The sequence below is a fragment of the Streptomyces sp. bgisy027 genome (assembly GCF_057710365.1).
In genome coordinates, this window is sequence record NZ_JBYIVZ010000022.1 from 57,422 (window position 1) to 114,218 (window position 56,797).

Genomic DNA, 56,797 nt, shown 5'->3' on the forward strand with positions numbered 1-56,797 from the left:
GATGCGTTCTCGGCGGCCAGGAGTTCGTTCAGCACCTGGAGGGCGCCGCTGATGCGGAGCAGGGTCTGCTGGAGGTCTGCCTGCTTGGCCTCCAGGTCGGCGAGCATCCGCTGCCCTTCGCGGTACTCGGACTCCAGTTCGGAGACGCGCTTTTCTATTTCGGCTCTCATATCGGTCGTCCTTCACAGGGGTACGCGGTCATGCCGAAGCCAGGGGCTTGAGGACCCAGCGGCGGTACGTGCCGGCGGGATTGGGACGTGAGAGAACGTGGTGTGTATCGGTGCCCGCCTTCAGATCGGAGGCATAGGCGTACTGCTGAAGGCGGGTGCTGAAGACCTCGACGTTCAACTCCCCCGCGGCGAGCCTCTTCAGCACGTCCAGCTCGGCCTGGCCGACGGTGACCGATCCGATGGTCAGTGACTCGGCATGGACTCCCCCGGCCCAGAGGTCGTGGTGGGCGTCGGCGCTCATGTTCCCGGTCTTGATGTGCAGCCCGTCCGGCTGCCCTTCGATCCGGTGCCAGTATCTGCTGCTGTGGTGGAACCGGATGCTGGGGTGGACGTCTGCCTGAAGGGGATTCCCGTGGCCCTGGAAGAGTTCCAGGAACAATCGCTTTCCGCCGGAGGCCGTGTCGTCCCGATGCAACCTCAGGTGAGGCTCCGCGGGGTCGTCGGTGTCGACGTGCTTCGTGGTCCATCGGGCGGTGAACGGGCCGCTGCCGAGGGAGATGTCACCGTCGGTGCCAATCGTGAGCCGGTGCGCCTGGTTGGTGACGAAGGTCAGCGGGCTGTTGGTCCCGGTGCCCACGATCATCCCGGCCGCCGCGCCGAACATGCCCGTGTCGTGCGCCATCACCCGCGCGTCCACCTTCGCGGTCCGCACCGACAGCTTGGTGAGGCCCGTGCCCACGACGTCGACGACCCGACCCCACCCCTCCGTGCCCACCAGGGTGGTCGCGCCTATGCCCACGTGTCCGTCGGCGGTGACACTGAGCCGGGCCGCCCCCGCGGTGACCAGAGTCAGCGGACTGGCGGACGCGGTGCCCACGGCCATGCCCGGCGCCGCGCCGAACGCGCCCCCCTCGTGCGCCGACACGTGCCCCTCGATGTTCGCGGTCCGCACCGACAGCCTGGTTCTCCCGGTACCCACCACATCGACGACCCGGTCCCATCCGCCGCTGTTGTCCGGTGCGGTGGTGCCGATGCCGACATCGCCGCCGGGGGCGACGAAGAGCCTCGTGGTGCCGCCGTCGGGATCGCCTGAACCATGGGTCCTGACGTGCAGCCCCTGTCCCCTGCTCGGCCGCCGGTCGTACTCCAGGGAGTAGCCCTCGTGCTCGCTCTGCGAACCAGCCCACAGCCGGAGGCCACTGCGGTGGCCGTCGCCGCCCGCCACCTTGAACGTCAGGTGCCGGTCCTTGGGGCCGTAGTCACCGATCTCCAGGTCGCTGACCGGAGCGTCGGTGCCGACCCCGAGCGCGCCCGCGACCGAGAGGGTGAGGTGCTGTGCCGCGGTGAGGTCCACCGTGACCTCGTCCCCGCTCTCGGCGACGGCGACCCTGGCGAGCAGCACCGTGGGAACGTCGTCCAGGTCGGGCGAGGCGTCGTCGGGAGCGACCGCGGTGGTGCCGTCCGGGGCGAGCACCACGATCCGGGGGCTCTCGTCCCAGCGGCGCTCGCTCGCCACACCGTCCGTCTGTGCCACGTCCGTCGCGGCTTCCCGGTAGGCCAGGTGCACCTCGATGTCCTGCCGGCCGTCGAAGTCCTGGAGCGACACGGTCGTGTCCGAGGCCAGGACGAGGTGCCGGCCCAGCGAGTCCACCGCCATACCCGCGGTCACCTTGAGCAGGGACTCGCCGTCCGAGGTCTCCGGGGCCACTGTCAGGCCCGCGCTGATGCCGGTGAGCCGCAGCAGCCGGCTCTGCCTGCGCTCGCGGTCGAGGTGGAACCTCTGCTCGTCGATGAAGTCCTGGTCCACCAGGTACTGCCCGTCGAAGAAGCGGACGCGCTTCGGTACGACGTCGGGTTGGGTGTAGTCCGCCATCGGGCTCCTCCGGATTTCAGGTCAGGTCGCGCGTGCCGAGCACGGTGTTCTCGCCGAGTTTGAGCATGTCGCCGCCCCCGTTGTCGTGCAGTTCCTCGGAGACCAGCCGCATCGTGGGCACCACGATCTTGAGCGCGTAGAAGGTGTGGGCCGGCTTCTCCCGGTCGATGATCGCCCGGGCGATCTCCTGGACGCGGCGCAGATGCCCGGCATCGGCGTTGCCCAGCCTCAACCGGACCTGGAAGTAGTGGGCGGGCGACTCGAAGCCGTCGAAGACGACCACGTCGTCGCGGGTCACCTCGTCGTCCAGCGACCGCAGGTAGATCTCCAGCATCCGGCGCAGTCCGGCCAGGGTCCCCCGCTCCCGGTACAGGGGCACGATCTCGCGGATGAACCCGCGCTTGGTTTCCGTGTCCCAGTCCGCGCGCAGGCTCAGGCCGACCCACCCGGCCAGCCAGGGCAGGAATTCCTCGCCAGTGGCCATCGGGTCGATGTGGTCGGCGGAGCTCGCGATGAGCTGTTCGAGGCCCGTGACACCCCCGGCGTCGTCGCGGCCGGTCAGCACGGCCTCGAACGCGAGCAGGAACCGGCCGGTGAACGGGTCCTGGCGGAACGGCGCCGGGAGGTGGTCGAGATAGCTGCTCATCACGGGAGCTCCCAGGTCGACGCGTACGTTCGGCCGTAGCGGCCGTAGCCCACCAGGTCCACCCGGGTCAGCCGCACCAACTGGTGGGCGTCCAGCGCGATGCCCTCCGCACCGGCGTCGCCGTCCGCACCGGCACGGGTGAGGCGGACGTTCTCGATGTAGTCGACCGACGGCGACTGTTCGAGCACGGCGTACGCCTCCGACGGGTGCACGCTCCGCCCGAAGGGCCAGCCGTCGCGGGTGTCACCGCCGGTGAACGGGTCGTAGAACTCCCGGAGCCGGTTCCGCGCGTCGACGAGGGTGTCCTCCGGCACGGCGTCCTCACGGAGCGCGACGTCGGCGGCGACCTCGATGTCGACGTACTCCGGGAGGACCACATGGTGGCGGACGGTCAGGATCCGGCGCGGGTCCAGGAACTCGTGCAGGGCGGCGGTCAGCGCCTCGGCGGCGGTCTCGCCGGGTTCGGGGAGGACGACGACGCTGATGTGCGCCGGGGCGGGCGCGGCCGGGGCGGCCCCGGCCAGGTTCCGGCCGGGCACGCACCGCACCCGCCGTACCCGGGGGAGTCCGACCGCCTTCGGCTGCTCGGGCCAGGTCGTGCGGACCAGGTACTCGTAGTCGTCCGCGGTCACGGCCCGGTGGCGCTCGTGCAGCGCGGCCATGCTCTGGCGTACGGCCGCGTCGAGATCGCCGTCGTCCGGCGGCGACCAGTCGGAGTCGTTGAGCAGCTGCAGGAACTTCAGGGTGTGGGTGTCCGGCAGCTGGTCGACCTGGTAGAGCTGCATCTCGGTCAGCCAGGCCAGCAGTTCGACGAGGACGATGCCGGGGTCGCCCGGGTTGTGGTCGGTCCACTCCGGCAGGAGGACGGGGATGAGGGCCCGCGCCTCGCCGACCAGGTCGTCGAAGTCGCGGTCGTCGAGGTTCGGCAGCGGAATGGACACGGAACTCCTCACGCTCCCAGGGTCACGGTGATCTGGTGCCGGCCGGAGTAGACCAGCGCCCGCTCCAGCCATCGGGTCAGCTCCGCGGCCGGAGGCTCGTCCGCGAGCTGGGCCAGCGAGCGGCCGAGCAACGCCTCCAGCCGGTCGCCGAGTTCGTCGGAGTGGGCTGCCGGCGTCACCGTGAGCGCGGGGACGTGGTCGACGCCGTCCACGGCCTCGACCGCCGCGTACAGGTCCGAGCGGTGCGGTTTGCGGCCGAAGGCCCAGCCGGTGCCTTCCGGCCCTCCGGTCAGCGGGTGCAGGAAGCGCTCCAGGGTCTGCTCGACCCGTCCGCCGACCAGCCCGGCGACATCCGGGGAGGCTGCCACCACCGTCGCGGCGACGGTCACCTCGATCCACTCCGGGCCGGCCACCCGGAGCGCGGTGGTCGGGCCGCACCGGGCCCGCAGGTACTCCTCCACCCGGCGCAGCAGCCCCAGGCCGGGTACCGGCCGGGCGGCACCGGAGTGCGGGACCACGACGATCCCGATCCCGCCGGCGTCCGCCTCCGCGTGCGCGTCCTTGGGTTCCCCGGTCGCCGGGTCGAACCACAGGCCGAACGGGTCGAACCGGCTCGGCAGCACCGCCCGTACCCGCGCCAGCTCCGCCGAGGACTCGAAGGCGAGGTCCTCGAAGTCCTGGGCCGTGACGGCACGGTCGCGGTGACGCAGCGACCTCGGCCCCCGGACGCGCACCCGCTCCAGCGGCTCCCACGCGCTGCCGCCGGAGGCCGGTTCGTGATGGGTGACCGAGTCGACGGACGGGATGGCCGACTTCAGCTTCACGACGGTCCCCGCGGCACGGTTGCCCTCCGCGCCGCCGCCCGTGCGGTAGGTGACGCGGATGTTGTTCTGCCCGCGCGGCGGCATCCGCCCGGCCCGGCCGTCACCGAAGGTGATCTCTCCGGTCCGGGGGTCGATGATGTAGTGGCGGTCGTTCGGGCCGGAGCGGTGGAAGTCGGTCACCGCGTGCCACCGCACCCAGACCTCCGCTGTGTTCTCGGTGTCTTCGGTGACCCTCACCGCGTCGGAGCCTTCGACCGCGGTCAGTTCGGCCTCTTCCGCCGCCGACGGGCGTTCCGGCTCCCGTACCACCAGCCGCTGGCCGGCCAGGACCGGGCTCTGCGAGGTGGTGAGCCGCTGACCTGCCTCGTCGGTGCCCGCTCCGAGGATCTCGTCGGTGACGGTGACGGCCTGCGTCGCCCAGGCCGTGTTCGGCAGGATCCGGCGCAGCCGCGGCGGGAGAGGGAAGGTCCCGTGCCGCAGGCGGAGCCGCAGCCAGCACAGGCTCCGTCCGAAGTGCTCCCGGGCCGTCAGGTCCGCCGGTCCGACGAACCGCACCATGCCCCGCTCGGCCAGGGTCGCGGTCTCGTCGGCCGCGGCCAGTGTCCGCCAGCCGTCGGGGCCGCTGTACTCCCACACCAGGTCGGCGCGGTCGGTCAGGTCGGTCCCGGCCAGCCGGTCGGCCGTCACCTCGTCCGGCTTCGGTGGTTCGACCTGGAGGTAGAGCGTGACCGGCCGGTTGTCGAACGGCTGGTCGAAGCCGAGGTAGAGGGCGGGGTCCTGCTCAGGGTGCGGGGTGAAGGGGGTTATGGACCACGGTGTTCCGGGGTCCCGGTGGTGGGTGACGAGGCGGAAGTCGTTGTGGGTGACGCAGACCGGTGCAGGGACGGGCACTGTCAGTCCGTGCCGGGAGCTCCACGACAGGGTTCTGATCACCGGCGGTGCGAAGGTGGCGTCGACGAGTTCGTAGGTGCCGTCCTCGTTCCGGGTGTAGTGGGCCGCACTCCCGTAGTCGCCGCCGATCAGCCGGATGCGCAGCCAGTACTCCTCGACACCGTTCACCTCGGTGCGCGCGAAGCCCTCGGGCGGAGTGAGCCGCAGGGTCGCGTCGGCGGTGAAGGCGTAATCCGGGGTGTCGGCATCCGGATCTGCGGTGTCCTGGGGGTCGGTGTCCTGGGGGTCCGAGCCGTCGGCGGTCACGGTCACGGTGCGCCAGCCGGTGCCGTCCCATGCCTCCCAGACGATCCGCGGGTCGCCGTCGGTGCGCACGGATGGGACCGGGCTGTCCGGGATGTCCGGGGGGTTGGTCAGGGTGACGTCGAGGATGAGGTCCGCGCCCGGCCGGACCAGGCTCGCGGGGCAGGCCAGGTAGCAGGTGTCGTTGAAGCGCGGCTGCTCGCCGAAGGGGTGGAAGTCCCGGGTCACGTCCAGCGGGGTGCCGCCCGCGAAGGCGCCGGGCGGTGCCACCGGCTCCGGCTCCGTCCCGGTCCGCACCTCGATGCCGGTGACGATGGGCAGATCCCAGTCGTGGCCCACGCTCAGCGACGTGAGGTGCGGAAGGGTGGCGTACGCCCCGCCGTCCTGGACGACCTGCACCCGGAGCCAGTGCCCGGACCGGGCCCGGAACAGTTCGGCGGGCCAGTGGGCGGGGACCCGGAAGCTGATCTCGCCGTCACGGGTCATCGCCAGCGTGCCGTCGGTCAGGCCGGTGTCGCTGTCGTCGCTCGTCTCCGCCGCCGTGCTGGACTCCCCCAGCCGCCGCCAGGTGTCGCCGTCCTTGTACGACCACTCCAGGCGCACCGGGTCGGCCGGGTCGCCGGCCGCTCCGGGGCGTGCCAGGGTGACGGCGAGCCGGACCGTGGCGCCGCGGAGCGCCACCGACGCGTCGACGCTCAGATAGAAGAACTGGCTCTGCTCGGTCTCCCCGAACGGGAAGACTCCGCCGGCGCCGTCCTGAGGCGGCCGGTTGCCGGTAGCGACGGCGTCGGGCGCCGACCCCGAGGTGCCGTGCGGCAGCGGCATGTCGAGCCGGGCGCGCAGCCAGCCGGCCGTGGTGCCGTCGACGTCGTACGGGGGCAGTTGCGGCAGTCCGGTGAGGGTCACCGTCCATGCGCCGTCCTCCGCGGCGCTGTCGGCGTCCGCCGGCTGCCACCGGGTGCCGTCCCAGTACGCCCAGGAGACCGGCCACCCGGCGAGCAGTGCGCCGTCCTCGGTGGCCAGGGTCAGCGTGACGTCCTTGGTGCCCTCGGCGGCCAGCACCGGGTCGCAGGCGACGAAGAACTGGTGCGGCACGGCCTGGTCGCCGGTGAACGCGGCGAACGGTTCGTCGCGTCCGCCACTGGCCTCGGCGCCGCGGTCGGCGTAGCTGTCGTGCGGGGCGTCGTCCACGAGGACGGACCGCAGCCGGGCCCGGGTCACGACCAGGTCGGCCCCGGTCTCGAAGACGGCCTCGTCGTCCTCGCCGTCCAGCGGTTCGGCGGCGACCCGGGTGCCGGCCGGGACCAGCGCGTCGGTCCGGCTGCGCTCGGCCAGTCGGAAGGTGAGCGGCACGCGCGCGGGCACCGGCGGTGTGGGCTGGGTCCCGATCAGGTTGAGGAACGCGAGGTAGTCGCGTTCCGGCACCTGGTTGAGACGCTGCACGACCAGTTCGGCGAAGCGGGCGAAGACGCCGATCAATGCCTGGCCGGCGTCGGGCCGCCCGTCGGCGGGCGGTTGCCAGCCGCTGTAACGGGTTGCCAGGTCGGTGGTCTGCGCGACCAGGGCGGCGCGGTCGCGGGGGTCGATGGGGGGCGGTTGTCCGGTCATGCGGCGTAGAAGGGGTAGACGAGGTTGAAGCGGCTGTTGTTCGCCCGCACCCGGTAGTTGATCTCGATGAGCAGCCGGTGCCGGTCCTCGGGGTCGGGTGCCGCGTAGACGTCCAGTACGTCGATCCGCGGTTCCCAGCGGGCCAGTGCCTCCCGCACCGACCGGCTGACCCGGCCGGCGGTGCTCGCGTCGTTGGTGTCGAAGACGGCGTCGTGGATGCCGCAGCCGAAGTCCGGCCGCATCACGCGTTCACCGGGCGCGGTGCCGAGGATCAGCCAGATCGACTGGCGGATCGCCTCCGCACCGCCGGCGAGCCGTATGCCCTGCTCGGGGTGGTCGGGATCGGGGCCGACCGGGAACGCCCAGCCGGTGCCGAGGAAGCCACTGTCCGTCACGCCGGTCATCCGATCGTCACCGTGCCCGTCGCCTCGACCGTCCCGATCGCGAGGTCCTTCGGATCGTTGCAGGTCGTGGCGGAGTCACCGTTCCTGATGGCGGGTTTGCCGTTGATCCTCACGGTGGTACTGCCGCCTTCGAGGACGGCCGTGTTCGACGGCGGCTTCTGGAACGAGGTGCCCGGCGACATGGGTGTGTGCGGCTTGTCGTTCTCGGCGGTGGAGCCGGCCACCGCCGCCGGCTTGCCCATGATGGTGACGTCGGCGCTCAGTCCGTCCTTGATGGTCCCGGCGAACTCGTGCTTCAGCTGCGTCGGCACCGGAGACGGTCCTCCGGGCACCATGACGACATGGATGTCGGTGGCCGTGACCTTGTCACCCTTTTTCGCTGCGGCCTGTCCCATGGAATCTTCCACCCCCCATTAGTTGATGTTGACCTGGCTGCCCTTGATGTCCAGCCGTCCGCTGGACTTGGCCGCGAGCGAGGACTTGGCCTGTATGTTCACGTCGGCCTCGGAGACGATCTCGACCCCGTTGCCGCTGAGCCGCAGCTTCCCGCCGGCGGAGATGACCACGTCCGCCGCCGCGGTGATCGTGATCCGGTTGTCCTTCGTGCTGATCACGATGCTGTTCCCGGCGTTCTTGTCGACGATCTCGATGGCCTCTTCGCCGTCGGTGTCGGTCAGCCGGATCACGTGCCCGCTGCGGGATCTGATCACCCGTATGTCGCTTATGCCTTTCCTGCCGTCGTTGTCGGTGGCCGGCGACTCGGTGACCGCCGGCTCGGTGACCGGCGACTCGGTGACCGGCGACTCGGCGGCCGGCGGCTCGGCGGCCGGCGGCTCGGCGGCCGGCGGCTCGGTGACCGGCGGCTCGGTGACCGGCGGCCTGTCCTTGCCGTTCCACAGCGCGCCGACGACGTAGGGGACCTCCGGGTTGCCGTGCTCGAAGGCGACCAGGACCTCGTCGTCAGGTTCGGGCAGGAAGAAGAATCCGGTGCCTGGACCGGCCATCGGCACCGCCACCCGCGCCCAGTCGGTCAAGGTGCCGTCCGCCAGCCAGGGCAGCTCCACCTTGACCCGGCCCAGACCTTTCGGGTCCCGGTTGTTCCTGACGATGCCGATCACCACACCCAGGAACCCTCCGCCCGCCGGTGCGGTCTCCTGGCCTGTCGGATAGTCGAAGATCTCCGTCATGTGGCGTTCCTCCGCACGTGAAGGGAGGTCGAGTAGCGGTTCCCCACGGTCATCGAGTGGCTGACGGAGACGACGTAGTAGGTGCCGCTGAAGCGGGTGCCCGCGCCCTCGATCTCAACCACCTCACCGGCGCGTATTCCAGGCCGCCCCGAGCACTCGACGGTGCCGGTGATGTAGGTCAGCGCCATGTCGTCGAACTGGCCACGGGCCATCTGGTCGGCCCGCTCCTGGTTCGGCACCGACAGGCCCGTACTGACCGAACCCGCCCTGCCGAAGGTCCGGCCCACCTGGCGGGGACCGGAGGCGGCGCCCATGGTGGTGGACTCCCGGCCCGCGGTCACGGTGGAAACGACCGGCTCCTTGAGTGTGACGTCCCAGCCCCGCACGGAGTGCTCAGCGACCTGGGGCAGCGCCCGCAACACCGGCGTGAAACCGGAGACGCCCTTGCCGATGTGCAGTGTCACCTTCGCCGGACGGCCGTGCTGCGGTGGCCCGAAGTGCAGCACCTTGTCCCGTACGTGGACCTCGTACCCGATCAGGCGCGCCCGTCTCTGGAGGAACTCCAGGTCGGTCTGGTTGTTCTGCACCACGTAGGCGAGGCCGGCCTCGGTTTTGGTCGTGGCCTCGGTCGTGGTCGGGGCCTCGGTTTTGGTCGTGGCCTCGGTCGTGGTCGGGGCCTCGGGCCCGGCAAAGCCCAGCCCTGCTTTCGAGGCCAGTTCTTCGGCGATGGCGCTGTCCGTGGTGTCGCTGAAGGTCCGGGTTCGCTGGGCTCGGGTCAGCCGATGCCGGTAGTCGTACCCGCGGACAGTCAGCATCGGCAGCCCGTCCGTGGTGAAGGCGGGCTCCAGACCGGTGACCTCACCGGTCATCACCCGGCGCAGGTCGCCCCCGTACCCGAGCGAGATCTCCACGTCGGTGCCGACCTCGAACAGCTCGGAGTCCGCCCAGCGCAATGTCTTGTGCGGGGAATCCCAGTTGTCGTACAGCGTCACGGTGAACATGCTCAGCGCGTGGAGATCCTCCTGGACGGTCACCGACTCGACGTCGGAGCGGGCTTCCCGGGGCAGGGGGCGGCCGTTGCAGAGGATCTTCAGGGCCGGTGCGGCCTCGTCGGCGTTCATCACACGGTCCTCCGCTCAGCTCACCCGGGGAATGGCCAGCACCATGCCCGGTCGCAGGTCACGTGGGTTGACGATGCCGTTGGCGGAGGCGATGTGCCGCCAATGGCGCGGATTCCCGTACTCGGCGGAGGCGATGCTGTGCAGGGTGTCGCCGCGCCGGACCGTCCACGTCTTGTCCACGTCGGAGGAGTGCAGTTCCCGTTCCTTCAGCTGTGCGTCGGTGAGGGACTCCACGAAAGAGCAGGAGACGGTGGCCCGCACCGGGGTGCCGTCGTCCAGGAACATCGTGAACCGCTCGTCGAGCCGGGTGAGGACACCGGTGAAGATCTCGGAGAACGCCCCCCAGGAGAGCGTGCACAGCGGCGGCCGGTGCAGCTCGGTGTCGACCTCGGCGAGCTTGGCCACCCGGCTGGTCAACGCGGTGACGTCGCTCGCGTTCCCCGTCTGGAACGGGTTGGGCGGTGTCAGGAACGAGATGGCCTGTGCCCGGGCCGACGGGGTGGCCCGGGGCGGGACCGGCACGCCCGGCCGCCACTCGTAGGTGTCGAAGAACAGCTCGACGGAGAGCGTCGCGGGTTCCATGGACGAGAACTCCTGTTGCAGGCCCGTCCAGCTCCACTCGCTGCCGTTGCCCGCCGTCCCGGGCGCTTCCCAGGAGACCGACCGCGACCGGCTGATCTCATGCGGGTTGAACAGCGCCTTGATCGGGCCGTTTTCCTTGAAGTCCGTTCCGTCGTGGGAGATGGTCAGCTTCTTCAGACCGCCACCGCCCGGGCCGACACCGAGCAGGGTGCTCGCCAGGGCCGCCTTGTTGCGGTTCATCGTCGTACTCCTCGGCGCTCGGCCTCGACGGCCAGCCTGCGCACGATGCGCTGGTGCACCTGGTCCGTGATGTGTGCGACGTCCACCTGGGGGGCCTCCGGACGGGGTGTCTGCGGCGTGCCGCGGTCGGCGCGAGGTGCGGGGTTCCCGGAGTCCTCGGGGCCCCCGGGGACGTTGTGGCCGGGCGGCGCGGTGCGTGCCGCCCCCGGGACGACGGGCTGCGGCGGCGCGCCGGTCGTCTGCCGCCCCGCCGCGACGCCGGGGGACGACCGGTCGTGCGAGGCGGTACCGGCTGTGGCCAAGGGCAGGGCCCGCACCGGTTGTACCTGTGGCCGTCGCCCGGCGACCGCCTCGGCCGGCCCGGAGTACGACATGGGCCCGGAGTACGACGCCGGTGCCGGGTGGGCGAGGACGGTGGGAACGGCAGCGAGGGTGGGCGAGGCAGGGTGCGGGTCGCCGACGGGGCCGGGCCGGGCGACCTGAGCCGTGGCCCCGAAGTCCGCCCCGGCAAGAGCCGACGGCGCCGCCGCGGGGAACGCCACCGGCGCGCCGGAGCGGCGCCCGGGGAACGACGGAAGATACGCCATCACCGGGCCGTTCCCCTGAGCGAGCGGCTTCGACGGCGCAGAGGGGCCCGCGCGGTCGGCCGCCGGGGCGGGTGGCACAGGGCCGCCCCGCATCGCCCGCCGGCCGCGCGACGCCTGCGGCGCGGCCACCTTGCGCTGGATCATCGGCGTCCCCGTCACAGAGGGGGACACCGTGGCGCGCGCGGACGAGCCGCCGGTGCCCGGACCGGCCGAAGCGCGTGCGGAACCCGCCGTGTCCGCATCCGTCCCCGGCCGCGCTGCCGGGTGAGCCGGCAGCGCCGGCCCGTCCGCAGGCGCCGTTACCGGGCGCGCCGAGGCGACCGGCATGGACCCGGTCGACGCCGACGAGCCGGGGACGGCCGCGGCTGCTCCCGTGGCGGGGGGCCGGGACGGCCCCGCGTGCCCCGCATGTGCGGGCCGCGCGTACACGATGGGCACCGTCGCACCGTCGTGCGGCAGCGGGTCGACGTACCGTGCGGCCAGTTCGGCCAGCGGGAGCCCGGCCGTCATGTCACCGTGCCGGGTCAGGGCGGCCCTCGCCTGGCCGGGGTCGGTCACCCCGGGGCGCAGTGCCCGCCGCGACAGCCGGTTGACCAGCGTCGAGTCGAAGGTCGTGTCGTCGTGCATCTCGGACTTCCTGTCAGCGGTACCCGGTCAGCGGGCCATGTCGGCGACGCCGTGCCCCAGTGCGAGGGCCTGGCCCAGCAGCGGCTTGGTCAGCCCCTCGTGCACCAGCTCCAGGGATTCGAAGCCGACCTGGTCGGCTGAGGCGTTGAAGGTCGGACCGGTCCAGCGCACGGGCAGAGCGTTGCGGAAGTTCCACCACATCACCGGGATCTGGTGCCGGTCGAGCAGGGCGATCGTGCCGCTCTTGCGCTGGATGACACCGCGGGCGGTGTTGTCGTACCAGTTCCAGAGCGTGCTGATGGCGCTCAGTCCGTGCCGCAGCACCAGATTCGACGGACTGGCCCCGCCGGGCAGCTGGTGGGCGAAGCCGTTGAGCCCGCCCTCCCGGTAGGACTCCATCTCGATCCGGCTCTCCAGGCCGCTGACCTCGGTGAAGCCGCCGACCAGCAGGCCCTCGATCTCCACCGCGAAGTTGAAGGTCGGGAAGGGGTCCGGCAGGCGCAGGCCGGTCCAGTTGCCCACGGCGGCGGTCGCCCAGCTCAGTCCGAGCGGAATGCCGGTCGACGTCATCGCCGTGCTCCTCCCTGTTCGTTGAGACGTTCGTTGATGCGGGCGATCTCGGCGACCCAGCGCTGCCGTTCCCGGTGGTCGAGCTGCATGATGTCGTGATAAGGCCAGTGGAAGTGAAAGGCCACGTACGCTACTTCCTCGTGCAGCCGGTCAAGGGAGTAGCGCGTCATCCCCCCAGGCCGGGGGGCTCCACTTCGAACGATCCGTCGCAGTGCGGGCAGTCCACCTGGAGCCGGGCATGCCCGCTCACGTTGATGCGCTGGTAGAAGTCCTGGAGATAGGCGAGGTCGCCCGAGTACAGGTTCTCCACGGTGTGGGTGTTGATGAACTCCAGATCGCCCAGCTTGGTGATCACCCGGGTCAGCAGGATGATCACCAGATAGCCCGGGTTCGACCGCACCCGCGGATCCTTGATCGGCTCGATCTCGTCCAGCGCGGTGGCCATCCGCATGGAGCCCTCGCGGTGCACCGTGCCGTCCGGCGCGACAAGGCCGTGCGGCAGGGTGAACGGGAACTCGGCCGGGCGGGCCCGGGGGGCCTCGGTGACGCCGCCGCCCGCTAGCTCCACTGGTCGACCTCGATCCGTTCGCAGGCGAGCGTGAGCTGCTCGACCGCGATCTCGTCACTGGTGGCGTTCAGGCTGGGGCCGGACCACGACTTCGGCCAGCACTCGAACAGGTTCCAGGTCACCTTGGGGTTGCCCTGCTGGTCGAGCAGCGTGACCGACACGTTGTGCCGCTCGACGTTGCCCTTCATCACCCTCTGCCGCCACTCCCACAGCTTGCTGTCGTTCGTCACACCGCGGCTGAGCGTGATGTCGCTGTAGCTGTTCAGTCCGGGGATCTTCCGCGGGGCCAGGTTGGCGTCCGTGCCCTCACGGTATTCGGCCGGGTTCTGGCTGCTGTCCAGCCCGGAGCACTCCCGGAAACCGGCCCGGGTCATGCCGTCGAGCTCCACCGAGAAGTTGTAACCGAAATAGGGATCGACCCTGTCCACAACCGCACCTCCTTGCCTGTCTGACTTCTGTCTGACTTCTGTCAGATTTCCGTCGAACCTCTGTCAAAGTCGTCGAAACCGCTTACCCCGCGTCGACCGTCACACCGCTCGCGCCGTGGATGACGCGAACGGAGATGAACTCGGCGGGCGCGGTCGGGGCCACACCGATCCAGGTCACCACCACCCCGGCCTCGACGGCCTCCGGGGGATTGGTCTCGTGGTCGCACTTGACGAAGAACGCCTCGGCCGGTGTCCGGCCCTTCAACGCGCCGCGCTGGAACAGATCGTCGAGATACGCGGTGAGTTCCCGCATGATCCGCACCCACAGCCGTATGTCGTTGGGCTCGTGGACCAGACCCGCCATGAACCGCTCGACCCACCGGCCGATGGCGCCGACCAGCCGCCGGGCGCTCACATCCCGCCAGGCCGGGTCCTGGGCGAGGGTCCGCGCGCCCCACACCCGCACACCGCGGCCGGGCAGCGCCCGCAGACAGTTCACCCCCTGCCCGTACAGCGTCCCCACGTCGGCCGCGGCAAGGCGCACCTGCAGATCGACGACGCCCTCGACCTCCGTGTTGGCCGGCGCCCTCTGCACACCGAAACGCTGGTCGCCGGCCGAGTACATGCCCGCCACATGCCCGGACGGCGGCAGGGGGCGCAACCGCCCGTCCCCGCCGGGCGCCCGCAGCCATGGGTAGTACAGCGCCCCGAAGGCACCGTCGGCCCCGGTCAGCTTCCCGCTCTGCTCCATGACTTTCGCCGTGTCCGTCGTGGGTATGCCGTCGAGCAGGGCGAACCGGTCGCCCCGTTCCCGGCAGTGCCGCAGCAGCATCTGCTGCTGGTCGACGACCGGATCGAGCAGGCCGTTGGTCGGCCACAGCGGGTCCGTGACGATGTCGGGGGCGCAGACGAGATCGACGTCGCCGTCGAGGCGGTCCAGCTCGTCCAGTGCGGTCTGCAGCGCCGCCGAGGGCGTCGGCCTCGACTCGTCGAGCCGTACGACGTGGCACAGCAGCCCGCCGTTGTCGAAGAAGCCGCGGACCACGTCGGCCAGGAAGCCCGGCGCCGAACTGCCGTAGGCCGCCTCGAACTGCGGCCACAGCGTCAGCCGCTGGGGCGTGTGCGGTCCACCGGCCGCCCGGCCGAGGAAGGCGGGCACCCCGGTCAGGAGGCTCGGGGCCGACTGCGGGAACACGTCCTGCCGGGACACGCCCGGTGTCGGTTGCTGGGTCATCGTCTCGTCCGGCAGGCCGCTACTGGACCCCGCCGGCCCACTGGCTGATCCGGAACACCACGAACTCGGCCGGGCGCACCAGGGCCACCCCGATCTCGACCACCAGCTGGCCGGCGTCCCGGACGGCCGCCGGGTTGACGGTCTCGTCGCAGCGTACGTAGAAGGCCTGCTCGGGGGTGTTGCCCAGGAGAGCGCCGGAGGACCACACGGTGGTCAGGAAGGCGCCGACGTTACGGCGGATCTTCGACCACAGCTCCGGCGCGTTCGGCTCGAAGACCACCCACTGGGTGCCCTCGTCGATCGACTCGCGCAGGAAGTTGAACAACCTGCGGGAGCTGATGTAGCGCCATTCGGCCTGCGTCGCACCCGCCATCGTGCGGGCTCCCCAGACAGTGATGTTGCCGTCGAACTTGCGGATCACGTTGATGCCGTCGGGGTTGAGTCCGGCTTGGCCCTGCTTGCTGACCAGCGTCTCAAGTCCCAGCGCGCCGCGGATCACCTCGTTGGCCGGTGCCTTGTGCACACCCCGTTCGGTGTCGACGCGGGCGTAGATCCCGGCGATGTGGCCGCTCGGCGGCTGGTACACCGGGCTGCCGTCCGCGTCCCTGACGCCGACGTCGATCCATGGGTAGTAGATCGCCCCGTAGCTGCTGTCGCGGGTGTCGCCCTGGATCTTCGACTTGGTCAGCTCGGTGGTCTGCCGGCCGTCGAGGATCGCGAAACGGTCCTGGAGGTACTGGTTCTCGCAGTGGTCGAGGATCGCGCCCTGCACGGCGTCGCTCACCGCGCCGGGGATCGCGACCAGGGCGATCTCGTCGATGGCGGTGAAGGTGCCCAGCGCGGCGATCAGTCTCGTGTCCAACGGCTCCGCGCTGGTACCGGTATCCGTACCCGCGTCGGGATCGGTGCCGGCGTCCGTGCCCGCGTCGGGATCGGTACCGGTATCCGTGCCCGCGTCGGGATCGGTACCGGCATCGCCCTCTGCGTCGGGATCGGTACCGGCGTCCGTACCCGAGTCCGGATCGGTACCGGTATCCGTGCCCGCGTCGGGATCGGTACCGGCATCGCCCTCCGCGTCGGGCGCGACCCGGGTGATCCAGCAGCGGCCGCCGCCGTTGTTGAAGAAGCCGTAGACCGCGTGGGCGAGCGTGCTGTTGCCGGACTGGATGTCGCCGAACAGGGTCTTGAAGGTCTCCCAGCCGTCCACGAGCTGTGCCTGGCCGACCGGGGCCACCGTGGCGTAGTCGGCGGACTCGACCGTGGTGCCGTCGTCCTTCAGTCCGGTCCGGCCGGGCAGCAGCGGCATCGTGACCGTGTCGGCCACGACGCCCACGAAGCCCGCGGTACTGGTTCCCACCCCGGCGATCGGCCTGATCGCCGAGGGGACCTCTTCGACATACACGCCAGGCGCCAGATACTGCGGCATGTGTGGGATCTCCCCCTCGTCATGACTCGTGGTCGACGCCGTGGCCGACGCGGAGGACCGTCTCGGTCACCACGGGTCCGACGTCGGTGGACTGGAAGACGTCGACGCTGAGCGTGACGCTGTAGTGCAGGATGGCTTTGGGCCGTCCGCCCATGGCCTGCCAGAACTCGCCGATGCCCTGCAACTGGCTCTCGGCGGTGATCCTGGCAGGCAGCGGAGCCAGTTGTTCGGCCAACTCGCCCCGCAGGTAACTCACGGGGATCTCCCGGTGGCGCAGCAGCACCTTCATCACCGCGCCGAGCAGACGGTGTTCGTCCTGCGCCGGGTTGGGCGCGCTCTCGTTCGGCCAGGCGCTGATCAGATAGGAGCACAGGACCCGCGCCGGTGCCCGCTTGCGGGTGACCATCCCGGACTCCGGCCGCGTGGTGTCCCACTGGTTGGTGCGCAGTTCGTGGTTCTCCCGCACGTCGTACAGGAAGAAGGCGACCGCCGGCAGGGTGACCCCGGAGGGCGGGAACTGGTCGTCCGGGGTGGCGAAGCTGACGGTGATGCCGGGCAGCGGCAGTTCGGCCTCGACGAGGGCGGCGAGGGTCGCGTCCAAGTCCTGGAACATCGTTTCACCTCTCCTCGGCACCGGTCGACGCTGAGCAGAGTTGTACGCGGCGGGCGTCCCCCGGGCGTCTGCCGCGGCGTCTGTTCCGGCGACTCAGATCTGTCGGGTGATGCGTCGGACACCGGTGCACCGTGCCAACAGGAGGCGACCAGGGCGGTGTCGCGCCGGGATGCGGAGCCGTCCCGCCCGCGGGCAGGCCCAAGGCTGGTGGCGGTCGCGCACGCACCGCGCGGGCTGTGGTGATCGCGACGTCCGGCAGTTCCTGCTGACGCGCCAACCGCACCCGGCAGCGGTCAACTACCGGTGTGGCCGCTGCCACGTCGCCTCGACGTCGTGTTGGAGGGCGTTGGCGGTCCGGCCGCCGAGACGGGGCTGCCGCCCTTCGCCGGACCCTGCTCCTCGCCTGGTTGTGCTGACTCCGGCGGAAGCCCTCCGTGTCGCGCGGCTGTTCTGGGGCATTTGCCGGTCGCACACGACATCGGTCCCGTAGTTCACCTTCCAGTCGGGCCCCTGTCGCCTTGACCGCCGGTGGCCAGTCCCCGGGCCGCGCCCCGTCAACGACAGCACCACGGATGACACACTCCATCAGGCGCACCAGCGTTCCCAAAGACCAGGCGGGAGTGGGTCCTGTTGCCAGGACTCATGCTCAGCCGAGCGCCCCGAACGGTGTTGGGCGTTCTGGTCGACCGCCTTCGCTTCGCGTCCGGCGCGCATGGATCGGGTCCGTGGTCCGGGGATGCGGGGGCGGCCAGGTCACCGAGGGGCGTGCCCGCGCGGTAGGACTCCGCTTCGCTTCCTCCTGGGCGTCTCAACGGTCGGCGGGCACGCGGCAGCCCCGTCACCGGGCGGTGACCCGGACGAGTGGTGCGACATGGCCGGCACCCGCCAACTTCACAACCGACGAAACGCGATCCTCGAAGGGGCCGCAGCGGATCGGCCGGAGGTCACAGGACCGATCCCACCGGTCGCCGGAGCCCTCGACACGGCGTCACTCCACAGCGCTGCCCGTCTCTGGCTCTTGCTTGAACTCGTAGTTGAAGTAGCGGTTCGCGATCCGTTTCTTGATTTTCTCGCGCTGGGTAGCCGCGAACTTACTCATGCTGGACTTCTTGTCGTACTTCGATTTCGTCAACTCCTCTTCGATCGCGTCGAACAGCTGCTGCTGGGATTTCTGCTCGTCATCGTGGCCCCGCAGGTACTGTTCGAGAACCTTCCAAAGGTTTCTTTCATTGATCCCGGCGGCTTTCTTCTCAACCTCGAGAGTCTCGCGAGCCGAGGTGTTCATCGTTTCGTCTTCGGTGTTGTAAACGTAGCGTGGTTCGTCACCGGCCTTGATGAAGCGGTTCTCGTTCACCAGTACGTTGTGGTACTCGACCAGTGCCGTCCGGCCACCCGACTGGTCGATGTTGAACCCGACCTCGTCTTGTAGGACATGGCCCATCTCGTGCCGGACGGTCGCCTCGACGGTGTGCTCTCCGCTGGGGGTGTCGTTCACCAGGATAAGGCGGTAGGCCAGTTGGTAGCCGCCGCCGCCCGCGAGGTCGACCGCCGCCGAGGCGAGACCTTCCGCTTCGTAACCGGTGACGTCTGCGACGCTGAGCCTGAGGTCCTCCGCCGACAGGCCGAAGCAATACCCCACCGGGTAGTCTGCGAAGGGCACGCCCGCGAGGATGCCGTCCGGCACCTGCACGATCTTGATGTCACCCTTGATGCCGTACGTCTGCCGGGCGTCCTCGACCAGATCCGGGTCCACCACTCGCTGGACAGGGGCCGATCCGCCCTCCGTCGACCTGGCGCCGACGCCGGCCTCGGCGTGCTCCGCAGGCGCCCCCCGCACCGGCGCTGCCGTGCTCATCACCCGCCTGGCGTTCTCCACCGCACGGCGTTCGCCACGATCGGACGGGTCGGAGATGCTCAGCCCGGCGCCGTTGTCCGTGCCGGGGACCGGACCGGACCGCTGGTCCAGGTAGTGGGTGAGTTCGTGCGCCCAGTCCTCCTTGGACATGCCGCCGCCGTCCACCACATGGGGCCCCGAGGTGTACGCCTTCGCCTGGATCTCGCGTGCCGACCGCTGGGCGACGGAGTCCGAGTGAACCCGTACACCGCTGAAGTCGGCCCCACCGAACCTCGCCTCCATCTCGGTCCGCAGGGGGGCGTCCAGGGGCCGTCCTGGAGTACGGAGCACCTTGTGCACCAGGGAGCGGCGCTGTTCTTCCGGTGCGTGACCGCCGCGCGCGTCTTGGCGGCGGCCTTCCTCACGTGCGCTGCTTCGCTGCACGGTCGGCGTGGTCGTGGCGGACACGGGCGTCGCGGACGGCACTTCTGCGACGCCCGGCCGGACGGTGGGGGACGACTCGTGCCCCGGCCGCACGTCCCCCGGAGCGACACCGGGGCGAGACTCGCTTCTCCGTACGAACACGTCGGCGCCCGCCGTGGCCGCCCCGGCCCCGAGCACGGCTGCGTGCCGACCGGCACCGGCAGCCGCGCGCAGCCGCTCCGCCCCGGACACCCGCTCCGTCCGCTCTTCGAGTGCACGCCCTGCCGACGACGCCGTCGCCGGTAGCGCGATCCGGTCGGCCTCGCGCTCCAGCGGATCGTCGACCGGGCCGGTGTTCCGCTTCTGCTGGATGATGCCCCCCACGTGGCGGTTGCCGTACCGGCGTTGCAGTTGCAGCAGCCCGTCGCGGGGGTGCACAGACCCGCGCCCCCGCGACGCGGGGCCTTCGGCGGCAGGGGTGGCCGGTGCCTTCGGCGCCGGCGTGACCTCACTCTGAGGGGAACGCATGTGAAGCATCCTTTCCGCTGGTCGTGCCGGTACCGAACTCTCCCGTGGACAGGATCTTGCCCATCTTCTGGTACTCGCGCCGGGTGGCCCGGAGCAGATGCCCCATCGTCACCACCCCGCCGTCCGCGGCGGCGAGGAAGGCCCCCGCCAGAGCTATGTTGCGGATGTTGCCCCCGGGCAGATCGACCTGCCGGGCGAGCAGGTCCAGGTCGAGACCGGCGTCCAGGGGAGCCTCCTTGGGCCAGACCTGCTCCCAGATGCGGCGTCGTTCCTCGACGCCGGGGACGGGGAAGTCGATGGTGACGTGCAGGCGGCGGATGAACGCGTCGTCGAGGTTCTTGCGCAGGTTGGTGGCCAGCACGACCACCCCCTCGTGCTGCTCCATCCGCTGCAGCAGATAGCTGGTCTCCAGGTTGGCGTACTTGTCGTGGGCGTCGCGGACCTGCGAGCGCTTGCCGAACATGGCGTCGGCCTCGTCGAAGAAGAGCACGGCGTTGCTGGTGGCGGCCTCGGCGAAGATGCGGGAGAGGTTCTTCTCCGTCTCGCCGATGTACTTGCTCACCACGGTCGACAGGTCGATCCTGTAGAGGTCCAGGCCGAGTTCGTGGGCGAGGACGTCGGCCGCCATGGTCTTGCCGGTGCCCGAAGGTCCGGCGAACAGCGCCGCCATGCCACGCCCGTTGGCCAGTTTCCGCTCGAACCCCCATGACTCGTAGACCAGGGCCCGGTAGCGCACCTGGTCGGCGATCTCCCGTAACTGCTCCATCCGGTCGGCGGGCAGCACGATGTCGTCCCAGGTGTAGTGGGGCGTGATCCGCTGGGCCAGTTCGGCCAGCTTGCGGTTGGACTGCAGACGGCACGCCGCGTACAGGTCGTCCTGGGTCATCCGGGGCGCATCGGGCGCTCGGGCGTGCGCCAGGTTGCGGGCGGTCGCCGCGGCGTCCCGGATCTGGCCGCCGCTCAGCCGGAACTTCCCGGAGACGGCCGCCAGATCCAGCATCGCCCCGTCCGGCCCGTCGAGCGCGGACTCCCAGAGCCGCAGCCGCTCGGCATGGCCGGGAGCGGGGAACTCCAGTCGTACGAACGTCATTCCCGGCGGCGGATCGGACGGTTCCCACGCGGTGTCCCCGGCCAGGAACGCCGGGGCAGGCTGGGCCGCCAGCGTGGACAGCAGTGACGACAGCCGGGGGCGCGCCTGTTCGCCGAGGACGGCGTCGGCGTTCTCCCAGTACGTGATCGCGCCCTGCAGCCTGGCTTCCCGGTCCACGAGAGCGACCAGGGCCGTGAACTCCTCCATCGGGCGTTCCGCGAGCAGGTCCGCTGACACCACCAGCAGCGGCGTGTTCCAGCGACGGGCGCAGGCGGCCGCGGCGCTCTGTCTGCCGACACCGTAAGAGCCCTGGCAGTAGACCACCAGACGGGCGTCTGCGTGCTCGCTCAGCCGGGCCAGTGACGCGCCGAACTCCTCCGGGAAATGCAGGTCGTCGAGTGTGCCCGCCGGTGCGACGAGCCGCGCGTACGGCCGCAGCTCGTCGGCCGGCTCGTCGTCCTCCAGCAGGAATCCGGCGACGCGCGGGTCCAGCCGGACGCTGTTGCCCAGCAGGGAGTGCGTCGGCGTCGCGGACTCCTCCGTGAGCGTGATCAGACGGTGCCGGACCAGCGGCGCCGACGGTGCGAACCGGGTCCGTGCGACGGCCCGCGTCGCGGGGTCGGAGCACAGGATGTCGAGGGCGAGGCCGACCGTCGGCAGCCGCTGGGTCAGGTCGTCGTGCAGATAGCCGTACAACCGCTCGTAACGGCGGTCCATCTCCGCAGCGAGGCACATCACGGCGATGTCGATGTCCACCGGTTGCAGATCGAACAACCCGGCCAGGGCCACCAGCCGCAGGCCCACGCCGTCCCGCACACTCAGCGCAACGCGCTCGGCGATCTCCGCCGACAGCCTGTCCAGCTCCGCTTCGGCGTCCGGGTCGCCCTCCACGGGGGAGGTGTCGTCGGGCGTGCCGGCCAGCAGCGCGTCCACCTCGGCGTCCGTGACGTACAGCACGGAGAGTTCGTCGGCGGGCTCGCGGTGGGAGCGCCGGTCCCTCGCGACCTGCCTGCCCAGCAGTACGTCGAGCCGGTCGAGCTCCGCCAGCAGGTGTTGCGTCGAGTCGGCGTAGCCCGAACCGCTCATGCTGTCCCGTACCTCGTCCCCGTGGTGGCCGGCCGGACTTCGCTCCTGGACCGGCAGGCCGCTGATGGTCCGACCGCCGGAGCCGGGCGGATCGGTCGACTGTAAGCGGGCCGCGTCGACCGGCGCAGCCTCATGGTGCGAAGAGGACCGCTGGATCGGGATCGGAATCGCGCCGGCGGGCGCGGGCGGCCGGTCCCGCCGCGTCGGGAAGTCGTCGGGTCCGGCCGCGCCTAGCACCTCGTACGTCGGCCGTGCGGCCGCCGCCACCCGGCCGCCACCCGGCAGGATGTCCTCGGCCCGGTCGGCCCGGATGTACTCGTAGAGGCTGGTGGTGTCCGCCGAGGGCCCCACCCCGAACTCATGGTTCACCACCGATGTGCACCGCTCGTACTGGCGAAGCGCGGCGGTACGGTCGCCGGACGCGTAGTGCAGCCGCATCAACTGCCGGTGGGTGTGCTCCCGGGCCGCGTCATGGCGCAGTACGGCCTGCCCGAAGCCGACTCCCTTCGCATAGAGTCCGCGGGCCTCGCAGTAACCCATCAACTGGTCCAGCATCGCCAGATAGGCGTGTCTCAGGCGGTCCCGCTCGTGGTCGCACCAGTCGTGGTACCAGGTGGCGAGCAGGTCCCCGCGGTAGAGGCCGAGCGCGTACTCGACCATGCGCGCCTGATCGTCGGAGAGGGCGTGGCCGGAGGTGTCACGGACCTTCGCGTAACTCTCCTCGAATGCGTCCACGTCCAGCCAGCAGGACGCGGCCGGGTTGATCCGGACGACGTGGGGATCGACGACGACGAGTTCGCGTGCCGTTTCCCCCACCGCTCCTGGCTCTGCCGCCTCGCCGGGCTCGTTCGGCTGGTCCTGCAGGGTCGTGTTGAGGCGCCACAGGGTCTGGCGCAGGTACTTTCGGGCGGCGCCGGGTTCGATGTCCGGCCACAACAGCTCGGAGATCACTTCACGGGTATGAATGCGGTCCCGGTGAATCAGTAAGTAGCCGAGAAGCTCAAGGGCCTTGCCCGGCGGGGCCGTCAGGGGTCGGCCGCTTCGCCGGAGCTCCGCCTCGCCGAACAGCCTCACCTGTATGCCATGCACCGCGACTCTCCCTCGAACCATGCCGGTCCCCCCTCTGTCCCGGACCGTTCGGAGGACGCTCGCGACGGCACCGAGACAGCAGCCCCTCTTTCAACTCCACTTGTTTGCAAGGGAGTTGGGAGTCACCCATGAAAGCACACGAAAGATTCACAATTCCCACGCGACACGCCGGTCGACTCACCGACCGCGACTCACGCACCTGCTCCCCCGGACGGAACGACCGGCGACCGGATGCGTCCCGGCGCCCTTGAGGCGGACGGCTCGACCCCCGGCCCACCCCGGACATCCCCGGACGCAAGGCCGACGTCCAGCACCTCACACAGCGATCATAGTCATGCTTTGTGACAACTGCCATGACTCCATGACTGACATCGAGTCAATACTTGACTGTCGGAGGCCGGTCGGGAGACACCCGCGGACGGGAGCCATCATGGACCCCGGCGCGATGCCGCCGTCCGTGCAGAGCCGTCCGTCCCAGTGAGGAGCCCGTATTGCCCACGCAGCCCGCGTTCGGAAGAAGAATGCGAGAACTCCGGCTCCGGGCTGGCATGTCCCAGGCCGAACTCGCCGCGCCGGGGCTCTCCGCGAGCTACGTCTCGCTGCTCGAGAGCGGCAAACGCGAGCCCAGCCCGGAGGTCGTCGCCGTACTCGCGGAGAAACTCGGGGTGACTGCCCGGTCTCTCGGGGCGGAAGGCGCGGGTTCCCCGGAGGACGGGGCCGCTGGTGAGGCCGCCGGCTCCGGGACCAGACACGCTGCCCGTCGGTACGACCTCGTGGATCTGCTGTTCAAAGCGCGCAAGGAGGAAGAGGAAGGCGCCTCGGACACCGCCGCCGAGCAGCTCACCGCGATCCTGAGCACATACGGAGACGACCCGCGCCACGACGTGCTCTGGGAAGTGCGCTGGTCACTGGCCCGCGTCCACGGCAGGAACGGCCGTGTCGAGGAGAGCCGGCTGCTGTTGCGGCAGCTCCTCGACGACCCGGCAACCCGCTCCTCGGCCGAGAAGCGGGAACAGGTCGCCCGGCACCTCGCCGAGTTCAGTCTGCGCGGCGGCGGCCTTCTTGACGGCCTGCGGTTCGCCCAGCTCGCATGGACGCTCGCCGAGCCCCGGCGGGAAGCCTCCGTAGCCGTGCGCGCAGGCACCGTGCTGGTGAACGCCTGTGCCTGGAGCGGCTACCGGCGCTGGGGGCACGAGGTCGCCGAGGCGCTCGTCGCGCGGATCTCCGACGAGGTCCCCTGGCGGCAGCGCAGCGCGGCCTATCGGGAGTCGGCCCGGCTGGGCCTGCTGACCAACGACTACGCGCAGGCACGGACCTGGTTCGAGTGTGCCTTGGAGCAGATCGACCCGCAGCACGACATCAACGCCTGGGCGGAGGCACAGTACTACCTGGCGATCGCCGAGTTCCTCGTCGACCAGGGCCTCGAAGAGCAGGTGGACGAGCGGCTGGCCAGGGCACGGCCGGTGATCGAGGTGCTCGGCCATACGAGCATGCTGGCCCATCTGGCCGTGCTCGAAGGGCACCTGGCCCTCAGACGAGGACAGCACGACCGGGCCCGGCTGATGGCTGACGCCGCGGTGGCTACCGGCCCCTGGCCCGCCACGCACGAGTACGGCGTGAGCATGCTGTGGACGGCGAGGATCTACCGCGCGCTGGGCGACACGGCCACCGCCGCCACGGTGTACCGGCGAGCGGCCGAGCTGTGCGAACAGGGCGGAGCCATGCACTTCTGCGCGCAGGCGTTGCGGGAACTCACCGAACTGCCCGCCGTGCAGCCCTCCATGTACGCGGCCGGCAGAACACTGCGGCCCGGACTCGATCAGGCGTCCTGACCCACTCCCGCACCGACCTGGCCTGTGCCGGGTTCCGGGCAGCACGGGAGAGGCAAAGGGCCCGACCCCGAAGAGCCGGACCCTATCTGAGCTGCACGTTTGCCAGATCAGCGTCGTGGTGAAACTTCAGCCGCTACACGTTGAAGCGGAACGTCGTTGCCAGGGTTTTGACCTGCGGATACAGCAGCCGTGCGGCCCGGGTCCAGCCAGGATCCAGCCGCCGGAAACCATCCCTCGGGGACTCGGGTGGGGCGGATGGCATTCCGCGAGGCCTGCCGCCCGGTGGATTCGTCCGTCAGCGCCACAGCGTGTCGAGGGGCAGCACGTGCAGCCGGTCCTCGTAGGTGTAGGACCGCTTCCCCAGGTTGATCACCACTCCACCCGCGAAGTCGTCGCCGAGCCGCTCCCTGAGAGCCCGTAGTCCCGCGAAGTCGCTGTCCTTGACCGTGGCGGCCGCTTTCACCTCCACCCCCGCGACCGTCCCTGCATCCGTCTCCATGACCAGGTCGACTTCCTGCTGATCCCTGGTCCGGTAGTGCGAGAAGGAGACGGCCTGCTGTGACCAGCCGGACTGTTTGAGCAGTTCGTTGACCGTGAAGGTCTCCACGAGGTGACCGAACTGGGTGAGGGCTGCCGGAGTGCGGGTCTGCAACTTCTGCCCGGTCACACCGAGCAGGAAGGCGGCAAGTCCGGTGTCGACGGCATGGACTTTCGGGGTCCGGGTGGCACGGTTGGTGACCGAGCGCCCGAACGCCTCCAGCCGGTGGACGAGGAACACGGCCTCGAGGAGCCCGATGTAGTCACGTACCACGCTCACCTCCAGACCGACCGCATCGGCGACATGGCTGATGTTGAGCACCTGTCCGGTCTGCCCGGCGAGCCGACGCAGGACCTGGGGAAGCACCTGCCGCTGCCGGACCTTGCGGATCTCCAGCACGTCCCGCTCGATGACGAGATGGACGAAGTCACGGAACCAGCGGTCCCGGGACCGGCCGGGGACTCGGGCCAGCGCGAGGGGGAATCCACCGGCCAGGACCATGTCCTCGTACTCCTGGCGCGAGGTGGGCGAGGACTCCGCCGTCACCAGGGAACCCGGATCGCTCACCAGCACATCGAGCGCGGTCTCCCGGCGCTCCCGCAGCTCTCCCTGGGAGAGCGGCCACATCGTCGTCACGTGCGCCCGGCCGGTGAGGGACTGGCTGGTGAGCGGCAGGGTGTCGTAGCGGGTGGAGCCCGTCAGCAGGTAGCGCCCGGGGCGCAGGTCCCGGTTGAGCTCAGCCTTGATCGAGTCCAGCAGGGGCGGCACGTACTGGAACTCGTCGATGCACACCGGTGTGGGGCGGTCGGCGCTGACGAAGAGTCCAGGGTCCGTTGCCACCGCATGCCGGGTGTCGACCTCATCCAGATCCACGACGTCGACTCCGTGGCCCGCGGCACAGGCGGCGAGGAGAGTGCTCTTGCCGACCGTGCGCGCCCCGGTGAGAACGATGACGGGTTCGTCCAGGAGCAGCTCCTTCAGGACCGTCTCCAGGTGGCGGGGAAAGCGGTGCGCCGCGGCTGGGTTCACTGTGGCAGGTCCTTGCTTCCGATGGGTGGCAGCCCCCCATTACACCAAATCTGCCACCGATCCATAGACGATTCGCGGACCAGTTTCACCAAAACTGCCGACTCAGTTTCGCAAAATTTGCCGCCTACAGAGCTACTGTTCGAGGACGGCGGTGGTTCGGACAGGAGGCGCTGGACAACGATGACCGACGCATGTGGGCCCGCCACCGCCTGACCCTGCGCAACGACCGGGACATCCACGTCCCCTCCATCGTCGTCAGCCATGGCGGGACTCCCGACGTCAGGTCCGCTCTGCGAGTTTCTCGCCGCATGCGACATTGCGCCGGTCGGTCTCGAAACCGCTAATAAGAGGCATCGCGCCGAGCCGACTCCGAGCCCGGCGGATTAGTAGGCTCAGTCGTCGCTGTCGGTGGCCCGCAGCCGACCACCCGAGCCCTGCAAGACCAGCTCCACCAGGCCCGCCGCGAACAGACCCAGCGGACGCAGGGCGGGGCGAACGCCGCGTGATCGCTCCCCCGCCGTGCCCGGCGGCACCCTCGTCCTGGACTGCGAGGGACTGGCCAAGGCCGTGCCGCCCGACCGCACCGCCACCGAATGGCTTGCCCCAGCCCGCGCCGACGCACTCCGGGTGATCATCTCCGCGGCCACCCTGGTGGAAGACGTCCACCCTCGGATCAACCGCCCGGCCCTGGCGTGGACGCTGTCCCAACTGGTCGTCGAGCCGATCGCCAGACACGCCGCTGCGCTCCTCGCCGAGGCCGGTCTGCACGGCCACAAGTACGCCATCGACGCCATGCTCGGCGCCACCGGCGGTTGTAGTGGATCCGCGGGAGGTGGCCAACCCGTACCAAGCGCGGGCCGAGCACGCTTCGCACTCAGAGCGCAACGGTCGCCGTCACCACCAACGACCCACATCTGCCCGGCGTCGATCCGGCTTCCCATGTTTTGCGGCTCCCGCCCAGGACTCGAACCTGCGGCCAGGCGCGTCCGCGGGACCGCTGCGACGTCCGGCCAACCAGCCCGTGCGGGCGACGACACGGCCGTTCGTCCCATCCAGGCCCCCAGGGCGCGATTACCCGAAACGCTCGTCCCACGCGGGTATACGCGCCACCCCTCCGAACTGACTCGCCGTTCAGTACATCCAGCCGCGATCCAGCCAGCGTGTGGAGAACGACGGATGACGACAGGTGACGAAGCGTCAGATCATCCAGCCAAAATCCAGCCACGGGCACGCAAACGGGGGTCGACCCGAATCTGGGTCGACCCCGTTTGACCTGACGGTTCGCTAATGCGCCAGACGCACGGTAATGCGTGGCCTATACATTGAAGCGGAACTCCACCACGTCCCCGTCCTGCATCACATACTCCTTGCCCTCCATCCGCGCCTTCCCCTTCGCGCGGGCCTCGGCCACCGAGCCGGTTTCCACCAGGTCGGCGAAGGAGATGACCTCGGCCTTGATGAAGCCCTTCTGGAAGTCGGTGTGGATGACACCGGCCGCCTCGGGGGCGGTGGCGCCCTTCTTGATCGTCCAGGCGCGGGATTCCTTGGGGCCGGCCGTGAGGTAGGTCTGGAGGCCGAGAGTGTTGAAGCCGACGCGGGCGAGGGTGGCGAGGCCGGGCTCCTCGGCGCCGACCGACTCCAGCAGCTCCATCGCGTCCGCCTCGTCGAGCTCCGCGAGGTCGGCCTCCAGCTTGGCGTTCAGGAAGATCGCCTCGGCGGGGGCCACCAGCGCGCGCTGCTCGTCCTTGAAGTCGTCGTCGACCAGCTCGTCCTCGTCGACGTTGAAGACGTAGAGGAACGGCTTCGTCGTCAGCAGGTGCAGGTCGTGCAGGAGCTCCTCGTTGCCGGAGCCCTGGACGATGCCCGCCGAGAACAGCGTGTCGCCCTTCTCCAGGATCTCCTTGGCCTCCTCGACGGCCTTCACCTTCGGCGCGATGTCCTTCTTGATCCGCGACTCCTTCTGGAGGCGGGGCAGGACCTTCTCGATGGTCTGGAGGTCGGCGAGGATCAGCTCGGTGTTGATCGTCTCGATGTCGTCCTTGGGCGAGACCTTGCCGTCGACGTGCACGACGTTCTCGTCCTTGAAGGCACGGATGACCTGGCAGATCGCGTCGGACTCACGGATGTTCGCGAGGAACTTGTTGCCCAGGCCCTCGCCCTCGGAGGCGCCGCGCACGATGCCCGCGATGTCGACGAAGTCCACGGTCGCCGGGAGGACGCGCTGGGAGGAGAAGATCTCGGCCAGTTTGGTGAGGCGCTCGTCGGGGACGCCGACCACGCCGACGTTGGGCTCGATCGTGGCGAACGGGTAGTTGGCCGCCAGCACGTCGTTCTTGGTCAGGGCGTTGAACAGGGTCGACTTGCCGACATTCGGCAGACCGACGATTCCGATCGTGAGCGACACGTTGCGACTTCCCGTACGTGAGAGGACTTCTGGGGCTGGCTGGGGCCCGGTCCTTCTTCGATCTTCGATGCAGATGACGCAGATGCACGGGCCGATCCACCAGTCTACGGCGTGCCGGGCCCGGCCCCGGCGCCCCGTCGAACACCTGGCCAAGGTCCGCCCCCGGGCGTGTCCGATGGCCGATCGGCCACATGAACCGACCTAGGTTGGTGCAGAAGAGCAGCAAGACAGGACGCGACCTGCCCGCCGTGGAGCGGCAGCGGGGTCGCGTGGGGTGAGGGCCGGTTGGCGCGAGGGCGGCGCCGGTTCGCGCCGGGCGATGGCGGGCAACCGCCGGACGGGGACAGTGTGGAGCGGGGCGAGAGTCGTACGAGGCGCGGCGAGGGCCGGTACCTGAGGGAGGGCGGCATCAAGAACGCCGGGGACGGCGACAGGGGCAGGACCAGCGGCAGCGAGGGCGGCTCGGGACGGGCCGACGGCCGGCCCACCCGGGGCACCGCCGCCGGCCGAGCCGCCGCGGCCGACGACCCCGGAGCCGCCGCCCGAGCCGCCGCCAAGGCCGCCAGAGCCGCCCGGCTCGCGAAGGCCCGGGCCGCCCGGGACGCCGCCTCACCCAGGCCCGCCCGCTCGACCCGGCCCGGTCCCCAGCGCGGGCCGCGTTCGGAGCAGGGCGCCGCGGCGGTACGGCGTCCCGGGCCGGCTCCGGCGCCGCAGCCCGTCCGCAGGTTTCCCGACTCCCGGCTCACCGGACTCGGCAGCGGTCTGTTCTGCGCGGCCGTGATGCTGGTGCTCGGCTGTCTCGACTCGCTGCTGTTCGGGTCGCTGACGCTGTACAGCGTGCTGTTCCTGCCAGTGTGCGTGCTCACGGCCGTCTGGGTGCGCGAGGGCGACCTGCCGACCGCGCCGGTGGCCGTGCCGATCGCCTTCGCGGTGGGGCTGCTTCCGCTGGGCGAGGGCGGCGGCGGGTTCAGCGGCCATCTGATGGGGCTGGTGAGCGCCCTCGCCACGGAGGCCGGGTGGCTGTACGGCGGGACGCTGATCGCCGGTCTCGTGGTGCTCGTGCGCAGGGTGCGCCTGGTCGCCCGGCGGGTGGCGGCACGCCGCCGGGCCGGTGCGAGCGGCGGCCAGGTGTACTGACCCGCGGCACTCACCCGCAGCCGCCGGCTGCCGCCCGCTGCCGCCGACACCCACCCGCAGCCGCCGACCGCCGCCGGCACCCACCTGCGGCGGTCAGGGCCTGGTGCGAAAGTGGCGTCGTCGCCCGGAGGGCGGCCGCGCGGCGTTCGCTGCGTCCTCTCGGCGTGCCGCCCGGAAGCCCTCGTACCGGGCGTACTCGGCCTTTCGGGCGGTGCGGGCGAGAGGGCGTGCCGGGCGTCGCGCGGCAGGCGCCACTTCCGCAGCAGGCCCTAGCGGTCCTGCTCCGCCGCGTGCATCGCGGCGCCGACGATCCCGGCGTTGTTCTGGAGCTGGGCGGGCACGATCTCCGCCTTGATGTCCTCGATGTAGTGCAGGAACTTGTGGGCCTTGCGGCTCACCCCGCCGCCGATGATGAACAGCTCGGGCGAGAACAGCATCTCGACGTGGGCGAGGTACGTGCGCACGCGGTGCGCCCAGTGCTCCCAGGACAGGTCCTCGTCCTCCTTGGCCTTGCTGGAGGCGCGCTTCTCGGCGTCGTGGCCGTGGAGTTCGAGGTGGCCCAGCTCGGTGTTGGGGACGAGCCGGCCGTCGACGAACAGGGCGCTGCCGATGCCCGTGCCGAAGGTGAGGAGGAACACGGTGCCCTTGCGGCCGCGGCCCGCGCCGAAGTGCATCTCGGCGACGCCGGCCGCGTCCGCGTCGTTGACCACCGTCACCGGGTGGCCGCCCAGCTTGTCGCTGAACAGCGTGCGCGCGTCCGTGTCGATCCAGCTCTTGTCGACGTTGGCCGCCGTACGGATCGTGGCGCCGTCGGTGACCACACCGGGGAAGGTGAGCCCGACCGGGCCCGTCCAGCCGAAGTGCTCGACGACCTGCTTCACGCCGTCGGCGACCCCGTCGGGTGTGGCCGGTTGCGGAGTGAGCACCTTGAAGCGCTCCTGGGCCAGGTTGCCCCTGTCCAGATCCACCGGGGCGCCCTTGATCCCGGATCCACCGATGTCCAAGCCGAAGATCTGCATGGCCCCACGTTACGACGGACGACTGACGGTCACTGCCCGGAGTCGCTCGCCCCGGTGCGCCCGGCGATCAGCGCCGCCGCCTCTTCCCGCAGGTCACGGCGCAGTTCCTTGGGCAGCGAGAAGGTGATCGACTCCTCGGCGGCCTTCACGAGCTCGACATCGCCGTAACCGCGCTGGGACAGCCACTCCAGGACCTCCTCGACGAGGACCTCGGGGACGGAGGCGCCGGAGGTGACGCCGACCGTGGTCACACCCTCCAGCCAGGCCTCGTCGATCTCGGCGGCGAAGTCCACGAGGTAGGCATCGCGGGAGCCGGCGAGCTTGGCGACCTCGACCAGCCGCTTGGAGTTGGAGGAGTTGCGCGAGCCGACCACGATGACCAGCTCGGCCTCGGCGCCCATCTGCTTCACCGCGAGCTGACGGTTCTGTGTGGCGTAGCAGATGTCGTCGCTGGGCGGGGAGATGAGCTGCGGGAACTTCTCCTTCAGCGCGTCGACGGTCTCCATGGTCTCGTCGACGGAGAGGGTGGTCTGGGAGAGCCAGACGACCTTCGACTCGTCGCGGACCTCGACCTTGGCGACGTCCTCCGGCCCGTCGACGAGCGTGATGTGGTCGGGGGCCTCACCGGACGTGCCGATGACCTCCTCGTGGCCCTCGTGCCCGATCAGCAGGATGTCGTAGTCCTCGTTGGCGAAGCGGACGGCTTCCTTGTGGACCTTGGTGACGAGCGGGCAGGTCGCGTCGATGGTGGCCAGCTTGCCGCGCGCGGCCTCCTCGTGGACGACGGGGGCCACGCCGTGCGCCGAGAACATCACGATGTTGCCCGGCGGCACCTCCTCCGTGCGTTCGACGAAGATGGCGCCCTTCTTCTCCAGGGTCTGCACGACGTACTTGTTGTGGACGATCTCGTGCCGGACGTACACCGGAGCGCCGTACTGCTCCAGGGCTTTCTCGACGGCGATCACGGCGCGGTCCACACCCGCGCAGTAGCCACGGGGGGCGGCGAGCAGGACACGGCGGCCAGACGAAGCAGTCATGCGTCCCATCGTAAGGGTGCGTTCGGGGGCTCGGAGATCACGAGGGTGACGGCTTGACGAGGAGACCGGCACCGCGGTGTGAAGGGTGGGGGACGGGTCGCCGGGCGGGGCGGGCGGATGCGGGAGGTCGCGGGGCGGGACCACGGAAGCTACGCCGGACGACGGAGGGCACCCGGCCTGGAGCGTCCGCGCCCCGCCCCGTTCGGCTGGTCGGCGTTGTCGGTGGCGGCCGTTACGCTCGCCGCATGGCTGTGAACACGACCCCGGAGTCCCCCCTGCCCGTCGGTGAGGTGTCGCGGCTCATCGGGGGGTGGATCGACCGGCTCGGGGCGGTGTGGGTCGAGGGGCAGATCACGCAGTTGTCGCGGCGGCCGGGCGCCGGCGTCGTGTTCCTGACGCTGCGCGACCCGTCGTACGACATCTCCGTGAGCGTGACCTGTTACCGGCAGGTCTTCGACGCCGTCGCCGACGTGGTGACCGAGGGCGCCCGGGTCGTCGTGCTCGCCAAGCCCGAGTGGTACGCCCCGCGCGGCCAGCTCTCCCTGCGCGCGACCGAGATGAAGCCGGTCGGCGTGGGCGAGTTGCTCGCCCGGCTGGAGATGCTGAAGAAGGCGCTGGCCGCCGAGGGGCTCTTCGCACCGGAGCGGAAGAAGGCGCTCCCCTTCCTTCCCCAGCTCATCGGCCTGGTCTGCGGACGCGCCTCCGCCGCCGAGCGGGACGTCCTGGAGAACGCCCGCCACCGCTGGCCCGCCGTCCGCTTCGAGGTGCGCAACGTCGCCGTGCAGGGCGTGCACGCCGTGCCGCAGGTCGTGCAGGCGGTCAAGGAGCTCGACGGCATCGACGACGTGGACGTGATCATCGTCGCCCGCGGCGGCGGCAGCGTCGAGGATCTGCTGCCCTTCTCCGACGAGCAGCTCGTGCGGGCCGTCGCCGCGTGCCGTACGCCGGTGGTGTCGGCCATCGGGCACGAGCCGGACAACCCCCTCCTCGACCATGTCGCCGACCTGCGCGCCTCCACTCCGACCGACGCCGCCAAGAAGGTCGTGCCGGACGTGGGCGAGGAGTACGAGCGGGTGCGGATGCTGCGCGACCGGGCCCGGCGGTGCGTCGAGGCGTTCGTCGAGCGCGAGGAGCGCGGGCTGGCGCACGCCCTGGCGCGGCCGTCGATAGAGGATCCGCACCGGATGATCGACGAGCGGGCCGACCATGTGGCGTCCCTGCTCGACCGTGGCCGCCGCTGCCTGGGCCACCACCTCGACCGCGCCGACTCCGAACTGACGCACACGCACGCGCGCGTGGTGGCTCTCTCCCCCGCGGCGACCCTGAAGCGGGGGTACGCCGTGCTCCAGCGGGCCGACGGGCACGTGGTCCGCGACCCCGGCGAGGTCACCGCGGACGAGGCGCTGCGCGCGCGGGTCGCCGAGGGCGAGTTCTCCGTACGGGTCGACGCTGCTGTCGACGCACAAGCCGATGCATAGGGTGGGCGCATGACCAGCAAGGTGGAAGAAGCGCTCGGGTACGAGCAGGCCCGGGACGAGCTGATCGAGGTCGTCCGGCGGCTGGAGGCGGGCGGTACGACGCTGGAGGAGTCCCTCGCGCTCTGGGAGCGCGGCGAGGAGCTGGCCAAGGTCTGCCGTCGCTGGCTGGACGGGGCACGGGCGCGGCTGGACGCGGCCCTGGCCGAGGAGGCCGAGGCCGAGGCGGAGGCCGTGCGGGAGAGCGCCGGGGACGAGTCCTAGGCGGCGCCGGCGAGCCAGCCGACGGGGCGACCGAGAGCCGTCACACCTGATCGGACTGTGAAGCGGATCACCACACCCCGCTTTTTGTTGAACCTTGAACATGTCTGGCGTACCGTCTTCAGCGTAAACGGTCCACGGTCCGTTTACGCACCGCCCATGACGCACACGCACAACCCGAGAAGGTTCACGCATGTCTCTCGTTCTTGACCCCGCCGCCCAGGACCTGCTGTTCCGCGAGGCCCGCACCGCGAACACGTTCACCGACGAACCGGTGACCGAGGAGCAGGTCCAGGCGATCTACGACCTGGTCAAGTACGGCCCCACCGCCTTCAACCAGACCCCGCTGCGCATCACCCTGGTCCGCTCGGCCGAGGCCCGTGAGCGTCTGGTGCAGCACATGTCCGAGGGCAACCAGGCCAAGACCGCGAGCGCCCCGCTGGTCGCGATCCTCTCCGCGGACAACGAGTTCCACGAGGAGCTGCCGACCCTGTTCCCGGCCTTCCCGCAGGCCAAGGACGTCTTCTTCAGTGAGCGCCCGGCCCGCGAGAACGCCGCCGGGATGAACGCCGCCCTCCAGGCCGCGTACTTCATCGTCGGCATCCGCGCCGCGGGCCTCGCCGCCGGGCCGATGACCGGCTTCGACTTCGCGGGCGTCCGCAAGGAGTTCCTGGACGACGACCACGCCCCGCTGATGGTCGTCAACATCGGCAAGCCGGGCGCCGACGCCTGGTACCCGCGCTCCCCGCGCCTGGACTTCGACCAGGTCGTCACCACGGTCTGACCCGCCCGACCGAGCATGACGAAGGGCCCCCGGCCGGACTTGAGTTCCAGTGGTCGTTGCAACACCCCGGTTCAAGGGGTGCGATGGACTTCGAGATCCGCAGGGACAGGAAGCCGGGGCCCTTCGTCACGCGCGGTGCGTGAGCGCGTCTTGCGCGGGCGGCGTCACTGCGACTTGAGCGCCTTCGCCACCTGCGACAGCTGCTCGAAGGAACCCGTGCCCGCGACCACGGTCGTCGCGCCCTTCTCCTCCAGCACGAGCGCGTCGTAACGACCGCCCGTGTACCGCGTCCAGGTCCGGTCGCCGATCTTCTCGGTGACCTCGCTCGCCCGTCCGCCCTGGGTGGCCTTCTCCAGGAACGTCGCCGGCTTCTCGGCCGACTGCTCGACCTGGAGGTACTCCCCGCCGGCGGTGTGGAAGCCGAGGTGCCAGGCGTCGAAGTCGTCTCCCTTGAAGCGCACGGACGTCGCCTTGAAGCTCTCCGGCAGTCCCTCGGGCGCGGCCACCGGGTAGGACGCCGCACGCCGGGCCGTCAGCAGTTCGACGCGGTAGTCGATCCGCGGGAGTTCGGGAGCGCTGTCGTCACGGGGGACGAAGAGATAGATGACTCCAGCCGCGAGCACGGTCACTCCCAGCGAGAGCACCATGTTGCGGACCGACTTCTGCTTGCCGTTCGAACCTGCCACGCCCCCTATCGTCGCAGGTGCCCCGGCCGCTCATCCGTGGGGTCCCCTGCTCATTCTGCGCGCCCGAGGATAGAGTCGGGGACGAACCCTCATCCGGCCGTCGTCGTATCAGAAAGGTGCGCCTCGATGACCGAGAATCATCATCATCTGCCGTCCGAGCTCGAAGTACCCAGCGAAGCCCCCGACCGCAACCTCGCCCTGGAGCTGGTCCGCGTGACCGAGGCGGCCGCGATGGCCGCCGGCCGCTGGGTGGGGCGCGGCGACAAGAACGGCGCCGACGGTGCCGCCGTACGCGCCATGCGGACCCTCGTCCACACCGTGTCGATGAACGGCGTCGTCGTCATCGGTGAGGGCGAGAAGGACGAGGCGCCGATGCTCTTCAACGGGGAGCGGGTCGGCGACGGAACCGGGGCCGAGGTCGACATCGCCGTCGACCCGATCGACGGCACCACGCTGACCGCGAAGGGCATGCCCAACGCGATCGCCGTGCTCGCCGCGGCCGACCGGGGGTCCATGTTCGACCCGTCCGCCGTGTTCTACATGGACAAGCTGGTCACCGGGCCCGAGGCGGCCGACTTCGTCGACATCGACGCGCCCGTGGCCGTGAACATCCGCCGGGTCGCGAAGGCGAAGCGCTCCACGCCCGAGGACGTCACCGTCGTCATCCTGGACCGGCCCCGGCACGAGGGCATCATCAAGGAGATCCGGGACGCCGGCGCGCGCATCAAGCTGATCTCCGACGGCGATGTCGCGGGTTCGATCTACGCGCTGCGCGAGGGCACCGGCGTGGACATGCTGCTGGGCATCGGCGGTACGCCGGAGGGCATCATCTCGGCCTGTGCCGTGAAGTGCCTCGGCGGCACCATCCAGGGCAAGCTCTGGCCGAAGGACGACGAGGAGCGGCAGCGGGCGCTCGACGCGGGGCACGACCTGGACCGGGTCCTGATGACCGACGACCTGGTCTCCGGCGACAACGTGTTCTTCGTCGCGACCGGCATCACCGACGGCGAGCTGCTGCGCGGCGTGCGCTACCGGTCGGAGAACGCCACCACCGACTCGATCGTGATGCGGTCGAAGTCGGGGACGGTGCGGCGGATCGACTCCGAGCACCGGCTGAGCAAGCTGCGGGCCTACAGCGCGATCGACTTCGACAGGGCGAAGTGAGCGCGGGGCGGTCACCCGCCCCCAGCTGATCCGCGCAGCCGACAGGGCGCCCCCGGTGCGGAGGGGGCGCCCTGTTTCTCGTTTGTCAGCCCGCCTGCGCTATCCGGTTCGCCGCCCGCGCCGCCTTCTTCAGCTCCATGTCGCGGCGGCGGCGCCTGGCCAGGACCACGCGGCGCTCGGCGGCGGTGAGGCCGCCCCAGACGCCGTACGGCTCGGGCTGGAGCAGGGCGTGTTCACGGCACTCGACCATGACCGGACAGCGGGCACAGACCCGCTTGGCCGCCTCCTCACGGGAGAGTCGGGCCGCGGTGGGCTCCTTGGAGGGGGCGAAGAACAGGCCGGCCTCGTCACGGCGGCACACGGCCTCCGTATGCCACGGGGCGTCTTGGTCCCTGTCTCGCGCTGGCACCCGCTGGGCCGGAACGGCAGCTACCTGCATGGACGAATGCGGCGGTTGCAGCACGGTCTACTCCTGACGACGGCTTCGCGAGCGAGAGACGATGCAGCAAGGTCTACCCGCTGTGCGCGCGCCTATGCAGTGAGTTCCGAACCGCTGGATTCCGGGTGGTCCCGCGCACCGCGGCACGGCGCTTCAGCGGCCCGACAGCCGGAGTCGGCCGGTCCGGTTCACTACCGTCAACGATCCAGATGCTTGCGCAAACTCTTGTCGACCTTGCGCTGAACGCGATCGAGTATGTCCGCGACGAGCTTGCCCCGTTTCGGCCTGCCTTCGATGTTGCCCAGCACGGCCCAGCCGTCGACATGGACGACCGGCGCCTCGGGGTCCTCCGCGTCGAGGTGGTCCACCTCGAAGTTGCCGAGCACACCGCCGCCGGCGCCGCGCAGCGAGACGTTCTCCGGGACGCGGACCTCGACGTTGCCGAAGACCGAGATCGCCCGGATCATCACGTGCTGGTACTGGAAGAGCGCCTCGCTGAGGTCTATCTCGACGCTGCCGAAGATCGCGTACGCGTGGATCCGGCGGCCCGCGCGCCAGCGGCCCTTGCGGACGGCGCTGCTGAACACCGCGACGACGTTGTCGTCGGGCTCGACCGGGATCGCGCCCGGGGCCGGGCGGCTGGGGGCGGCGACGTAGGGCTCGCGGCGCCGCTGTGCGGCGGGCAGATCCCGGATGAACACCTCCAGTTCACCGACCGTCTTGGCGGCCAGGACACCCTCGACCCGCTCGGCGTGCTCATCGGCGGTCAGGCGCCCTTCGCCCAGGGCGTCGCGCAGGATGTCGGCGATCCGGTCGCGGTCGGCGTCGGAGGCCCGGAGCTCGGTGGCGGGAGCGGGCGCGGTGCGCTTCTGAAGGTCCACGGCAGCAGCGTACCCAAACACGATAGATCGCGATAGCCCCTCGCGGGGTCCTACGACGACCGTCGAACTGAGCCTTACCTCACAAGCTCGGCACCGGCGGCAGGTCCTACGCTGGTGGACGCTGCCCATGGAGGCCAGCCGCTGTCTGTCGAGTGAGGAATGGGCGAGATGCCTGAGTTCGCGTACACCGATCTGCTCCCCATGGGAGAGGACACCACCCCCTACCGGCTGGTGACCGCCGAGGGTGTCTCCACCTTCGAGGCCGACGGGCGGACGTTCCTCAAGGTGGAGCCGGAGGCGCTGCGCAAGCTGGCCGAGGAGGCCATCCACGACATCCAGCACTACCTGCGCCCGGCGCACCTCGCCCAGCTGCGCCGGATCATCGACGACCCCGAGGCGTCGGGCAACGACAAGTTCGTGGCGCTGGACCTGCTGAAGAACGCGAACATCGCGGCCGCGGGCGTGCTGCCCATGTGCCAGGACACCGGCACGGCGATCGTGATGGGCAAGCGCGGCCAGAACGTGCTGACCGAGGGCGGCGACGAGGCGGCCCTGTCCCGCGGCATCTACGACGCCTACCTCAACCTCAACCTGCGGTACTCGCAGATGGCTCCGCTCACCATGTGGGAGGAGAAGAACACCGGCTCCAACCTGCCGGCCCAGATCGAGCTGTACGCCACCGACGGCGGCGCCTACAAGTTCCTGTTCATGGCCAAGGGCGGCGGCTCCGCCAACAAGTCCTTCCTGTACCAGGAGACCAAGGCCGTCCTGAACGAGTCCTCCATGATGAAGTTCCTGGAGGAGAAGATCCGTTCGCTCGGTACGGCCGCCTGCCCGCCGTACCACCTGGCGATCGTCGTCGGCGGCACCTCCGCCGAGTACGCGCTGAAGACCGCCAAGTACGCCTCCGCGCACTACCTGGACGAGATCCCGGCCGAGGGCTCGCCGCTCGGGCACGGCTTCCGGGACAAGGAGCTGGAGGAGAAGGTCTTCGAGCTGACGCAGAAGATCGGCATCGGGGCGCAGTTCGGCGGCAAGTACTTCTGCCACGACGTGCGTGTGGTGCGCCTGCCCCGGCACGGCGCCTCCTGCCCGGTCGCCATCGCCGTCTCCTGCTCCGCCGACCGCCAGGCCGTCGCGAAGATCACCGCCGAGGGCGTCTTCCTGGAGCAGCTGGAGACGGACCCGGCGCGCTTCCTGCCGGAGACGACCGACGAGCACCTCGACGAGTCCTCGGACGTCGTGCGCATCGACCTCAACCAGCCGATGGACGACATCCTCGCCGAGCTGACCAAGTACCCGGTCAAGACCCGGCTCTCGCTCACCGGCCCGCTGGTCGTGGCCCGTGACATCGCGCACGCCAAGATCAAGGAGCGGCTGGACGCGGGCGAGGAGATGCCGCAGTACCTGAAGGACCACCCGGTGTACTACGCCGGGCCGGCGAAGACCCCCGAGGGCTACGCGTCCGGTTCCTTCGGTCCGACGACGGCCGGCCGCATGGACTCCTACGTCGAGCAGTTCCAGGCCGCCGGCGGCTCCAAGGTGATGCTCGCCAAGGGCAACCGCAGCAAGCAGGTCACCGACGCGTGCGACACGCACGGCGGCTTCTACCTCGGCTCCATCGGCGGCCCCGCCGCCCGCCTCGCCCAGGACTGCATCAAGAAGGTCGAGGTCGTCGAGTACGAGGAGCTCGGCATGGAGGCCGTCTGGAAGATCGAGGTCGAGGACTTCCCGGCGTTCATCGTGGTCGACGACAAGGGCAACGACTTCTTCCAGGACCCGGCTCCGGCGCCGACGTTCACGACGATCCCGGTCCGGGGCCCCGGGCCGGCGTAGCGCCATCGGGCGGCCGGAGATGGATTCCGCCCCCGCTGCCCCTACCCGTCCCGTCCCCAGGGGCTCCGCCCCTTCGCCCCCGCCTGGGGCTGCGCCCCAGGCCCCCTTCGGCCTGAACGGCCTCGTCCTCACACGCCGGACGGGCTGAGTGGTGCCGTCGGACGAACAAGTCCAACGACTTCTTCCAGGACCCGGCGCCCGCCCCGGCGTTCACCGGCATCCCGGTGCGCGGCCCCGGTCTGGCGTAAGCCCCCCGGGCCCGCTCGGTCGCGCGATCGGCGCAGGGCCCGGAACATCCGGGCCCGCTCGGTCGCTGTACCGGGCATGAGCGAATACCGCATCGAGCACGACTCCATGGGCGAGATCCGCGTCCCGGCGGACGCCAAGTGGCGGGCCCAGACCCAGCGTGCCGTCGAGAACTTCCCGATCTCCGGACAGCACATCGAGCGTGCCCACATCGAGGCGCTCGCGCGCATCAAGGGCGCCGCCGCCAAGGTGAACGCGCGCCTCGGCGTGCTCGATGAGGACATCGCGGAGGCGATCCAGGAGGCGGCCGGGGAGGTCGCGCGCGGTGACTGGGACGCGCACTTCCCGATCGACGTCTTCCAGACCGGTTCGGGCACCTCGTCGAACATGAACACCAACGAGGTCGTCGCCACGCTCGCGACCGAGCGGCTCGGCCGGGACGTCCACCCGAACGACCACGTCAACGCCTCGCAGTCGTCCAACGACGTCTTCCCGTCGTCGATCCACATCGCCGCGACCGCCGCCGTCACCCGTGACCTCGTCCCGGCCCTGGAGCACCTCGCCGCCGCCCTGGAGCGCAAGTCCGGGGAGTTCGCCGACGTGGTGAAGTCGGGGCGCACCCACCTCATGGACGCCACGCCCGTGACGCTGGGGCAGGAGTTCGGCGGCTACGCCGCCCAGATCCGCTACGGCGTCGAGCGGCTCTACGCCTCCCTCCCCCGCCTCGCCGAGCTGCCCCTGGGCGGCACGGCCGTCGGCACCGGCATCAACACCCCGCCCGGCTTCTCCGCCGCGGTCATCGAGGAGGTCGCCCGCGTCACGGGGCTGCCGCTCACCGAGGCCCGCGACCACTTCGAGGCGCAGGGCGCGCGGGACGGCATCGTCGAGACCAGCGGCCAGCTCAGGACCATCGCCGTGGGCCTGACGAAGATCGCCAACGATCTGCGGTGGGCGGCGTCCGGGCCGCGCACCGGGCTCGCCGAGATCAACCTGCCCGATCTCCAGCCCGGTTCGTCGATCATGCCCGGCAAGGTCAACCCGGTGATCCCCGAGGCCGTGCTCATGGTCGCCGCCCAGGTCACCGGCAACGACGCCACCGTCGCCGCCGCGGGCGCGGCCGGCAACTTCGAGCTCAACGTGATGCTGCCGGTCATCGCCAAGAACGTGCTGGAGTCGATCCGGCTGCTCACCAACGTCTCCCGGCTGCTCGCCGACAAGACCGTGGACGGCATCACCGCGAACCGGGAACGGGCCCGCGAGTACGCCGAGTCGTCACCCTCCGTGGTCACCCCGCTCAACAAGTACATCGGGTACGAGGAGGCCGCCAAGGTCGCCAAGAAGGCCCTCGCGGAGCGCAGGACCATCCGCCAAGTCGTCCTGGACGGCGGCTACGTGGAGCGCGGCGACCTCACGCTGGAGCAGTTGGACGAGGCCCTCGACGTGCTGAGGATGACACGGCCGTAACCGATGATCACGGTGGTGTGAACCGTGACGGGCGCCGCAGCGTCGTATGCCTGTGGCACCTAATATCTGTTCATGACGGACGGTGGAGCGATGACGACGGAAGTGGCGGCGGGCGGTTCGCCGGGCCGCTGGGCGCCCGGGACGCGGATCCTGTGGCGGTACCGGGAGAACGCCGGCCGTCGCTTCCACATCGTGCGCCCCGTCACCGTCGTCCGCGACGACGAGGACATCCTCGCCGTGTGGCTCGCCCCGGGCACGGAGTGCGTCAAGCCGGTGCTCGCCGATGGCACGTCAGTGCATCAGGAGCCCCTTGGGACCCGTTACACCAAGCCGCGTTCCGTCCAGCGCGACCGGTGGTTCGGGACCGGTGTGCTCAAGCTCGCACGCCCCGGTGAGCCGTGGTCGGTGTGGCTGTTCTGGGAGCCGGGGTGGCAGTTCAAGAACTGGTACGTGAACCTTGAGGAGCCGCTGTCCCGTTGGTCGGGCGGGGTGGACTCCGAGGACCACTTCCTCGACATCTCCGTGCATCCGGACCGCAGTTGGCACTGGCGTGACGAGGACGAGTTCGCGCAGGCCCAGCGGGACGGGCTGATGGACGAACAGCTGGCCGCGCGGGTGCGCCGGGCGGGCCGCGACGCGGTGGAGATGATCCGCGCCTGGGGGCCTCCGTTCGCCGACGGATGGCAGCACTGGCGCCCCGATCCCGCCTGGGCTGTACCTTCTTTGCCTGAGGACTGGGATCGCACGCCCGCGCACATGTCCTCATGAGACCCTTGATGCGCCCCCGGGCTACAAACGTAGGATCGTCCTCCGCAAGGGCGCGCAAGGGCAACTACCGAAGTGCGCGCCGGGCTTGACCGATCGTCACCGAGGGGCGGCAGGACGTGAGCGAGGGTTACCAGGGCGATGCCAGTACGGACCGGAGGCGGTCCTGCACCGGTGGCACAGGAACTGTCTCTGGCCACGCGGGAATTCCGTTCCTGGGGCACGTATTCCGGGTATCGGAGTTTCGGCGGGACGAACTGCACGCGCGGCGCGCAGCCCCGGACGGATGGATTCGAAAGGCGTGACGGAGCAGCCGACCTCCTTCGAACGCCCCGAGACGGGCGTCGACCCCGCGGAGTCCCGCGGGGCGCTCGTGCGTGCCTCGACACCGTCGACGACGCACTCCGCGCCGCCGCACACCCCTGGCGGCGGCACCGCCTTACCCGCGCAGGCGCGCACCGGTGACACCCCCTCCACGCCGGGCACCACCGCACCGTCCGGCCCGAGCAAGGAGCACCCAGACATCGCCGGCAACGGCCCCGAGCACTCGCAGCCCTCCGTCGCCGCCGAGCCCGACACTCACCGGCCGCGGCCCGTCACAGAGGCCATCCCGCCCCAGCCCGGCACCGAACAGCCGTCGGTCTCCGCCGAGCGGCGCACCGGACAGGCCGTGCAGCCCGGCCGGCCGACGCCCATGCGGCGTGACGGCGACCGGCTGCGCTTCGTGGGCGCGGCCACCCGGCGCATCGCCCGCGGCATCGACCTGGACGAGATCGTGATGGGGCTGTGCCGGGCGACCGTGCCGACCTTCTCCGACGCGATCCTCGTCTATCTGCGCGACCCCCTGCCGGTCGGCGACGAGCGGCCCACCGGGCCCGTAGTACTGCGGCTGCGCCGCACCGACCGCATCCCGGAGGAGCGGGACAGCGAGAACGGCTTCCTGCCCGCACAGCAGCAGCCGGAGCCGACCGAGCTCTCCGAACTGTCGTCGCTGACGGCCGAACTGTGCGAAGTACGTCCCGGTGGCGCGCTCGCCGAGGTGCTGCGCGGGGTACGTCCCGTGTTCGCCGACGCGCCCGCCGCCCGCGCCGCCCTGCCGGAGCTGGTCGGCGACGACGGCCAGTTGATCATCCCCGACGGCCAGCGCGCGATCCTCGCCCCGCTGCGCGGCCGCCGCCGGGTCATCGGCGCCGCGGTCTTCCTGCGCCGCCCGGAGCGCCTCGCCTTCGAGCCGGACGACCTCCTGGTCGCCGCCCAGCTCGCCACGCACAGCGCGCTCGGCATCGACAAGGCCGTGCTGTACGGCCGCGAGGCGTACATCGCCGACGAGCTCCAGCGCACCATGCTGCCCGAGACGCTCCCCCGCCCGACCGGCGTGCGACTGGCCTCCCGCTATCTCCCGGCGGCCGAGACGGCCCGCGTCGGCGGCGACTGGTACGACGCGATCCCGCTGCCGGGCAGCCGGGTGGCGCTGGTGGTCGGTGACGTCATGGGCCACTCCATGACCTCGGCGGCGATCATGGGCCAGCTGCGGACCACCGCCCAGACTCTCGCCGGCCTGGACCTGCCGCCCCAGGAGGTCCTGCACCACCTCGACGAGCAGGCCCAGCGCCTGGGCACCGACCGCATGGCGACCTGCCTGTACGCGGTCTACGACCCGGTCTCGCACCGCATCACCATCGCCAACGCCGGTCATCCGCCGCCCGTCCTGCTGCACCTGGGCGGCCGGGCCGAGGTGCTCCGGGTGCCCGCGGGCGCGCCGATCGGGGTCGGCGGCGTCGACTTCGAGGCCGTCGAACTGGACGCACCGGCCGGGGCGACCCTGCTGCTCTACACCGACGGCCTGGTCGAGTCCCGGCTGCGCGACGTCTGGACCGGCATAGAACAGCTGCGCGAGAAGCTCGCCGCGACCGCCCAGCTCACCGGGCCCGACCATCCGCCGCCGCTGGAGGCCCTGTGCGACGAGGTGCTCGACATGCTCGGGCCGGGCGACCGGGACGACGACATCGCGCTGCTCGCCGCCCGCTTCGACGGCATCGCGCCGAGCGACGTGGCGTACTGGTTCCTGGAGCCCGAGGACGCGGCTCCGGGCCGTGCCCGGCGGCTGGCGCGGCGTGCGCTGGCCCGCTGGGGCCTGGAGGAACTGACCGACTCGGTCGAGCTGTTGGTCAGCGAGGTCGTCACGAACGCCGTGCGGTACGCCTCGCGGCCGGTGACGCTGCGGCTGCTGCGGACCGATGTGCTGCGGTGCGAGGTCGGCGACGATGTGCCGCAGCTGCCTCGGTTGCGGCAGGCCCGGGCCACCGATGAGGGCGGGCGGGGGCTGTATCTCGTCAACCGGCTGGCTCGACGGTGGGGGGCCACCCGGTTGAGCACCGGGAAAGTTGTCTGGTTCGAGTTGAATCGCGGCTAGTCGCCGTAAGGGAACTGCGCGTCGCCGAGTGCGGGTGCGTGGTGGCTGAGCGCGCAGTTCCCCGCGCCCCTGAAAGGGCGCTTTCCTACTGTTCGTTTCCGGGTCTGGCCGGGTCCAGGGTGATGTCGCCCGTCGGTTCGTCCGTCGGCTCGTCCGTGGGGGCCTCGGTCGTCGGCTCCTCCGTGGGCTCCTGAGTCGTCGGCTCCTCGGTCGGCTCCTTCGTCGTCGGCTCCTCCGTGGGCTCCTTCGTCGTCGGCTCGTCCGTCGGTTCCTCGGTCGTGGGCTCCTCGGTCGGGGTCGGGGTCCACGTCGGCTGGACGGCGGCGCCCTGGTCGGTGTCGAGGTCGAACCTGGCGTCCGGGTCGGTCACCCCGAACATGTACGCCGCCCAGATCTGCGCCGGGAAGCCACCGCCGTTGACGCGGTCGAAGCCGCCGGCGCCGTACATCTTGGTCTGCGCGTGGGTCTTGGCGTCCTCGCCGAACAGGCCCACCGAGGTGACGAGGTCGGGCGTGTAGCCGGTGAACCAGGCCGACTTGTTGTCGTCGGAGGTACCCGTCTTGCCGGCGACCTTCTGGCCGTCGCGCTTGGGGTTGTTCGCCACGGACCGGCGGGCCGTACCGTCGTCGACCACGCCGGTCAGTACCGAGGTCACGGTGTCCGCGGCCTCGGCGCTGATGACCTGTTCGCCGATCGGGTCCGGGATCTCGACCGTACGGCTGTTGTGCTCGGCCTTCTTGAGGATGCCGGGTGTGACCTTCTTGCCGTGGTTGTCGAGGGTGGCGTACACCCCGGCCATCTGGAGCGGGCTCGCGCCCATGGTGCCCAGGGTCTGCGCCGGTACGGCCTGCTCGTCCTCGGTGTTCATGCCGAGCTTGCCGGCCACGTCCATGACGTTCTTCATGCCGACGTCGACGCCCATCTGCGCGAAGACGGAGTTGACGGACTTGTTCATCGCCGTCTGGACGGTGATGTCGCCGTAGTCCTGGTCGTCCTCGTTCTCGGGCGCGAAGCCGACCTTCTTGCCGTTCGCGTCCACGACGGGGCGCTTGCTGGTGCCGTCGTAGACGGTGTTCGCGGTGATCGGCTTGCCGGACTGGGTCTCGGCGTCCCCTTCCAGCGCGGCGGCCAGGATCACCGGCTTGAAGGTCGACGCCGGCTGGTAGTCGGTGCGGGTGGCGTTGCTCGTGTAGTGCTTGAAGTAGTCCACGCCGCCGTACAGGGCGACGATCTTCCCCGTCCCGGGGTCGACCGAGACCGCGCCGGCCTGGACGTTCCCGTCGACCTTGCGCTTCTTCTTGTCGAGCTTGCTCGTCAGCTGGGCCTTGACGGCCTTCTCCAGCGCGACCTGCTTCTTCTTGTCGACGTTCAGGGTGATGGTCCAGCCCTGGTCGACGACCGCGGCCTCGGCCTGGGAGCGGGTGATGCCCTGCTGCTGCATCAGCTGGTCCTCCAGCTGACGGTTGGCCAGCTCGATCAGATAGCCCTTCTGACCCTCCCGGCCCGCGGTGGGTTTGGGCTCCTCCGGCACCGGAAGCTTCGTCAGCTCCTGGCGCTCGGACCGGTCCAGCCAGCCCTCCTCGACCATGTTGTCCAGGACGTAGTTCCAGCGGTTGGTGACCAGCCGCTTGCCGGCGGGGGAGGCGGCATACCAGTCGTACTGGCTCGGCGCCTGGAGCAGCGCGGCGAGGTAGGCGCCCTGCGCGACGGAGAGCTTCTCGGCGTCCTTGCGGTAGTAGGCCTGGGCGGCGGCCTGGATGCCGTAGGCGCCGCGACCGTAGTAGCTGGTGTTGATGTAGCCGGCGAGGATGTCGTCCTTGGACATCTGGCGGTCGACCTTCAGGGAGATGACGATCTCCTTGAGCTTGCGGCTGACCGTCTGCTCCTGGCTGAGGTAGTAGTTCTTGACGTACTGCTGGGTGATGGTCGAACCACCCTGCGCGCCCTTGCCCATCAGCGTGTTGAGCACACCGCGGGTGGTGCCCTTCAGGTCGATGCCGTGGTCGTCGTAGAACGTCTTGTTCTCGGCGGCGACGAAGGTGTACTGGACCTTCTTGGGCACCTTGGACAGGTCGACGATCTCGCGGTTGACCTCGCCGTCGCGGGCCAGGGGCGAGCCGTCGCTGTACTTGTAGACGTTGCTCTGCCGCTGGGCGGCCTGGGCCGCGGCGTTGTCCTTGGGCACGTCCACCGCGAGGTAGAGCGCGATGAAGGCGCCGATGCCGAGCAGGCAGAGGCCGAGGAACGTGCCGAGGATCTTCTTCCAGGTGAACAGCCGGCGTATTCGGCCCCTGCCGTCGCCTCCCTTGGCGGCGCGCCGGGCGGCGGCCCGGCCGCCGGCGGCCGACGGGTTCCCGATGACGGTGGCCGACTCGCCGGCCCCCGCGTTCGACGGCGTCCCGGACGAACGCCGGGGCGCGGCGCGGCGGCCGCCGCGCTGCCGTGCTCGTCTCTCTTCCGCTCGTCCCATGGGTCCGTTCCGCTCCGCTTCGTTCTTGTGTGCGCTGCTGTCACACAGGTTCGCCGCTCAGGTCAGCTCAGAAAGCTAACACCGGAAGATGTGACAAAGCCCGGCCGATCCGGTCTTTTACGGACGTGACAATCAGCACCTGTCCCACCGGAACCGACGGCCGAGGGGTGCGTAGGGTTGCTCGGGCGGGGTAAAGTGTTATCACTTAGCTATACTCAGGCTAGCGGAAGCTCGCTGCAGCTTCCGGAGAAAACGGGGGATATGACCCATGTCGAACACGTCGAACACGTCGAGCGCACCCGCCGACAGGACCGACGCCACGTCTGCCACCGCGGACGTACCCGAGATGCCCGCGCCCCGCGTGCGGGAGTTCACGGCGCACAGCATCGGCGGCAGCCTCGCCCTGCTGCTGGGCCTGGTCGGACTGCTGGTCGGCGCGGCACTGATCGCCGCCGGCGGCACGGTCTCGGGCGGCGGCGCCAAGGCGGCCCTGATCATCGTCGGCATCCTGGTCGTCATCGCGGCGATACTGGCGATGTGCGGGCTGAACATGGTCGCGCCGGGCGAGGCACGGGTCGTCCAGCTCTTCGGGCGCTACCGGGGCACCATCCGCGAGGACGGACTGCGCTGGGTGAACCCCTTCACCTCCCGTACGAAGATCTCGACCCGGGTCCGCAAACACGAGACGGCCGTACTGAAGGTCAACGACGCCTATGGCAACCCGATCGAGCTCGCCGCGGTCGTCGTGTGGAAGGTGGAGGACACCGCGCAGGCCACGTTCGAGGTGGACGACTTCCTGGAGTTCGTCTCCACCCAGACCGAGGCGGCCGTGCGCCACATCGCCATCGAGTACCCCTACGACGCCCATGACGAGGGCGGCCTCTCGCTGCGCGGCAACGCCGAGGAGATCACCGAGAAGCTCGCCGTCGAACTGCACGCGCGCGTGGAGGCGGCCGGGGTGCAGATCATAGAGTCGCGCTTCACGCATCTCGCGTACGCTCCCGAGATCGCCTCCGCGATGCTCCAGCGCCAGCAGGCCGGGGCGGTCGTCGCGGCCCGGCGGCAGATCGTCGACGGTGCGGTGGGCATGGTCGAGGCGGCGCTCGCCCGGATAAACGAGCGGGACATCGTGGAACTGGACGAGGAGCGCAAGGCGGCGATGGTGTCCAACCTGATGGTGGTGCTGTGCGGCGACAGGGCCCCGCAGCCGGTCCTCAACACCGGGACGCTCTACCAGTGACGGATCCCTCCGGGGGCGCAGCCCCTCAGGGTCGGCCGCAGCGCAAGCAGGTGCTGCTGCGGCTCGACCCGGCCGTGTACGAGGCGCTCGCGCGCTGGGCGGGCGACGAACTGCGGTCCGCCAACGCGCAGATCGAGTTCCTGCTGCGACGTGCGCTGGCGGAGGCGGGCCGGCTGCCGGGCGACACCAAGCCGATCCCCCGCAGGGGCCGCCCCCCGGCGAAACCGCCCGGGTCTCAGTAGCAGAACCGTGACAATCGGCCCCCACCTGGGCCTTGATACCCGCAGCCATGATCTACACACTGCGCGTATACATGGGGCGTATACACCCCGTGTAGAGTCCTGGCCATGTCCATCGGTCACACCCTTCTAGGGCTCCTGGAGTCGGGCCCCCGCCACGGTTACGACCTCAAGCGGGCCTTCGACGAGAAGTTCGGTCACGACCGGCCGCTGCACTACGGCCAGGTCTATTCGACGATGTCCCGGCTGCTGAAGAACGGTCTCGTCGAGGTCGACGGCATCGAGCCCGGCGGCGGGCCCGAGCGGAAGCGCTACGCGATCACGGACGCCGGTATCACCGACGTCCAGCGGTGGCTCGCGACGCCCGAGAAGCCGGAGCCGTACCTCCAGTCGACCCTGTACACCAAGGTCGTCCTGGCTCTGCTCACCCGGCGCGACGCCGCCGACATCCTCGACACCCAGCGGGCCGAGCACCTGCGCATGATGCGCATCCTCACCGACCGCAAGCGGAAGGGGGACCTGGCCGACCAGCTGATCTGCGACCACGCCCTGTTCCACCTGGAGGCCGACCTGCGCTGGCTGGAGCTGACCGCCGCGCGTCTCGACAAGCTTGCCGAGGTGGTGACCAAGTGACTCCGCCTCCCGGTTCCCTGCTCGCGGCCGAGGACCTGCGCAAGGCCTACGGCCCGACCCTCGCCCTCGACGGCGCGGAGTTCTCCATCCACCCCGGCGAGGTCGTCGCCGTCATGGGGCCCTCCGGCTCCGGCAAGTCCACACTCCTGCACTGCCTCGCCGGCATCGTGCCGCCGGACTCGGGGTCCATCACCTACAACGGACGTGAGCTGGCCACCATGGGCGACGCCCAGCGCAGTGCCCTCAGGCGCTCGGAGTTCGGGTTCGTCTTCCAGTTCGGCCAGCTCGTGCCGGAGCTGACCTGCGTGGAGAACGTCGCCCTGCCGCTGCGCCTGAACGGCACCTCCCGCAAGGAGGCCGAGCGCACCGCCCTGACCTGGATGGAGCGGCTGGAGGTCGACGACCTGCGCAAGAAGCGGCCCGGCGAGGTCTCCGGCGGTCAGGGGCAGCGTGTCGCCGTCGCCCGTGCGCTGGTCACCAGCCCGCGCGTGCTGTTCGCCGACGAGCCGACCGGCGCGCTGGACTCCCTCAACGGCGAGCGCGTGATGGAGCTGCTGACGGACGCCGCACGCTCCACCAACGCCGCCGTCGTCCTCGTCACACACGAGGCCCGGGTCGCCGCCTACTCCGACCGCGAGATCGTCGTACGCGACGGCAAGTCCCGGGACATGGAGCGGGTCGTATGAACATCGGCCAGTGGGGCAAGGATCTGGCCCTGGGGGTTCGGTTCGCCTTCGCCGGCGGACGCGAGGGATGGGTCCGGGCCCTGCTGACGGCCGTCGGGGTCGGGCTCGGGGTGGCGTTGCTGCTGCTGACGACCGCCGTGCCGAGTGCGCTGACCGAGCGTGAACACCGAACCAGTGCCCGGGACGACTTCACATACGGCGCGGACAAGCTGTCGAAGTCGGACGACACGCTGATCATCGCGGACGTCGACACGGCCTTCCGCAGCGACGACGTACGCGGCCGGCTCGTGGAGCCCGAAGGCTCACGGGCTCCACTGCCGCCGGGTGTCGAGAAGTTCCCGGCGAAGGGCGAGATGGTCGCCTCACCCGCGCTGAAGCGCCTGCTGGAGTCCGACTCGGGCAAGCTGCTGCGCGAACGCATCCCCTACCGGATCACCGACACCATCCGGCAGTCCGGACTCGTCGGGCCCGCCGAACTCGCCTACTACGCGCGCGGCTCGGGGATGGCGGACCATCTGAGCAACGGTTCCATCGAGCGCATCGGCTACTTCGGGCCCTCCTCAGGGGCGCAGGACGACGAGCTGGACCCGATCCTGATCCTGCTCGTCATGATCATCTTCGTGGTGCTGCTGCTGCCGGTCGGCGTGTTCATCGCCGCCGCCGTGCGTTTCGGCGGCGAGCGCAGGGATCGTCGGCTCGCGGCGCTCAGGCTGGTCGGCGCGGACGGGCGGATGGCCCGCCGGGTCGCGGGCGGCGAGGCCCTCGCCGGGGCGCTGCTCGGGCTCGTCCTCGGTGCCGGATTCTTCCTGGCGGGGCGTCAAGTGGCCGCTCTGCTGAAGGTGCGCAACATCAGTGTGTTCCCGAGCGACCTCGACCCGTCGCCCGCGCTTGCCGCGCTGGTCGCCGTCGCCGTACCGGCCGCGGCCGTGCTGGTGACCCTGTTCGCACTGCGCGGGGTCGTCATCGAGCCCCTCGGTGTGGTGCGTACGGCGAAGCCCCCGCGCCGCCGGCTGTGGTGGCGACTGCTGCTGCCCCTGGCCGGCCTCGCGCTGCTGTACCCGATGACGGGACAGGGCAACAGCAACGGGAACTTCAACGAGTGGATGGTGATCGGCGGCACCGTACTGCTGCTGATCGGCGTCACCGCACTGCTGCCGTGGCTGGTCGAGGCCGTGGTGGCCCGGCTGAACTCGGGCTCGGTCTCCTGGCAACTGGCCGTTCGCAGGCTCCAGTTGAGCAGCGGCACGGCTGCCCGCATGGTCAACGGCATCGCGGTCGCGGTGGCGGGGGCGATAGCCCTGCAGATGCTGTTCGCCGGGGTCGAGTCCGACTACACCGAACGGACGGGCAACGACACGAGCCGGGCTCAGATGACCGTGTACGTGCGCGACGACGTCCCCCTGAGCGAGGTCGCCGGGCAGTTGGCGCACACCGAGGGAGTGCGGCGCGCGACGGCCCTGTCCGAGGGCACGCTCGGCGACCGGGCCAAGGAACCCGACAACTCGGTGGAGGTGGCCGTCGGCAACTGCGCCGAGTTGCGCGAGGTGGCGCGTCTGCGGTCCTGCCGGGACGGCGACGTCTTCCGGATCCTCGGCAGCGAGTACGACGAAGGCACGCGCAAGCTCACCGAGCAGGGCGGGACTCTGTACTTCGACCCGGCCTATCCCGAAACGAGGAGCCACACGACGTCCTGGACGGTGCCCGCGGGCATCGCGACGGCGGAGCCCCGTGAGGATCCGACCGGCTACGAGCGCGGCGGCCTGCTGTTCACCCCGGGCGCGCTGCCCGAGGACGCGGCGGCCGGCATGTTCCAGATGGTGTACCTCTCGCTGGACGAGTCGGTGCCGCAGGCCGCCGAGTTCGCGCGCAACACCGCCACGCGGCTCGATCCCCTCGCCAGCGTCAACACCCTGGCCGCCAGCCGGCAGACCGAGGAGTTCCGCGCCATCCGCAACGGCCTCTTCGTCGGTGCGACCTGCGTCCTGGTGCTGATCGGCGCGAGTCTGCTGGTCTCCCAGCTGGAGCAGCTGCGTGAGCGCAAGAAGCTGCTGTCGTCGCTGGTCGCCTTCGGCACCCGGCGCCGCACGCTGAGCCTGTCGGTGCTGTGGCAGACGGCGATCCCGATCGCGCTGGGGCTGCTGCTGGCGTCGGTGGTCGGACTGACGCTCGGCGCCGTGCTGCTCAAGATGGTCGAGGCCCAGGTGAGCGTGGACTGGGCGAGCCTGCTGTCGATGACCGGTATCGGAGCCGGCGTCGTCCTCGTGGTGACGGTCCTCAGCCTGCCGCCGCTGCTGCGGCTGATGCGGCCGGACGGACTGCGCACCGAGTAGGACGGACGGCGCGCACGGCTCGGGCGGTGGGCTCCCTTCGGGGACCCCACCGCCTTCGCGTTCAGAGGCTGTACTCCCGCACGACCCGCCGGACCTGGGCGAACAGCATGCCCACGTTGACCGACTTGCGGCAGACGACGACGGCCACCACGTCCTGCTGCTCGTTCAGCCGCACGAACAGGTGCGTGAGGTTCTCACTGTTGACCAGGATCTCCTGGAAGAAGTGGTTGTCGCTGGTGATGCCGCGGCGCTCCTTGAAGACGTCCTCGATCATCACGACCGTGCGCCCCTGGAACAGGTCGAGCGTCGCGCCCGCCAGCAGGTCCAGGACCTCCGGCGGATGGTTCTCGACGGTCTCGTACGACAGCAGCATCCCGGTGGACATGTCGACCACGCCGGAGGCCACGCAGTCCGGGGCGTCGGTGCGAAGGTGCTTGACCAGGCTCATCACCTGGTCGGAGAAACCGGAGGTCATGCGCTTCGTCGCCATCCCTTCAAACTCCCTCTGGTGCCTTGTCGGTGAGGATCAGATCGATGCGTCGCAGGGCGGCCTGTGTCGCCCGGTTCAGGTGGTCCACGTCCATGCCCTCGTCGCCGAGCACGACCATCAGGGCGGTGTCGCCGACGGCGAAGAAGGCGGCACAGCCATGGCTGCCGTACGTGACCGTCCGGCGCAGGGTGCCGCGGGCGGTGGCGTCGGCGGTGCGCCTGGCGAGACCGAGACCGGCCGCGGCCAGGGCGGCGAGACCCTCCGGGTCGATGGTGTCGGCGGTGTCCGCGGCGATGAGGAGGCCGTCGGCGGCGGCGACCGCGGTGTCGGTGATCCCGGTGACCTGTTCGCGCAGGCCACGCATTTCCAGTGCCAGGGCCTTGTGATTCATGTACGCGACTCTCCTGTTTCTTTTCACATCTGATCGGCTGCTTCATTTCGGACTCATCTCGTAATTCCGTTCCGCAGGCGGAAGAAGCTGCCGGGTTTTCGGCGGGGCAGAGCGGTCGGGGGCGAAGGCGGGTACGGCGGCGGCTCGACGGGCGCCGGTTCCCTCGGACGCAGCGCATGGCCGACCGGAAAGGGACGGACGGGGATCGGCGCGGGTGCCTCGGCGCACACCAGCAGTCCGTCGCCGAGCATCCGCGCGACCTCGACCGTCACGGCGTAGACGCCGCGCCCGACCCGGAAGGCGAGATCCCGGGCGGTGCGACGGCCGTCGGCGTGGGCGAGCAGCTCGCGCCGCAGGACGGTGAGCGGGGTGTCCGCGTCGGCGGGCGCCGGTGCGGGCACGGGCCGCTCGCGGTCGGGGTGCACGGGGTGCGGCAGTTCGTTGATCGCGGTGAGTCTGCGAGCCGCTCCCTGGAGCAGGCCGAGCGGCGGTTCACCCACCGGGACCTGCGCGAACGGCTCGGTGGTGGGGACGCGTTCGCAGCCGTCGACGCGGCCGGCGGCGATGGCGAACGCGGCGTCGTGCAGCGCCATCGCGCACACGACCCGCAGCTGCGCCGCCCCCGCGTACCCGCGTGCGATGAGGGCGGTCGCCGGCCAGCGCGATCCCCCGGACTCCCGCATCAGTTCGGCCCACTGCTCGCCGCTGACCCGGCCGGAGCGCAGCAGCAGCGCCTCGGGGCCCGGCGCGCCGGGGGACTCGGCGGCAACCACCCGGCCGTCGCCGAGGTGGAGGGTGCCGCCCGGCGTCCCGCCGACCCTGAGCTCTCCGGTGAAGCCGTCACGCGCGCAGACGGCCAGGGCCCGTGCCAGGTGCTCGTAGCCCGACATCACACCCCTCGTCGTTTCGCACACACGCCTGACGCATAGCGCTGAGGGGGGAATGTGTATCAGTCCGCGCGCATATTCCGGAGAGAGATGTCCGACCTGTCGCTTGTTGACGGAAGTTGAATTTCCGGGCGACTCAAAGAACTGTGTTCGGCGCTCATTTGACCGATTGGCACACCGATACCGGCAACGGCCGAAGCGCCTCTCGCAAGGCCGCCGCCAGCTCCTCGTACTCCGCTCCCCGCGCCGCTCCCGCCCGCATCGCGAGGGCGATCCGGCGGGTGGGAGCGGGTTCGGCGAAGTAGCCGGCGAGGAGTTGGCTGCTGCGGGTCGTCTCCACCTTCAGGGCGGTCCGCGGCAGCAGCGTGCAGCCGAGACCGCCCGCGACGAGCTGCACGAGCGTCGACAGTCCGGCAGCCGTCGTGGTCACCGGAGCGTCCTCGCGGCCCGCCTCCCGGCAGATGTCGAGCGCCTGGTCGCGCAGGCAGTGCCCCTCGTCCAGGAGCAGCAGGTTGAGCGCCCTGAGCTCCTCGCGCGGGATGCCCTCGCGGCCGCCGAGCCGGTGACCGAGCGGGGTGACGAGCACGAAGTCCTCGTCGAAGAGCGGGAGTTCGGCGACCCCGGGCACCCCGAGCGGTACGGCGAGCAGCAGCAGGTCCAGGCGGCCGGTGGTGAGCCCGTCGACCAGGCTCGCGGTCTGCTCCTCGTGCACCTGGAGGTCGAGCTGCGGACAGCGGTCGTGGACCAGCCGCAGCACGGTGGGCAGCAGGTACGGCGCGACGGTGGGGATGACGCCGAGCCGCAGCACGCCGGTGAACGGGGCCCGTACCGCCTCGGCCTCCTCCATCAGCGCCCCGACCTCCGCCAGCACGGCCTTGGCCCGTACGGCCAGGCGCTCACCGGCGGGCGACAGCAGCACCTTGCGGGTGGTGCGCTCCAGCAGCGTCACTCCGAGTGACTCCTCCAGGGCGGAGACCGCGCCGGACAGGGCGGGCTGGCTCATGCCGATCGCGGCGGCCGCGTCCCGGAAATGAAGGTGCTCGGCGACGGCCGCGAAGGCCCGCAGCTGGGCGAGACTCGGCTGTCTCCTCTTACTCACGGTCACTGATAGCACACTCCGATCAACCTGACCGAGTGTAGCTATTTCCCGTATCAATGCAGCCTGTGCCAGGATCGGTAAGGTCCAACCCAAGGGAGACACCTGTACCGATCAGGTGCCTCCTCGCTGCAAGGAGAGCGTGTGCTCACTGTCGGTGACAAGTTCCCCGAGTTCGAACTGACCGCCTGCGTCTCGCTGGAGAAGGGCGAGGAGTTCGAGACGATCAACCACAAGACCTACGAGGGTCAGTGGAAGATCGTCTTCGCCTGGCCGAAGGACTTCACCTTCGTCTGCCCGACCGAGATCGCGGCTTTCGGCAAGCTGAACGAGGAGTTCGCCGACCGTGACGCCCAGGTCCTCGGCTTCTCCGGTGACTCGGAGTTCGTCCACCACGCCTGGCGCAAGGACCACGACGACCTGCGCGACCTGCCGTTCCCGATGATGGCCGACTCCAAGCACGAGCTGATGCGCGACCTCGGCATCGAGGGCGAGGACGGCTTCGCCAAGCGCGCCGTCTTCATCGTCGACCAGAACAACGAGATCCAGTTCTCCATGGTGACCGCCGGCTCCGTCGGCCGTAACCCCAAGGAGGTCCTGCGGGTCCTGGACGCCCTCCAGACGGACGAGCTCTGCCCGTGCAACTGGAGCAAGGGCGAGGACACCCTGGACCCGGTCAAGCTGCTCGCGGGAGAGTGACCCACATGGCGCTCGACTCCCTGAAGTCCCGCATACCGGACTACGCCAAGGACCTGAAGCTCAACCTGGGCTCGGTCATCGGCAATTCGGACCTCCCGGCGCAGCAGCTGTGGGGCACGGTGCTCGCGACGGCGATCGCCGCGCGCTCCCCGATCGTGCTGCGTGAGCTGGCGCCCGAGGCCAAGGCGAACCTCTCGTCCGAGGCGTACACCGCGGCGAAGTCCGCCGCCGCCGTGATGGCGATGAACAACGTCTTCTACCGGACCCGGCACCTGCTGTCCGACCACGAGTACGGCAACCTGCGCGCCGGCCTGCGGATGAACGTCATCGGCAACCCCGGCGTCGACAAGGTCGACTTCGAGCTGTGGTCGTTCGCGGTGTCCGCCATCAACGGCTGCGGCCTGTGCCTCGACTCGCACGAGCAGGTGCTGCGCAAGGCCGGCGTGGACCGGGAGACGGTCCAGGAGGCGTTCAAGATCGCGTCGGTGATCCAGGCGATCGCGGTCACGCTCGACGCCGAGGCCGTGCTCTCCGAGTAGGCCGACCGGCACTGCGGGCCTCGCTCACCCTTGGTGGGCGGGGCCCGCCGCGTTTTCGGCAGCCCGGCCGAGGCCTGCGCCCGCGGACCCCCCTTCGGCCTGGACGGCCTCGTCCTCAGGCGCCGGACCGGCCGAGACCTGCGGACCGGCGCTCCTGAGCGCCGCCTCCTGCGAGTACGCCCGCAGATACCCGACGATCGTGTTCGACACCGCCACCAGCGGCACCGCCACCACCGCGCCGCCGATCCCGGCCACCATGCCGCCGGCCGCCACCGCCAGCACGACCGCCAGCGGATGCACGCGGACCGCGCGCCCGAGGATGAACGGCTGGAGGATGTGGCCCTCGATCTGCTGCACGGCGAGGACGACGACGAGCGTCATGACCGCGGTGAAGACGCCCTGTGTCACCAGGGCCACCACGACGGCCAGCGCGCCGGAGGCCACCGCGCCGACGAGCGGGATGAAGGAGAACAGGAAGATGAAGACGGCCAGCGGGACGGCCATCGGGACGTCCAGGAAGTAGATGCCGATGCCGATGAACACGGCGTCGATCAGAGCGACCACCACCGTGCCGCGCACATACGCCGTCAGCGTCGCCCAGGCCCGCGGCCCGGCGCCGGCGACTCCCGGACGGGCGGCGGCCGGGACCAGCCTGAGCGTCCACTGCCAGATGCGCTTGCCGTCGTAGAGCAGGAACAGCGTCGAGAAGGCCGCCAGCAGGATGCCGGTGAGCGCCTCGACGATGACCGTGACGCCTTCGAGGCCGGCCGAGGTGATCTCGTCGGTGTTGGCGC

51 protein-coding genes and 2 pseudogenes (2 of these 53 cut by a window edge) are annotated in these 56,797 nt (G+C 70.4%); 18 read left to right on the forward strand and 35 right to left on the reverse strand.

What is annotated here, in order from left to right:
• The 21 genes and pseudogenes from AC3ETA_RS23250 to AC3ETA_RS23350 all read right to left on the reverse strand — a co-directional run.
• Positions 1-170: the 5' portion of a hypothetical protein gene (locus tag AC3ETA_RS23250; protein WP_432194820.1), read on the reverse strand. Its footprint begins 61 nt before the window's first position; only the first 170 of its 231 coding nucleotides appear in the window; it begins with the start codon at positions 168-170; the stop codon falls past the left edge of the window.
• Positions 171-198: 28 nt separating this feature from the next.
• Positions 199-2,043, reverse strand: coding sequence for a hypothetical protein (locus tag AC3ETA_RS23255; RefSeq protein WP_432194821.1), 1,845 nt, complete (start codon positions 2,041-2,043; stop codon positions 199-201).
• 16 nt (positions 2,044-2,059) lie between these two features.
• Complete coding sequence (locus tag AC3ETA_RS23260) at positions 2,060-2,689, reverse strand: phage tail protein (protein ID WP_432194822.1); 630 nt, start codon at positions 2,687-2,689, stop codon at positions 2,060-2,062.
• Entirely contained in the window at positions 2,689-3,630 is a 942-nt protein-coding gene (locus tag AC3ETA_RS23265) for a baseplate J/gp47 family protein (protein WP_432194823.1), read from the reverse strand. Before AC3ETA_RS23265 ends, AC3ETA_RS23260 begins: the two co-directional genes overlap by 1 nt.
• A gap of 8 nt (positions 3,631-3,638) precedes the next feature.
• Positions 3,639-7,256, reverse strand: a complete 3,618-nt coding sequence (locus AC3ETA_RS23270) for a putative baseplate assembly protein (protein WP_432194824.1) — start codon at positions 7,254-7,256, stop codon at positions 3,639-3,641.
• Positions 7,253-7,660, reverse strand: coding sequence for a GPW/gp25 family protein (locus AC3ETA_RS23275; protein WP_432194825.1), 408 nt, complete (start codon positions 7,658-7,660; stop codon positions 7,253-7,255). The genes AC3ETA_RS23270 and AC3ETA_RS23275 overlap by 4 nt, the downstream gene beginning before the upstream one ends.
• Positions 7,657-8,055 carry a PAAR domain-containing protein gene (locus AC3ETA_RS23280; protein WP_432194826.1) on the reverse strand — a complete coding sequence of 133 codons (399 nt, stop codon included), beginning with the start codon at positions 8,053-8,055 and terminating at the stop codon, positions 7,657-7,659. Before AC3ETA_RS23280 ends, AC3ETA_RS23275 begins: the two co-directional genes overlap by 4 nt.
• 18 nt (positions 8,056-8,073) lie before the next feature.
• Complete coding sequence (locus AC3ETA_RS23285; protein WP_432194827.1) at positions 8,074-8,847, reverse strand: phage baseplate assembly protein V; 774 nt, start codon at positions 8,845-8,847, stop codon at positions 8,074-8,076.
• A complete protein-coding gene (locus tag AC3ETA_RS23290; RefSeq protein WP_432194828.1) occupies positions 8,844-9,968 on the reverse strand; it encodes a phage late control D family protein in 1,125 nt (374 codons plus the stop codon). The genes AC3ETA_RS23285 and AC3ETA_RS23290 overlap by 4 nt, the downstream gene beginning before the upstream one ends.
• Positions 9,969-9,983: 15 nt before the next feature.
• Positions 9,984-10,790 (reverse strand): CIS tube protein, encoded by an 807-nt coding sequence (locus AC3ETA_RS23295; RefSeq protein WP_432194829.1) that lies wholly within the window; start codon positions 10,788-10,790, stop codon positions 9,984-9,986.
• On the reverse strand, positions 10,787-12,004 hold the full coding sequence (locus tag AC3ETA_RS23300; protein ID WP_432194830.1) for a hypothetical protein: 1,218 nt from the start codon (positions 12,002-12,004) through the stop codon (positions 10,787-10,789). The genes AC3ETA_RS23295 and AC3ETA_RS23300 overlap by 4 nt, the downstream gene beginning before the upstream one ends.
• 27 nt (positions 12,005-12,031) lie before the next feature.
• Complete coding sequence (locus AC3ETA_RS23305; protein WP_432194831.1) at positions 12,032-12,574, reverse strand: phage tail protein; 543 nt, start codon at positions 12,572-12,574, stop codon at positions 12,032-12,034.
• Positions 12,571-12,744, reverse strand: coding sequence for a DUF6760 family protein (locus AC3ETA_RS23310; RefSeq protein WP_432194832.1), 174 nt, complete (start codon positions 12,742-12,744; stop codon positions 12,571-12,573). Before AC3ETA_RS23310 ends, AC3ETA_RS23305 begins: the two co-directional genes overlap by 4 nt.
• Positions 12,741-13,142, reverse strand: a complete 402-nt coding sequence (locus AC3ETA_RS23315; RefSeq protein WP_432194833.1) for a hypothetical protein — start codon at positions 13,140-13,142, stop codon at positions 12,741-12,743. Before AC3ETA_RS23315 ends, AC3ETA_RS23310 begins: the two co-directional genes overlap by 4 nt.
• Positions 13,133-13,570, reverse strand: a complete 438-nt coding sequence (locus AC3ETA_RS23320; protein WP_432194834.1) for a phage tail protein — start codon at positions 13,568-13,570, stop codon at positions 13,133-13,135. The genes AC3ETA_RS23315 and AC3ETA_RS23320 overlap by 10 nt, the downstream gene beginning before the upstream one ends.
• Positions 13,571-13,652: 82 nt before the next feature.
• Positions 13,653-14,804: a phage tail sheath family protein gene (locus AC3ETA_RS23325; protein ID WP_432194835.1), complete on the reverse strand. Its 1,152-nt coding sequence runs from the start codon at positions 14,802-14,804 to the stop codon at positions 13,653-13,655.
• A gap of 19 nt (positions 14,805-14,823) precedes the next feature.
• Positions 14,824-16,230, reverse strand: a complete 1,407-nt coding sequence (locus tag AC3ETA_RS23330; RefSeq protein WP_432194836.1) for a phage tail sheath family protein — start codon at positions 16,228-16,230, stop codon at positions 14,824-14,826.
• Between the two features lie 19 nt (positions 16,231-16,249).
• Positions 16,250-16,843, reverse strand: coding sequence for a Pvc16 family protein (locus AC3ETA_RS23335; protein ID WP_432194837.1), 594 nt, complete (start codon positions 16,841-16,843; stop codon positions 16,250-16,252).
• Positions 16,844-17,428: 585 nt separating this feature from the next.
• A pseudogene (locus tag AC3ETA_RS23340) lies at positions 17,429-17,590 on the reverse strand (transposase); the annotation flags it as partial.
• Positions 17,591-17,831: 241 nt separating this feature from the next.
• Positions 17,832-19,145, reverse strand: coding sequence for an eCIS core domain-containing protein (locus tag AC3ETA_RS23345; RefSeq protein ID WP_432194838.1), 1,314 nt, complete (start codon positions 19,143-19,145; stop codon positions 17,832-17,834).
• Between the two features lie 463 nt (positions 19,146-19,608).
• Complete coding sequence (locus AC3ETA_RS23350) at positions 19,609-22,755, reverse strand: AAA family ATPase (RefSeq protein ID WP_432194839.1); 3,147 nt, start codon at positions 22,753-22,755, stop codon at positions 19,609-19,611.
• Between the two features lie 629 nt (positions 22,756-23,384).
• Here AC3ETA_RS23350 and AC3ETA_RS23355 point away from each other — a divergent pair.
• Entirely contained in the window at positions 23,385-24,725 is a 1,341-nt protein-coding gene (locus AC3ETA_RS23355) for a helix-turn-helix domain-containing protein (protein ID WP_432194840.1), read from the forward strand.
• A gap of 295 nt (positions 24,726-25,020) precedes the next feature.
• Here the strand turns inward: AC3ETA_RS23355 and AC3ETA_RS23360 are convergent, their stop codons facing one another.
• A complete protein-coding gene (locus AC3ETA_RS23360; protein WP_432194841.1) occupies positions 25,021-26,292 on the reverse strand; it encodes an ATP-binding protein in 1,272 nt (423 codons plus the stop codon).
• A 392-nt stretch (positions 26,293-26,684) separates the two neighbouring features.
• Positions 26,685-26,825, reverse strand: a complete 141-nt coding sequence (locus tag AC3ETA_RS23365) for a hypothetical protein (protein WP_432194905.1) — start codon at positions 26,823-26,825, stop codon at positions 26,685-26,687.
• Here AC3ETA_RS23365 and AC3ETA_RS23370 point away from each other — a divergent pair.
• Positions 26,812-27,099 (forward strand): annotated as a pseudogene (locus tag AC3ETA_RS23370) (DNA-binding protein); the annotation flags it as partial. The gene AC3ETA_RS23365 and the pseudogene AC3ETA_RS23370 overlap by 14 nt on opposite strands.
• A 508-nt stretch (positions 27,100-27,607) precedes the next feature.
• Here the strand turns inward: AC3ETA_RS23370 and ychF are convergent.
• A complete protein-coding gene (gene ychF / locus AC3ETA_RS23375) occupies positions 27,608-28,696 on the reverse strand; it encodes a redox-regulated ATPase YchF (protein ID WP_432194842.1) in 1,089 nt (362 codons plus the stop codon).
• A gap of 348 nt (positions 28,697-29,044) precedes the next feature.
• Between ychF and AC3ETA_RS23380 the strand changes: the two genes are divergently transcribed.
• Positions 29,045-29,833 carry a DUF6542 domain-containing protein gene (locus AC3ETA_RS23380; RefSeq protein ID WP_432194843.1) on the forward strand — a complete coding sequence of 263 codons (789 nt, stop codon included), beginning with the start codon at positions 29,045-29,047 and terminating at the stop codon, positions 29,831-29,833.
• Between the two features lie 269 nt (positions 29,834-30,102).
• Here the strand turns inward: AC3ETA_RS23380 and ppgK are convergent, their stop codons facing one another.
• Both ppgK and AC3ETA_RS23390 read right to left on the reverse strand, forming a co-directional pair.
• Positions 30,103-30,852, reverse strand: coding sequence for a polyphosphate--glucose phosphotransferase (gene ppgK, locus AC3ETA_RS23385; RefSeq protein ID WP_432194844.1), 750 nt, complete (start codon positions 30,850-30,852; stop codon positions 30,103-30,105).
• Between the two features lie 29 nt (positions 30,853-30,881).
• Positions 30,882-31,898 (reverse strand): 4-hydroxy-3-methylbut-2-enyl diphosphate reductase, encoded by a 1,017-nt coding sequence (locus AC3ETA_RS23390; RefSeq protein ID WP_432194845.1) that lies wholly within the window; start codon positions 31,896-31,898, stop codon positions 30,882-30,884.
• Between the two features lie 236 nt (positions 31,899-32,134).
• On the opposite strand from AC3ETA_RS23390, the gene xseA reads away from it, so the two are divergent.
• The 3 genes from xseA (at position 32,135) to AC3ETA_RS23405 (ending at position 34,409) form a co-directional block, all read left to right on the forward strand.
• The gene (gene xseA / locus AC3ETA_RS23395) at positions 32,135-33,367 is read left to right on the forward strand and encodes an exodeoxyribonuclease VII large subunit (RefSeq protein ID WP_432194846.1); all 1,233 of its coding nucleotides are present in this window, start codon (positions 32,135-32,137) and stop codon (positions 33,365-33,367) included.
• Positions 33,368-33,376: 9 nt separating this feature from the next.
• Entirely contained in the window at positions 33,377-33,628 is a 252-nt protein-coding gene (locus AC3ETA_RS23400; RefSeq protein WP_432194847.1) for an exodeoxyribonuclease VII small subunit, read from the forward strand.
• A gap of 190 nt (positions 33,629-33,818) precedes the next feature.
• Positions 33,819-34,409 (forward strand): malonic semialdehyde reductase, encoded by a 591-nt coding sequence (locus tag AC3ETA_RS23405; protein ID WP_432194848.1) that lies wholly within the window; start codon positions 33,819-33,821, stop codon positions 34,407-34,409.
• A gap of 164 nt (positions 34,410-34,573) precedes the next feature.
• On the opposite strand, the gene AC3ETA_RS23410 is transcribed toward AC3ETA_RS23405, so the two are convergent.
• Positions 34,574-35,095 carry a DUF4245 domain-containing protein gene (locus AC3ETA_RS23410; protein WP_432194849.1) on the reverse strand — a complete coding sequence of 174 codons (522 nt, stop codon included), beginning with the start codon at positions 35,093-35,095 and terminating at the stop codon, positions 34,574-34,576.
• 126 nt (positions 35,096-35,221) lie between these two features.
• On the opposite strand from AC3ETA_RS23410, the gene glpX reads away from it, so the two are divergent.
• Positions 35,222-36,259 (forward strand): class II fructose-bisphosphatase, encoded by a 1,038-nt coding sequence (gene glpX, locus AC3ETA_RS23415; RefSeq protein WP_388213041.1) that lies wholly within the window; start codon positions 35,222-35,224, stop codon positions 36,257-36,259.
• Positions 36,260-36,344: 85 nt separating this feature from the next.
• On the opposite strand, the gene AC3ETA_RS23420 is transcribed toward glpX, so the two are convergent.
• Together AC3ETA_RS23420 and AC3ETA_RS23425 are read right to left on the reverse strand one after the other, a co-directional pair.
• Positions 36,345-36,722 (reverse strand): WhiB family transcriptional regulator, encoded by a 378-nt coding sequence (locus tag AC3ETA_RS23420; protein ID WP_269643755.1) that lies wholly within the window; start codon positions 36,720-36,722, stop codon positions 36,345-36,347.
• A 173-nt stretch (positions 36,723-36,895) separates the two neighbouring features.
• Positions 36,896-37,579 (reverse strand): DUF1707 SHOCT-like domain-containing protein, encoded by a 684-nt coding sequence (locus AC3ETA_RS23425; RefSeq protein WP_432194850.1) that lies wholly within the window; start codon positions 37,577-37,579, stop codon positions 36,896-36,898.
• 168 nt (positions 37,580-37,747) lie between these two features.
• On the opposite strand from AC3ETA_RS23425, the gene AC3ETA_RS23430 reads away from it, so the two are divergent.
• From AC3ETA_RS23430 to AC3ETA_RS23445, 4 genes are all read left to right on the forward strand, one after another.
• Complete coding sequence (locus AC3ETA_RS23430) at positions 37,748-39,415, forward strand: fumarate hydratase (RefSeq protein WP_432194851.1); 1,668 nt, start codon at positions 37,748-37,750, stop codon at positions 39,413-39,415.
• A 324-nt stretch (positions 39,416-39,739) separates the two neighbouring features.
• Entirely contained in the window at positions 39,740-41,125 is a 1,386-nt protein-coding gene (locus AC3ETA_RS23435) for a class II fumarate hydratase (RefSeq protein ID WP_432194852.1), read from the forward strand.
• Between the two features lie 72 nt (positions 41,126-41,197).
• Positions 41,198-41,893, forward strand: coding sequence for a cytidylyl-2-hydroxypropylphosphonate hydrolase (gene fomD / locus AC3ETA_RS23440; protein ID WP_432194853.1), 696 nt, complete (start codon positions 41,198-41,200; stop codon positions 41,891-41,893).
• Positions 41,894-42,176: 283 nt separating this feature from the next.
• The gene (locus tag AC3ETA_RS23445) at positions 42,177-44,303 is read left to right on the forward strand and encodes a SpoIIE family protein phosphatase (protein ID WP_432194854.1); all 2,127 of its coding nucleotides are present in this window, start codon (positions 42,177-42,179) and stop codon (positions 44,301-44,303) included.
• 85 nt (positions 44,304-44,388) lie between these two features.
• On the opposite strand, the gene AC3ETA_RS23450 is transcribed toward AC3ETA_RS23445, so the two are convergent.
• Positions 44,389-46,773, reverse strand: coding sequence for a transglycosylase domain-containing protein (locus tag AC3ETA_RS23450; protein ID WP_432194855.1), 2,385 nt, complete (start codon positions 46,771-46,773; stop codon positions 44,389-44,391).
• A gap of 268 nt (positions 46,774-47,041) precedes the next feature.
• On the opposite strand from AC3ETA_RS23450, the gene AC3ETA_RS23455 reads away from it, so the two are divergent.
• The 5 genes from AC3ETA_RS23455 (at position 47,042) to AC3ETA_RS23475 (ending at position 51,901) form a co-directional block, all read left to right on the forward strand.
• A complete protein-coding gene (locus AC3ETA_RS23455) occupies positions 47,042-48,013 on the forward strand; it encodes an SPFH domain-containing protein (RefSeq protein ID WP_432194856.1) in 972 nt (323 codons plus the stop codon).
• A complete protein-coding gene (locus AC3ETA_RS23460) occupies positions 48,010-48,255 on the forward strand; it encodes a type II toxin-antitoxin system antitoxin (RefSeq protein WP_432194857.1) in 246 nt (81 codons plus the stop codon). Before AC3ETA_RS23455 ends, AC3ETA_RS23460 begins: the two co-directional genes overlap by 4 nt.
• Before the next feature lie 105 nt (positions 48,256-48,360).
• Positions 48,361-48,885 (forward strand): PadR family transcriptional regulator, encoded by a 525-nt coding sequence (locus AC3ETA_RS23465; protein ID WP_030952544.1) that lies wholly within the window; start codon positions 48,361-48,363, stop codon positions 48,883-48,885.
• Positions 48,882-49,571 (forward strand): ABC transporter ATP-binding protein, encoded by a 690-nt coding sequence (locus AC3ETA_RS23470; protein ID WP_271665613.1) that lies wholly within the window; start codon positions 48,882-48,884, stop codon positions 49,569-49,571. The genes AC3ETA_RS23465 and AC3ETA_RS23470 overlap by 4 nt, the downstream gene beginning before the upstream one ends.
• On the forward strand, positions 49,568-51,901 hold the full coding sequence (locus AC3ETA_RS23475) for an ABC transporter permease (RefSeq protein WP_432194858.1): 2,334 nt from the start codon (positions 49,568-49,570) through the stop codon (positions 51,899-51,901). The genes AC3ETA_RS23470 and AC3ETA_RS23475 overlap by 4 nt, the downstream gene beginning before the upstream one ends.
• 61 nt (positions 51,902-51,962) lie before the next feature.
• Here AC3ETA_RS23475 and AC3ETA_RS23480 read toward each other — a convergent pair whose 3' ends face one another.
• The 4 genes from AC3ETA_RS23480 to AC3ETA_RS23495 all read right to left on the reverse strand — a co-directional run bounded on the left by AC3ETA_RS23480 (position 51,963) and on the right by AC3ETA_RS23495 (position 54,774).
• Positions 51,963-52,391: a hypothetical protein gene (locus AC3ETA_RS23480; protein WP_432194859.1), complete on the reverse strand. Its 429-nt coding sequence runs from the start codon at positions 52,389-52,391 to the stop codon at positions 51,963-51,965.
• A 4-nt stretch (positions 52,392-52,395) separates the two neighbouring features.
• Positions 52,396-52,782 (reverse strand): roadblock/LC7 domain-containing protein, encoded by a 387-nt coding sequence (locus AC3ETA_RS23485; protein ID WP_432194860.1) that lies wholly within the window; start codon positions 52,780-52,782, stop codon positions 52,396-52,398.
• Between the two features lie 53 nt (positions 52,783-52,835).
• Positions 52,836-53,672, reverse strand: coding sequence for a MarR family transcriptional regulator (locus AC3ETA_RS23490; RefSeq protein WP_432194861.1), 837 nt, complete (start codon positions 53,670-53,672; stop codon positions 52,836-52,838).
• Between the two features lie 154 nt (positions 53,673-53,826).
• The gene (locus AC3ETA_RS23495) at positions 53,827-54,774 is read right to left on the reverse strand and encodes a LysR substrate-binding domain-containing protein (RefSeq protein ID WP_432194862.1); all 948 of its coding nucleotides are present in this window, start codon (positions 54,772-54,774) and stop codon (positions 53,827-53,829) included.
• Positions 54,775-54,909: 135 nt separating this feature from the next.
• On the opposite strand from AC3ETA_RS23495, the gene AC3ETA_RS23500 reads away from it, so the two are divergent.
• Positions 54,910-55,464, forward strand: coding sequence for a peroxiredoxin (locus AC3ETA_RS23500; RefSeq protein ID WP_432194863.1), 555 nt, complete (start codon positions 54,910-54,912; stop codon positions 55,462-55,464).
• 5 nt (positions 55,465-55,469) lie between these two features.
• Complete coding sequence (locus AC3ETA_RS23505; protein ID WP_432194864.1) at positions 55,470-56,003, forward strand: alkyl hydroperoxide reductase; 534 nt, start codon at positions 55,470-55,472, stop codon at positions 56,001-56,003.
• A gap of 24 nt (positions 56,004-56,027) precedes the next feature.
• Here the strand turns inward: AC3ETA_RS23505 and AC3ETA_RS23510 are convergent, their stop codons facing one another.
• Positions 56,028-56,797: the 3' portion of an AI-2E family transporter gene (locus AC3ETA_RS23510; protein WP_432194865.1), read on the reverse strand. 643 nt of this gene lie beyond the right edge of the window; the window shows 770 of its 1,413 coding nt (coding positions 644-1,413); its start codon lies beyond the right edge, outside the window; the stop codon is at positions 56,028-56,030.

Excerpts from the sequence above, each read along its gene's own strand:
- AC3ETA_RS23390 (WP_432194845.1), bottom strand. The coding sequence starts at position 31,898 with ATGGGACGCATGACTGCTTCGTCTGGCCGCCGTGTCCTGCTCGCCGCC.
- AC3ETA_RS23330 (WP_432194836.1), bottom strand. The coding sequence starts at position 16,230 with ATGCCGCAGTATCTGGCGCCTGGCGTGTATGTCGAAGAGGTCCCCTCG.
- AC3ETA_RS23465 (WP_030952544.1), top strand. The coding sequence starts at position 48,361 with ATGTCCATCGGTCACACCCTTCTAGGGCTCCTGGAGTCGGGCCCCCGC.
- AC3ETA_RS23445 (WP_432194854.1), top strand. The coding sequence starts at position 42,177 with ATGGATTCGAAAGGCGTGACGGAGCAGCCGACCTCCTTCGAACGCCCC.
- AC3ETA_RS23300 (WP_432194830.1), bottom strand. The coding sequence starts at position 12,004 with ATGCACGACGACACGACCTTCGACTCGACGCTGGTCAACCGGCTGTCG.
- AC3ETA_RS23260 (WP_432194822.1), bottom strand. The coding sequence starts at position 2,689 with ATGAGCAGCTATCTCGACCACCTCCCGGCGCCGTTCCGCCAGGACCCG.
- AC3ETA_RS23490 (WP_432194861.1), bottom strand. The coding sequence starts at position 53,672 with ATGTCGGGCTACGAGCACCTGGCACGGGCCCTGGCCGTCTGCGCGCGT.
- AC3ETA_RS23270 (WP_432194824.1), bottom strand. The coding sequence starts at position 7,256 with ATGACCGGACAACCGCCCCCCATCGACCCCCGCGACCGCGCCGCCCTG.
- AC3ETA_RS23400 (WP_432194847.1), top strand. The coding sequence starts at position 33,377 with ATGACCAGCAAGGTGGAAGAAGCGCTCGGGTACGAGCAGGCCCGGGAC.
- AC3ETA_RS23455 (WP_432194856.1), top strand. The coding sequence starts at position 47,042 with ATGTCGAACACGTCGAACACGTCGAGCGCACCCGCCGACAGGACCGAC.
- AC3ETA_RS23325 (WP_432194835.1), bottom strand. The coding sequence starts at position 14,804 with ATGACCCAGCAACCGACACCGGGCGTGTCCCGGCAGGACGTGTTCCCG.
- AC3ETA_RS23280 (WP_432194826.1), bottom strand. The coding sequence starts at position 8,055 with ATGGGACAGGCCGCAGCGAAAAAGGGTGACAAGGTCACGGCCACCGAC.
- AC3ETA_RS23505 (WP_432194864.1), top strand. The coding sequence starts at position 55,470 with ATGGCGCTCGACTCCCTGAAGTCCCGCATACCGGACTACGCCAAGGAC.
- AC3ETA_RS23475 (WP_432194858.1), top strand. The coding sequence starts at position 49,568 with ATGAACATCGGCCAGTGGGGCAAGGATCTGGCCCTGGGGGTTCGGTTC.
- AC3ETA_RS23295 (WP_432194829.1), bottom strand. The coding sequence starts at position 10,790 with ATGAACCGCAACAAGGCGGCCCTGGCGAGCACCCTGCTCGGTGTCGGC.
- AC3ETA_RS23310 (WP_432194832.1), bottom strand. The coding sequence starts at position 12,744 with ATGACGCGCTACTCCCTTGACCGGCTGCACGAGGAAGTAGCGTACGTG.
- AC3ETA_RS23285 (WP_432194827.1), bottom strand. The coding sequence starts at position 8,847 with ATGACGGAGATCTTCGACTATCCGACAGGCCAGGAGACCGCACCGGCG.
- AC3ETA_RS23335 (WP_432194837.1), bottom strand. The coding sequence starts at position 16,843 with ATGTTCCAGGACTTGGACGCGACCCTCGCCGCCCTCGTCGAGGCCGAA.
- xseA (WP_432194846.1), top strand. The coding sequence starts at position 32,135 with ATGGCTGTGAACACGACCCCGGAGTCCCCCCTGCCCGTCGGTGAGGTG.
- AC3ETA_RS23480 (WP_432194859.1), bottom strand. The coding sequence starts at position 52,391 with ATGGCGACGAAGCGCATGACCTCCGGTTTCTCCGACCAGGTGATGAGC.
- AC3ETA_RS23435 (WP_432194852.1), top strand. The coding sequence starts at position 39,740 with ATGAGCGAATACCGCATCGAGCACGACTCCATGGGCGAGATCCGCGTC.
- AC3ETA_RS23430 (WP_432194851.1), top strand. The coding sequence starts at position 37,748 with ATGCCTGAGTTCGCGTACACCGATCTGCTCCCCATGGGAGAGGACACC.
- glpX (WP_388213041.1), top strand. The coding sequence starts at position 35,222 with ATGACCGAGAATCATCATCATCTGCCGTCCGAGCTCGAAGTACCCAGC.
- ppgK (WP_432194844.1), bottom strand. The coding sequence starts at position 30,852 with ATGCAGATCTTCGGCTTGGACATCGGTGGATCCGGGATCAAGGGCGCC.
- AC3ETA_RS23485 (WP_432194860.1), bottom strand. The coding sequence starts at position 52,782 with ATGAATCACAAGGCCCTGGCACTGGAAATGCGTGGCCTGCGCGAACAG.
- fomD (WP_432194853.1), top strand. The coding sequence starts at position 41,198 with ATGACGGACGGTGGAGCGATGACGACGGAAGTGGCGGCGGGCGGTTCG.
- AC3ETA_RS23255 (WP_432194821.1), bottom strand. The coding sequence starts at position 2,043 with ATGGCGGACTACACCCAACCCGACGTCGTACCGAAGCGCGTCCGCTTC.
- AC3ETA_RS23275 (WP_432194825.1), bottom strand. The coding sequence starts at position 7,660 with ATGACCGGCGTGACGGACAGTGGCTTCCTCGGCACCGGCTGGGCGTTC.
- AC3ETA_RS23305 (WP_432194831.1), bottom strand. The coding sequence starts at position 12,574 with ATGACGTCGACCGGCATTCCGCTCGGACTGAGCTGGGCGACCGCCGCC.
- AC3ETA_RS23290 (WP_432194828.1), bottom strand. The coding sequence starts at position 9,968 with ATGAACGCCGACGAGGCCGCACCGGCCCTGAAGATCCTCTGCAACGGC.
- AC3ETA_RS23405 (WP_432194848.1), top strand. The coding sequence starts at position 33,819 with ATGTCTCTCGTTCTTGACCCCGCCGCCCAGGACCTGCTGTTCCGCGAG.
- AC3ETA_RS23450 (WP_432194855.1), bottom strand. The coding sequence starts at position 46,773 with ATGGGACGAGCGGAAGAGAGACGAGCACGGCAGCGCGGCGGCCGCCGC.